At 63.8% G+C, this 54,971-nt stretch carries 62 protein-coding genes and 1 pseudogene (2 of these 63 cut by a window edge); 34 read left to right on the top strand and 29 right to left on the bottom strand.

Going from position 1 to position 54,971, the window contains the following annotated elements; genetic code table 11:
* Positions 1–421 carry the end of a murein transglycosylase A gene (gene mltA / locus AC4QBL_RS18455; RefSeq protein ID WP_472907956.1) on the top strand. Its footprint begins 875 nt before the window's first position, so only the last 421 of its 1,296 coding nucleotides appear in the window; its start codon lies off the left edge, out of view; the stop codon is at positions 419–421.
* A 63-nt stretch (positions 422–484) separates the two neighbouring features.
* Here the strand turns inward: mltA and AC4QBL_RS18460 are convergent, their stop codons facing one another.
* The 21 genes from AC4QBL_RS18460 to AC4QBL_RS18560 all read right to left on the bottom strand — a co-directional run bounded on the left by AC4QBL_RS18460 (position 485) and on the right by AC4QBL_RS18560 (position 20,983).
* On the bottom strand, positions 485–913 hold the full coding sequence (locus tag AC4QBL_RS18460) for a FecR family protein (RefSeq protein ID WP_472907957.1): 429 nt from the start codon (positions 911–913) through the stop codon (positions 485–487).
* A gap of 157 nt (positions 914–1,070) precedes the next feature.
* Positions 1,071–1,490, bottom strand: coding sequence for a FecR family protein (locus AC4QBL_RS18465; protein WP_472907958.1), 420 nt, complete (start codon positions 1,488–1,490; stop codon positions 1,071–1,073).
* 171 nt (positions 1,491–1,661) lie between these two features.
* Positions 1,662–2,459, bottom strand: coding sequence for a tyrosine-protein phosphatase (locus AC4QBL_RS18470; RefSeq protein WP_472907959.1), 798 nt, complete (start codon positions 2,457–2,459; stop codon positions 1,662–1,664).
* Entirely contained in the window at positions 2,456–3,676 is a 1,221-nt protein-coding gene (locus AC4QBL_RS18475; RefSeq protein ID WP_472907960.1) for a hypothetical protein, read from the bottom strand. Before AC4QBL_RS18475 ends, AC4QBL_RS18470 begins: the two co-directional genes overlap by 4 nt.
* On the bottom strand, positions 3,673–5,247 hold the full coding sequence (locus AC4QBL_RS18480) for a J domain-containing protein (RefSeq protein WP_472907961.1): 1,575 nt from the start codon (positions 5,245–5,247) through the stop codon (positions 3,673–3,675). The genes AC4QBL_RS18475 and AC4QBL_RS18480 overlap by 4 nt, the downstream gene beginning before the upstream one ends.
* A gap of 25 nt (positions 5,248–5,272) precedes the next feature.
* The gene (locus tag AC4QBL_RS18485; protein WP_472907962.1) at positions 5,273–7,636 is read right to left on the bottom strand and encodes a GumC family protein; all 2,364 of its coding nucleotides are present in this window, start codon (positions 7,634–7,636) and stop codon (positions 5,273–5,275) included.
* A gap of 104 nt (positions 7,637–7,740) precedes the next feature.
* Entirely contained in the window at positions 7,741–8,547 is an 807-nt protein-coding gene (locus AC4QBL_RS18490; RefSeq protein ID WP_472907963.1) for a polysaccharide biosynthesis/export family protein, read from the bottom strand.
* A 53-nt stretch (positions 8,548–8,600) separates the two neighbouring features.
* The gene (locus AC4QBL_RS18495) at positions 8,601–10,037 is read right to left on the bottom strand and encodes an O-antigen ligase family protein (protein ID WP_472907964.1); all 1,437 of its coding nucleotides are present in this window, start codon (positions 10,035–10,037) and stop codon (positions 8,601–8,603) included.
* A 76-nt stretch (positions 10,038–10,113) separates the two neighbouring features.
* Positions 10,114–11,268, bottom strand: a complete 1,155-nt coding sequence (locus tag AC4QBL_RS18500; RefSeq protein WP_472907965.1) for an MraY family glycosyltransferase — start codon at positions 11,266–11,268, stop codon at positions 10,114–10,116.
* 250 nt (positions 11,269–11,518) lie between these two features.
* Positions 11,519–11,890: a helix-turn-helix domain-containing protein gene (locus tag AC4QBL_RS18505; protein WP_472907966.1), complete on the bottom strand. Its 372-nt coding sequence runs from the start codon at positions 11,888–11,890 to the stop codon at positions 11,519–11,521.
* 18 nt (positions 11,891–11,908) lie between these two features.
* On the bottom strand, positions 11,909–12,211 hold the full coding sequence (locus AC4QBL_RS18510; RefSeq protein WP_472907967.1) for a type II toxin-antitoxin system HigB family toxin: 303 nt from the start codon (positions 12,209–12,211) through the stop codon (positions 11,909–11,911).
* Between the two features lie 113 nt (positions 12,212–12,324).
* Positions 12,325–13,467 (bottom strand): nucleotidyltransferase family protein, encoded by a 1,143-nt coding sequence (locus AC4QBL_RS18515; protein WP_472907968.1) that lies wholly within the window; start codon positions 13,465–13,467, stop codon positions 12,325–12,327.
* A complete protein-coding gene (locus AC4QBL_RS18520; RefSeq protein ID WP_472907969.1) occupies positions 13,457–13,732 on the bottom strand; it encodes a PqqD family protein in 276 nt (91 codons plus the stop codon). The genes AC4QBL_RS18515 and AC4QBL_RS18520 overlap by 11 nt, the downstream gene beginning before the upstream one ends.
* On the bottom strand, positions 13,729–14,565 hold the full coding sequence (locus AC4QBL_RS18525; protein ID WP_472907970.1) for a hypothetical protein: 837 nt from the start codon (positions 14,563–14,565) through the stop codon (positions 13,729–13,731). The genes AC4QBL_RS18520 and AC4QBL_RS18525 overlap by 4 nt, the downstream gene beginning before the upstream one ends.
* A 29-nt stretch (positions 14,566–14,594) precedes the next feature.
* Positions 14,595–15,722 (bottom strand): 50S ribosomal protein L11 methyltransferase, encoded by a 1,128-nt coding sequence (locus AC4QBL_RS18530; RefSeq protein ID WP_472907971.1) that lies wholly within the window; start codon positions 15,720–15,722, stop codon positions 14,595–14,597.
* A 174-nt stretch (positions 15,723–15,896) separates the two neighbouring features.
* The gene (locus AC4QBL_RS18535) at positions 15,897–16,067 is read right to left on the bottom strand and encodes a hypothetical protein (protein WP_472907972.1); all 171 of its coding nucleotides are present in this window, start codon (positions 16,065–16,067) and stop codon (positions 15,897–15,899) included.
* A 36-nt stretch (positions 16,068–16,103) separates the two neighbouring features.
* Positions 16,104–18,005 (bottom strand): asparagine synthase (glutamine-hydrolyzing), encoded by a 1,902-nt coding sequence (asnB, locus tag AC4QBL_RS18540; RefSeq protein ID WP_472907973.1) that lies wholly within the window; start codon positions 18,003–18,005, stop codon positions 16,104–16,106.
* Positions 18,002–18,502 carry a lasso peptide biosynthesis B2 protein gene (locus AC4QBL_RS18545; protein WP_472907974.1) on the bottom strand — a complete coding sequence of 167 codons (501 nt, stop codon included), beginning with the start codon at positions 18,500–18,502 and terminating at the stop codon, positions 18,002–18,004. The genes asnB (AC4QBL_RS18540) and AC4QBL_RS18545 overlap by 4 nt, the downstream gene beginning before the upstream one ends.
* Before the next feature lie 148 nt (positions 18,503–18,650).
* The gene (locus AC4QBL_RS18550; RefSeq protein ID WP_472907975.1) at positions 18,651–18,884 is read right to left on the bottom strand and encodes a type II toxin-antitoxin system YafQ family toxin; all 234 of its coding nucleotides are present in this window, start codon (positions 18,882–18,884) and stop codon (positions 18,651–18,653) included.
* On the bottom strand, positions 18,871–19,134 hold the full coding sequence (locus tag AC4QBL_RS18555) for a type II toxin-antitoxin system RelB/DinJ family antitoxin (protein WP_472907976.1): 264 nt from the start codon (positions 19,132–19,134) through the stop codon (positions 18,871–18,873). The genes AC4QBL_RS18550 and AC4QBL_RS18555 overlap by 14 nt, the downstream gene beginning before the upstream one ends.
* 178 nt (positions 19,135–19,312) lie before the next feature.
* On the bottom strand, positions 19,313–20,983 hold the full coding sequence (locus tag AC4QBL_RS18560) for an ABC transporter ATP-binding protein (RefSeq protein WP_472907977.1): 1,671 nt from the start codon (positions 20,981–20,983) through the stop codon (positions 19,313–19,315).
* A 541-nt stretch (positions 20,984–21,524) separates the two neighbouring features.
* On the opposite strand from AC4QBL_RS18560, the gene tviB reads away from it, so the two are divergent.
* The 24 genes and pseudogenes from tviB (at position 21,525) to AC4QBL_RS18680 (ending at position 40,131) form a co-directional block, all read left to right on the top strand.
* Positions 21,525–22,799 carry a Vi polysaccharide biosynthesis UDP-N-acetylglucosamine C-6 dehydrogenase TviB gene (gene tviB, locus AC4QBL_RS18565; RefSeq protein WP_472907978.1) on the top strand — a complete coding sequence of 425 codons (1,275 nt, stop codon included), beginning with the start codon at positions 21,525–21,527 and terminating at the stop codon, positions 22,797–22,799.
* Positions 22,800–22,873: 74 nt separating this feature from the next.
* Positions 22,874–23,125: an antitoxin gene (locus tag AC4QBL_RS18570; protein WP_304839255.1), complete on the top strand. Its 252-nt coding sequence runs from the start codon at positions 22,874–22,876 to the stop codon at positions 23,123–23,125.
* Positions 23,126–23,134: 9 nt separating this feature from the next.
* A complete protein-coding gene (locus AC4QBL_RS18575) occupies positions 23,135–23,533 on the top strand; it encodes a type II toxin-antitoxin system VapC family toxin (RefSeq protein WP_472907979.1) in 399 nt (132 codons plus the stop codon).
* Entirely contained in the window at positions 23,530–23,754 is a 225-nt protein-coding gene (locus AC4QBL_RS18580; protein ID WP_305334447.1) for a hypothetical protein, read from the top strand. Before AC4QBL_RS18575 ends, AC4QBL_RS18580 begins: the two co-directional genes overlap by 4 nt.
* The gene (gene vapB, locus AC4QBL_RS18585; RefSeq protein ID WP_472907980.1) at positions 23,751–23,987 is read left to right on the top strand and encodes a type II toxin-antitoxin system VapB family antitoxin; all 237 of its coding nucleotides are present in this window, start codon (positions 23,751–23,753) and stop codon (positions 23,985–23,987) included. Before AC4QBL_RS18580 ends, vapB begins: the two co-directional genes overlap by 4 nt.
* 59 nt (positions 23,988–24,046) lie before the next feature.
* Positions 24,047–24,244, top strand: a complete 198-nt coding sequence (locus AC4QBL_RS18590) for a type II toxin-antitoxin system VapB family antitoxin (protein WP_304839244.1) — start codon at positions 24,047–24,049, stop codon at positions 24,242–24,244.
* On the top strand, positions 24,241–24,612 hold the full coding sequence (locus AC4QBL_RS18595) for a type II toxin-antitoxin system VapC family toxin (protein WP_472907981.1): 372 nt from the start codon (positions 24,241–24,243) through the stop codon (positions 24,610–24,612). Before AC4QBL_RS18590 ends, AC4QBL_RS18595 begins: the two co-directional genes overlap by 4 nt.
* Before the next feature lie 5 nt (positions 24,613–24,617).
* The gene (locus AC4QBL_RS18600; RefSeq protein ID WP_472907982.1) at positions 24,618–25,775 is read left to right on the top strand and encodes an SDR family oxidoreductase; all 1,158 of its coding nucleotides are present in this window, start codon (positions 24,618–24,620) and stop codon (positions 25,773–25,775) included.
* A 21-nt stretch (positions 25,776–25,796) separates the two neighbouring features.
* The gene (locus AC4QBL_RS18605; protein ID WP_472907983.1) at positions 25,797–26,018 is read left to right on the top strand and encodes a hypothetical protein; all 222 of its coding nucleotides are present in this window, start codon (positions 25,797–25,799) and stop codon (positions 26,016–26,018) included.
* 202 nt (positions 26,019–26,220) lie between these two features.
* Entirely contained in the window at positions 26,221–27,495 is a 1,275-nt protein-coding gene (locus tag AC4QBL_RS18610) for an ATP-binding protein (RefSeq protein WP_472907984.1), read from the top strand.
* A 124-nt stretch (positions 27,496–27,619) separates the two neighbouring features.
* Positions 27,620–27,853 (top strand): AlbA family DNA-binding domain-containing protein, encoded by a 234-nt coding sequence (locus tag AC4QBL_RS18615; protein ID WP_472907985.1) that lies wholly within the window; start codon positions 27,620–27,622, stop codon positions 27,851–27,853.
* Positions 27,854–27,866: 13 nt separating this feature from the next.
* Positions 27,867–28,304 carry a BRO-N domain-containing protein gene (locus tag AC4QBL_RS18620; protein ID WP_472907986.1) on the top strand — a complete coding sequence of 146 codons (438 nt, stop codon included), beginning with the start codon at positions 27,867–27,869 and terminating at the stop codon, positions 28,302–28,304.
* 4 nt (positions 28,305–28,308) lie between these two features.
* Positions 28,309–28,497: a Fic family protein gene (locus AC4QBL_RS18625; protein WP_472907987.1), complete on the top strand. Its 189-nt coding sequence runs from the start codon at positions 28,309–28,311 to the stop codon at positions 28,495–28,497.
* 30 nt (positions 28,498–28,527) lie between these two features.
* Positions 28,528–28,692: pseudogene (locus tag AC4QBL_RS18630) on the top strand (hypothetical protein); the annotation flags it as partial.
* A 16-nt stretch (positions 28,693–28,708) separates the two neighbouring features.
* Positions 28,709–29,200 (top strand): DUF1016 N-terminal domain-containing protein, encoded by a 492-nt coding sequence (locus tag AC4QBL_RS18635; RefSeq protein WP_492131613.1) that lies wholly within the window; start codon positions 28,709–28,711, stop codon positions 29,198–29,200.
* Positions 29,197–30,663 (top strand): flippase, encoded by a 1,467-nt coding sequence (locus AC4QBL_RS18640; RefSeq protein WP_472907989.1) that lies wholly within the window; start codon positions 29,197–29,199, stop codon positions 30,661–30,663. The genes AC4QBL_RS18635 and AC4QBL_RS18640 overlap by 4 nt, the downstream gene beginning before the upstream one ends.
* 4 nt (positions 30,664–30,667) lie before the next feature.
* Complete coding sequence (locus tag AC4QBL_RS18645) at positions 30,668–31,741, top strand: class I SAM-dependent methyltransferase (protein ID WP_472907990.1); 1,074 nt, start codon at positions 30,668–30,670, stop codon at positions 31,739–31,741.
* A 2-nt stretch (positions 31,742–31,743) separates the two neighbouring features.
* Positions 31,744–32,703: a glycosyltransferase gene (locus AC4QBL_RS18650; RefSeq protein ID WP_472907991.1), complete on the top strand. Its 960-nt coding sequence runs from the start codon at positions 31,744–31,746 to the stop codon at positions 32,701–32,703.
* A 54-nt stretch (positions 32,704–32,757) separates the two neighbouring features.
* On the top strand, positions 32,758–33,879 hold the full coding sequence (locus AC4QBL_RS18655) for a glycosyltransferase family 4 protein (RefSeq protein WP_472907992.1): 1,122 nt from the start codon (positions 32,758–32,760) through the stop codon (positions 33,877–33,879).
* On the top strand, positions 33,876–34,706 hold the full coding sequence (locus tag AC4QBL_RS18660) for an FkbM family methyltransferase (protein ID WP_472907993.1): 831 nt from the start codon (positions 33,876–33,878) through the stop codon (positions 34,704–34,706). Before AC4QBL_RS18655 ends, AC4QBL_RS18660 begins: the two co-directional genes overlap by 4 nt.
* Positions 34,703–35,800 carry a glycosyltransferase gene (locus tag AC4QBL_RS18665; protein WP_472907994.1) on the top strand — a complete coding sequence of 366 codons (1,098 nt, stop codon included), beginning with the start codon at positions 34,703–34,705 and terminating at the stop codon, positions 35,798–35,800. The genes AC4QBL_RS18660 and AC4QBL_RS18665 overlap by 4 nt, the downstream gene beginning before the upstream one ends.
* A gap of 19 nt (positions 35,801–35,819) precedes the next feature.
* On the top strand, positions 35,820–36,932 hold the full coding sequence (locus AC4QBL_RS18670; RefSeq protein WP_472907995.1) for a glycosyltransferase family 4 protein: 1,113 nt from the start codon (positions 35,820–35,822) through the stop codon (positions 36,930–36,932).
* 32 nt (positions 36,933–36,964) lie between these two features.
* Positions 36,965–39,082, top strand: coding sequence for an asparagine synthase (glutamine-hydrolyzing) (gene asnB, locus AC4QBL_RS18675; RefSeq protein WP_472907996.1), 2,118 nt, complete (start codon positions 36,965–36,967; stop codon positions 39,080–39,082).
* Complete coding sequence (locus tag AC4QBL_RS18680) at positions 39,076–40,131, top strand: EpsG family protein (protein WP_472907997.1); 1,056 nt, start codon at positions 39,076–39,078, stop codon at positions 40,129–40,131. The genes asnB (AC4QBL_RS18675) and AC4QBL_RS18680 overlap by 7 nt, the downstream gene beginning before the upstream one ends.
* Before the next feature lie 18 nt (positions 40,132–40,149).
* On the opposite strand, the gene AC4QBL_RS18685 is transcribed toward AC4QBL_RS18680, so the two are convergent.
* The 5 genes from AC4QBL_RS18685 to AC4QBL_RS18705 form a co-directional block, all read right to left on the bottom strand.
* The gene (locus AC4QBL_RS18685) at positions 40,150–40,863 is read right to left on the bottom strand and encodes a hypothetical protein (RefSeq protein WP_305334430.1); all 714 of its coding nucleotides are present in this window, start codon (positions 40,861–40,863) and stop codon (positions 40,150–40,152) included.
* Positions 40,860–41,735, bottom strand: a complete 876-nt coding sequence (locus tag AC4QBL_RS18690; RefSeq protein ID WP_472907998.1) for a nucleotidyl transferase AbiEii/AbiGii toxin family protein — start codon at positions 41,733–41,735, stop codon at positions 40,860–40,862. Before AC4QBL_RS18690 ends, AC4QBL_RS18685 begins: the two co-directional genes overlap by 4 nt.
* 183 nt (positions 41,736–41,918) lie before the next feature.
* Complete coding sequence (locus AC4QBL_RS18695) at positions 41,919–42,200, bottom strand: hypothetical protein (protein ID WP_472907999.1); 282 nt, start codon at positions 42,198–42,200, stop codon at positions 41,919–41,921.
* 41 nt (positions 42,201–42,241) lie between these two features.
* Positions 42,242–42,571: a type II toxin-antitoxin system RelE/ParE family toxin gene (locus AC4QBL_RS18700; RefSeq protein ID WP_472908000.1), complete on the bottom strand. Its 330-nt coding sequence runs from the start codon at positions 42,569–42,571 to the stop codon at positions 42,242–42,244.
* On the bottom strand, positions 42,568–42,837 hold the full coding sequence (locus tag AC4QBL_RS18705; protein WP_472908001.1) for a ribbon-helix-helix domain-containing protein: 270 nt from the start codon (positions 42,835–42,837) through the stop codon (positions 42,568–42,570). Before AC4QBL_RS18705 ends, AC4QBL_RS18700 begins: the two co-directional genes overlap by 4 nt.
* Positions 42,838–42,996: 159 nt before the next feature.
* Between AC4QBL_RS18705 and AC4QBL_RS18710 the strand changes: the two genes are divergently transcribed.
* From AC4QBL_RS18710 to AC4QBL_RS18725, 4 genes are all read left to right on the top strand, one after another.
* The gene (locus tag AC4QBL_RS18710; RefSeq protein ID WP_472908002.1) at positions 42,997–44,250 is read left to right on the top strand and encodes a glycosyltransferase family 4 protein; all 1,254 of its coding nucleotides are present in this window, start codon (positions 42,997–42,999) and stop codon (positions 44,248–44,250) included.
* Positions 44,251–44,253: 3 nt separating this feature from the next.
* Positions 44,254–44,703, top strand: a complete 450-nt coding sequence (locus tag AC4QBL_RS18715; RefSeq protein WP_472908003.1) for a VanZ family protein — start codon at positions 44,254–44,256, stop codon at positions 44,701–44,703.
* A 98-nt stretch (positions 44,704–44,801) separates the two neighbouring features.
* Positions 44,802–45,080 carry a BrnA antitoxin family protein gene (locus AC4QBL_RS18720; protein ID WP_472908004.1) on the top strand — a complete coding sequence of 93 codons (279 nt, stop codon included), beginning with the start codon at positions 44,802–44,804 and terminating at the stop codon, positions 45,078–45,080.
* Between the two features lie 48 nt (positions 45,081–45,128).
* A complete protein-coding gene (locus AC4QBL_RS18725; RefSeq protein WP_472908005.1) occupies positions 45,129–45,896 on the top strand; it encodes a YdcF family protein in 768 nt (255 codons plus the stop codon).
* Between the two features lie 142 nt (positions 45,897–46,038).
* Here the strand turns inward: AC4QBL_RS18725 and AC4QBL_RS18730 are convergent, their stop codons facing one another.
* The 3 genes from AC4QBL_RS18730 to AC4QBL_RS18740 form a co-directional block, all read right to left on the bottom strand.
* Positions 46,039–46,452: a type II toxin-antitoxin system VapC family toxin gene (locus AC4QBL_RS18730; RefSeq protein ID WP_472908006.1), complete on the bottom strand. Its 414-nt coding sequence runs from the start codon at positions 46,450–46,452 to the stop codon at positions 46,039–46,041.
* Positions 46,449–46,700: a type II toxin-antitoxin system Phd/YefM family antitoxin gene (locus tag AC4QBL_RS18735; protein WP_472908007.1), complete on the bottom strand. Its 252-nt coding sequence runs from the start codon at positions 46,698–46,700 to the stop codon at positions 46,449–46,451. The genes AC4QBL_RS18730 and AC4QBL_RS18735 overlap by 4 nt, the downstream gene beginning before the upstream one ends.
* 232 nt (positions 46,701–46,932) lie before the next feature.
* Positions 46,933–47,409 carry an Lrp/AsnC family transcriptional regulator gene (locus AC4QBL_RS18740; RefSeq protein WP_472908008.1) on the bottom strand — a complete coding sequence of 159 codons (477 nt, stop codon included), beginning with the start codon at positions 47,407–47,409 and terminating at the stop codon, positions 46,933–46,935.
* A gap of 175 nt (positions 47,410–47,584) precedes the next feature.
* On the opposite strand from AC4QBL_RS18740, the gene AC4QBL_RS18745 reads away from it, so the two are divergent.
* From AC4QBL_RS18745 to secF, 5 genes are all read left to right on the top strand, one after another.
* Positions 47,585–51,181, top strand: a complete 3,597-nt coding sequence (locus tag AC4QBL_RS18745) for an indolepyruvate ferredoxin oxidoreductase family protein (RefSeq protein ID WP_472908009.1) — start codon at positions 47,585–47,587, stop codon at positions 51,179–51,181.
* An 85-nt stretch (positions 51,182–51,266) separates the two neighbouring features.
* Entirely contained in the window at positions 51,267–52,229 is a 963-nt protein-coding gene (locus AC4QBL_RS18750; RefSeq protein ID WP_472900628.1) for an IS5 family transposase, read from the top strand.
* A gap of 288 nt (positions 52,230–52,517) precedes the next feature.
* On the top strand, positions 52,518–52,838 hold the full coding sequence (gene yajC / locus AC4QBL_RS18755) for a preprotein translocase subunit YajC (RefSeq protein ID WP_472900440.1): 321 nt from the start codon (positions 52,518–52,520) through the stop codon (positions 52,836–52,838).
* Positions 52,839–52,960: 122 nt separating this feature from the next.
* Positions 52,961–54,844 (top strand): protein translocase subunit SecD, encoded by a 1,884-nt coding sequence (gene secD / locus AC4QBL_RS18760; protein WP_472907723.1) that lies wholly within the window; start codon positions 52,961–52,963, stop codon positions 54,842–54,844.
* A 14-nt stretch (positions 54,845–54,858) separates the two neighbouring features.
* Positions 54,859–54,971: the 5' portion of a protein translocase subunit SecF gene (gene secF, locus AC4QBL_RS18765; protein WP_472907722.1), read on the top strand. The gene runs 844 nt beyond the window's last position; the window shows 113 of its 957 coding nt (coding positions 1–113); the start codon lies at positions 54,859–54,861; its stop codon lies beyond the right edge, outside the window.

The following is a 54,971-nucleotide window of genomic DNA, read 5'->3' on the forward strand; positions in this document are numbered from 1 at the left end:
GCGCGCCATTCGCGAGGCCTCCTGGGACGCCATCAAGGCCTGGGCCGCCCAAAACCCGCAGCGGCTGAACGAGATGCTATGGAGCAACCCGCGCACCGTGTTCTTCCGCGAAGAAGCGCTGAGCGAATTCGACGCCCGCTTTGGCCCGCGCGGCGCCCAGGGCGTCCCGCTCACGCCCGGCCGCTCCATTGCGGTGGACCCGCAGAGCATTCCCTATGGCACCCCGGTGTGGCTGGCCACCCAGGGCCCCACGCTCAACCTGCAAAAACTGGTGATGGCGCAGGACACCGGTGGTGCCATCGTGGGCGCGGTCCGCGCCGACCTTTTCACCGGCTGGGGCAGCTGGACCGATCCCGCCTACACCGTGGCCGCCGCGCTCAAGCAACCCCTGCAGCTGTGGGTGCTGTGGCCGCGCCCATAAAAAAAGAGCCTCAAAGGCTCTTTTTTGTCGCCGGCACCTTGCTTGGCCCGCTGGGTGTCGGGTTCAGTTGCCGCTCACCGGGGCATCACCGCCGCCACCGGCCAGGCCCAGCACCAAGGCCGCTGCACCGCCCACCAGCAGCAGGTTGGGCACCTGCATGCCCCCGGCTGCGCCCGCGCCTGCCGCGGCGCCGGGCAGGGCCGCCAGGGCCTTGCACTCCGACTCGGACACGGCAAACACCTCGTTGGGTTTGAGGGTCACGCGGCAACCGCTGTCAAACGAAATGGAAACCCTGCCGGTGGAGGTCGTCATCACGCGCGCGCCCTCGAACAGCGGCATGTTTGCAGCGGCATTGCTCATCTGGTTCTGAAACCCGACGGTTACCAGGCCTTCAGCCGTCACAATCTTGGCAATGGGCTGGGCGGGTGCGGTTTGCGCCACCGCCGATGCGGCGGTCACCATGAGGGAAAGAGCGAGTGCGTGGTGCTTCATGTGGGGTTTTCCTTTTGGGCGAGATCGTAGGCGACGGGTCGGCTCAAGTCAAGACAGGCGGCGAGGAAGCCACAAGCCCTGGCCTCGCCCATGAAAAAAGAGCCCTGAGGCTCTTTTTTCTGTGCGGCAGGCCCGCTGATCCGGACGTCGGTGGCGATCAGTTGCCGCTCAACGGCTGGTCATCGCTGCTGCCGCCCACCAGGCCCAAACCGAAGCCGGCCACGCCGGCGAGCACCAAGGCGTTTTGTGCGGGGGTGCCGAACGCGGCGCCACCGGCGGGCAGGGCCGCCAAGGCCTTGCATTCCGACTCGGACACGGCAAACACCTCGTTGGGTTTCAGGCTCACGCGGCAACCGCTGTCAAAGGAAATGGTGACCCGGCCGGTAGACGTGGTCATCACACGCGCACCCTCGAACAGTGGCATGTTGGCGGCGGCATTGCGCATCTGGTTCTGGAATCCGACGGTCACCAGGCCTTCCGATGCCACCACTTTGGCCACCGGCTGGGCCGGTGCCGTTTGCGCCACCGCAGCAGTGGCGGCCATCAGCAGTGACAAGGCGAACAAGTGATTTTTCATCTTTTTCCTTCGGTAGGCGAATGATTCAGTTTGACTTCAGTGTAACCGCAGGTCACAGGCTATGCCCTGCCAAGTCAAGAGAGGCGTCGTTTTAACCTGGAAACGGCAGTGGGACAGACCCGCCAGCCATCACCGCTGCAGTCCTGCAGCGCCCGGTGGGGCGGCGCCGTGTCATGCCTGGCGGCCAAAACCGGGCAGCAGCTTGCTCAGCCAGCCTGTGCGGCGGGCGGGCACAGGCAGGGCGGGGGCCAGCCCGGGGGCCAGGTTGTCCAGGATGGCTTGCGGCCGGTGCAGCACCAGCTGCGCGCGCTCCTGCGCTCCGATCAACCGCTCCACCACCTCCAGCGCGGGCGTGAGTTGCGGCAAACGTCGGCCGGTCGAGTGCGCATCGGTGGCCAGAATGTGGGTATGTCCGTCGATCAGGAATTTGTCGGCCCAGTATTTGGCCCGTTTGCCAAACATCCCCGTCAGCGCCCCGGCCGTCACCTGGATCCAGGCGCCCTGGGCAATCAGGCGAACAAACACCGGGTAGTGGGTTTCCACCCACGTCAGGCGCTCCGGGTGCGTGATGACCGGGGTGTAGCCGGCGGCCACCAGGTTGAACACCGATTCCTCGAACCGCGGGGGCGGCGTGGTGTGCGAGGGCTCCAGCAGCAGGTAGCGCGAACCGTTCAGGGTCGGCACCCGTCCGGCGCGCAGCCCGTCCAGCAACTCCGGCACCAGGTGCGCGTCGGCGCCCAACACAAGCTTCAGCGCAATGCCGCGCTCGTCCAGCGCGGCCTGCAGCTTCTCGCGCGCCTGCCCGATGCCGGTGGCATCGTTCATGTACATGCCGGGGTAAATGTGGGGCGTGCACGCCATGGTGTGGATGCCGTCGGCCACGGCAATGCGCGCCATCTCCAGCGCCATGTCCAGGTCTTTTGCGCCGTCGTCTATGCCCGGCAAAATGTGGCTGTGCAAGTCAATCAAGGAAGCCTTTCGGTCGAGCGCAACTCGAACTGGTCAAACCACACCTCACCGCGCAACCCGGTGGTCGCCTCGTACGCGGCAAAGGTCTGCAGCGACAACTGCACGCCCACACCGCAGGCGGGCGGCACCCGCACGGCGGCGGTGATCTTTTCCCAACGCCCCGCCGAATCTTGGATGGCCGCCGTGCGCGCGAGTTCCTGGCGGGTCGAGGCACAGGTCCACACCCATGCCAGACCCTCGTTGCTGCGCAGGCCGCGAGACCGGGCGCTGCCGGTGAACAGGTAGTCGCCCGGCGGCAGCACCAGGTGCTGGCTCACCACCGGCAGGGCGATGGACCGGCCCGTGAACGCCACCTCCAGCACCCGGCCCTGCTGTCCCATCCGGGGTTGCTGCACCCGTGCACCCGCCCGGTAGGGGTTGGTGTCGGTCACATTCCAGTCAAATCCGTGTTTCACGAAATCCTGTTCGAAGTCGCCATTGAACAGCAGGCCCAGCGGCCGGTTCCACACATGCAGCCACACCGCATGGGCGTCCAGCCAGGCACCGCCGGCAATCAGGTGCTGGATCAGCACCTGCGCCAGCGCCGGCGTGATCAGCCCCAGCGGCATGGCGGCTTGCACCACCGGCATGGCCTGCACCATGGGCACCTTCGCCGCCGGCAGGCTGCGCAGCACCGGTTCGAGCCAGCGGCCGTCGGACTGCAGCTGGCCCAACAGGGCGTCCAGCAAGGCGCGGTGCTGTCCGGCCTGTCCCACCATCAGGGCCAGCGTGCGCGCGGCTTCGCCATCGCCGTGAAACTGCGCCAGAAGCACCAGATGCGCCACCGCGTCGGGCCAGCGCCCCTGCTGCAGCGCATCGTTGGCCTGCAGGCGCAGCACCTGGCGCTGCTGGGGCGCCAGCTGGGCGGCGGCGTGCAGCAGGGCCTGGCGGTCCAGCCCCGGTGTGCCCCCGGGCGTCTGGGCCAGGGTGGCCAGCGCCGTCAGCGGACGCGCATCGCCGGGGTTGGCCGCCACCTGCGCGCGCAGCGCCTGCACCTGCTGCGCCGGCGCTTGCGCGGCCAGGGCTTCGCAGCGCGCCAGTGGTGGCCACTGTTTCAACGCGCAAGCCTGCTGCAGGTTGCTCTGCATCGCCATCCAGCCCAGCCACACGGCCGCCGCCAGGCCCAGCGCTGCCAGCGCCAGCGAGATGGCCGCAGGCGATCGGTGCGCTGCGGTCATTCCGCCACCAGCCGGGCCAGCACCGGGTCGCTGCCCTGCGACCGGAAATACGCCCGCAGGTGAAAGTCTTTGACCGAGGCCTGTTGTTTCTCGTCCTGCAGCCGCAGCTGCACCACGCCGTCCACCACCAGCTGTTCGGCCGCAAACCGGGGCGTGAAGCGCACCTGCCCCAGGCCCGTCACGCGGGCGCCCCCGAGCGTCTGGTGGTATTTCCGGACAAACTGCGCGGCAAACGCATCGGTGCGCGAAGACCGTTCGAGCCACTGCAGCGCCTCTTCGCCCCGCCCACTTTGCAGGGCCAGCGTCACGTTCGACAGCACCGGTTGCACCTGGCCCATGTGGATCACCGGCCCCTGGGTGCTGGCGGGTGTGGCGCCCGCCGGTTTTTCAGTCAGGGGCCGCTCACCGGCGGTCTGCGGCAAGGGGACGTCCGCCGCCAGCCGGGCCACCTTGGCGGCTTCATCGCCCAAGGTCACGGGTGCGGCCTGCACCGGGGGCATATAAATCACTTCCCGCAGGGGTGCCTCGGGTCCGCTGGGGCGCACTGCGGCCACCATTGCCACGGCAGGCTGGGCCGCGCGCGCCGGGAACCGTGCAGATGCCGGGGGTTTTTCGGCTGGCTGAACCGCGCTGGCCACCGAGCGCTCCGTGTGGGTCTGGGGCGCCGCCGGGCGCACAGGGGCGACTGCCCGTGCGGCTGTCATCTCAGGTTGCGGTGCCACAGGAACGGACGCTGGCGCCGGGTGGCGCTGCGCCACGAAAACGTCGGGGGATGACAGCGGTGGTGGCAGATCCGGGAGGCCCGGCAGGTTCGGCCGATCCGCTTGCTCGGTGGGCACCCGCGGCGCCTCCGCGGCGGCAGGCAGCGGGGCGGGCAGGGCGGCCACGGCGGGGTCGGTGCGTGGGCGGGCCACCGTCAGCGAGCCATCTTCGGCCGACGGCCACATCACGATGCCCAGCAGCACGGCGACCAGCGCCACGCCCGCCGGCACAACCGCCCGCCGGCTCGCCGGCTTGCGCCGATCCGCTGCGGTCGCCCGCAGGGCCTGCGGCAAGGGGAGCGGGGATTGCAGCGCGCGCACCAGCGCCTCGTTCGAATCCGGGGGCTGGCCCTGGACCAGCGTCGCGTGGTACGCCGCCCGCCGCGGAGGGGAAGACAGCACGTCGTTGGCGATGTTGATGCGCGCCGCCGCATCGGCGGGCCAGGACTCACCCGAGGCCAGAAAATCCGGGTGCGTCAGGCGAATCATCAGCCGGTAGTGTTCCCGCAGCACCTCTGCGGCCACCCCCGGCTGCACCCCCAGCAGCGTGTAATGGTCAGCGCCGGGGCGCAGCAGCACGGTGCGCACAAAAAACCGCGCCGCCTGGCGCACGCGCGCCTCCAGATCGGCGTCTGTCCCCAGTCCGTCCACCGTGCGCCCCGCCGCCAGCATCAACACCAGCTGCAGATGCTCGAACACCGGGCGCGGCTCGCGCATCGCCACCGGGTAACGCCCCGGCATGTGCTGAAAATCCAGCAGCGCAGCGCACACCGCCTGGCGGCCGGTGGCCTGTGGCTTTGTGGGGCCCATGGTGTGGCTTGGCCTCAGCGGGGCTTCAGCCGGCCCGCACGGGGCCGTCAAGCTCCGGCTCGCTGCTTTGCGCCACGGCGGCTTGCGCCGGCGCCTTGGCGCCAGGGGCGCCATAGCCGTAATAGCTCTCGCTGCTGTAGTCGTGGCCGTGCTGGTTGCTGGCGTGCGTGAGCACCATGCCCATGGGCAGCAGGCCCGCGTTGCGCAAGCGGCGCAGCGAATCCTTGATGCTGGAGCGCCGCGTGCTGCCCGCTTTCACGGCAAACACGATGTACTGGATCTGGTTGCCCAGCACGATCGAATCCGCAATGCCCAGCAGCGGCGGGCCATCCACGATCACATGCTCGTAGCCCAGCTCCTGGGCCTTGTCGAGCAGCAGCATGAACTTGGCGCCCATCAGCAATTCCACCGGATCGGGCGGGTTCGGGCCCGCAAGCATCACCGACAGGTTGGGAATGCCGGTCTGGTAGGCCAGCACGTCGCTGTGTTGCGTGCCCGAGAGGAAGTTGGACAGGCCCATCTCGTTGGGCACCTTCAGCATGTGGTGCACCGACGGGCTGCGCATGTCCGCATCGATCAGCAGCACCTTTTTGCCCAGTTGTGCAAAGTTGATCGCCAGCGCCATGGCGGTGGTTGACTTGCCCTCGCCCTTGCCGCAGCTGGTCACCATCAGGCGCCGAGGCGCCCCTTCCGTGGTGGAGAACTGCAGCGCCGTGCGCATCGAGCGGTAGGCCTCGGCAAACGGGCTGCGCGGGTCTTCGTGCGCCAGCAGCGCGGCCGAGTCGGCGGCGCCCTTTTTCTTCAGCAGCGGAATCCAGCCCAGCAGCGGCAGACCGTAGGTCGCTTCGATCTCGTCGGCATGTTTGATCGAGTCGTCCAGGTTCTCGCGCAGGAACGCCAGGCCCAGGCCCAGCAACAGGCCCAGGCCCATGCCGATGGCCGCATAGCGCAGGGGTTGCGGGCTGAACGGGAACAGCGGCGTGCGGGCCTCGTCCACCACCGCAATGTTGTTGGTGGTCAGGCCACCGGTCACGGTGACCTCCTTGAGCCGCTGCAGCAGGCTGTCGTACACCTGCCGGTTGGTGTCGAGTTCGCGCTTGAGCAGGTTCAGGTCCACGCTGCGGTCCTGCACCGCCAGCACCTCGCTGCGGGTCTCGCCCAGGCGGGCCCGAAACTGCTGCTCCTGGCGCTTGGCCGCTTCAAACTGCCCCTTCACCGACGCCACCACCACCGCAATTTCGGCCTTGATGCGGGCATTCAGCTCGTCGATCTGCGCCTTGGTCTGCACCATCTTCGGGAAATCCGGCTTGTAAATGCTCAAGTTCATCGCGTACTCGGCTTCCAGCTTGGCCTTTTGCTCCTTGTAGGTCTGCACCGCCTTGCTCTCCAGCACCTGGGGTGTGCTCTCGGGGCTGCGCAGCACCTCGTTGTACAGAGACTCGGCCTTGATCCGCTCCTGCTCCACCCGCGCGAGCGCGGTGGAAAAGTCGGCGAAGTTCTGGTTCGCCACATTGGTCTTTTCGTCCAGCACCAGAATGGCGTTCTGCTTGGCGTAGGCGTTGATCACCCGCTCCGACTCCTCCAGCCGGGCCTTGGTCACCTTGATCTGGTCTTCCAGAAACGTCTTGGCGTACACCGACGACTCCAGCTTGCGCTCCAGGTTCATCGCAATGAAGGTTTTGGCAATGGTGTTGGCAATGCGCGCCGCCAGCTCGGCGTTGCTGTTCACCACCACAATGTTCACCAGCCGCGAGTTGCGCACCGGCTCGATGCTGACCGACCCCATGAACGCACCCACGGCACCGTTGCGGCCCAGAAACTGTTCGTCGGCCACCGACGGCGTGCTCAACTGCCGGTAGTTCGCCAGAATCCGGTCCAGAAAACCCAGGCTGCCCGGGGCCGGCGCATCGGTGGCGTCCAGCGGGCCAGCGTCGCCTGCCTGGGGCGCCAGCGCCCCGGCTGCTGCACGGCTCTTGTCCAGGCCCATTTCGTCCACCACCCGCTCGGCCAGGCCACGGCTTTTCAGCAGTTCAATCTGCGTCTGCAATTGCGAGCCGTCGTCATACACCTGCTGCTCGGTGTCCACGTCCTGGTTGAACGCCACCACCCGCTGCGCGCTGCGCTCGATCTGCACCAGCACGCTGGAGCGGTACAAAGGCGTGCCGCGCAGGCTCTGCACCGTGGCCGCGAGACCGCACAGCAAGGTCAGCGCCAGCAGCATCCACTTGTATTTCAGGACGATGCGCAGCAAGTCCTTGATGTTGAGGGCGTCGTTCTCCTGCTCGTCGGACTCGTCGCGCAACACCTGCGTCTGCAGGCCGTTGGGCTGGCGCAAGGCCAGGCTGCGTGAGGCCGGCGGCAGGGCGGGCAGGGGATCGCGTGTGGACATGGGGAAACTCGACTACGGGGGGAGGGCATTGAAGGGCACGTGGCAGCGGCGTGCCCGTGAAAGCGCTTCGCCATAACGGCGAAGCCCACGGGCGGCTCAGCCGCTCATTTGGCCGTCAGGCTCGAAAACGGGTTGATCGAATCGATGATGTCGCGAAACAGCGAATCGCGCAGCGCAGCGCGTGCCGGGCTGCGTTTGACCACGATCACATCGTCGGCCACGATCACCGGGTCTGCGGCCTCGCCTTTGCGAATCCTTTCCAGGTCAAAGCTCAGGGTCTGCTGCGGGCCCTGGGCCACGGAGCGAAACAGCATGATCTCGGTCAGGTCGGCAAATTGCCCGCCACCGCCGGCCAGCGCCAGCGCCCGCAACAGCGTCAACTGCCCCGTCACCGGGTAAATGCCGGGCTTGGCCACCGCGCCTTCAATCGTGATGCGCTGGGTGGTGAACTCCTTGATGAACACCGATACCTGCGGGTCCTGCAGGTATTTTTCAGCGTACTTCGCGGCAATGATCGCCTCGGCCTGCTGCGCGGTCAGCCCAGCCAGCGACAGGTTGCCCACCAGCGCCAGCGACACCATGCCCGACGAATTCACGCGCACCGTGCGCTTCAGGTCGGGCACGCCAAACACCTCCACCTCCAGCAGGTCGTTGGGTCCCACGCGGTAGTCGGTGCCCACACCGGCCAGTGCGTTCAGGGGCTGCCCCGGCAGCAGGGGGGCGTTGCCCAGCGTCTGGTTGGCGGCGTTGTCGTTGGCCACCGGCTGGCGGCCGGCCGCCACGGGCATCGGCACGGTGGCCGCGTTTGCCACCGCCGGCTCTTGTGGCGGTTGTGGCGCTTGTTGCGCCCACAGCGCCGCCGGCAGTGCGGCCATGCACCACACGGTCAAGCGGCTCAGGAAAAATTTCATGCCAAAGGTCTCAAGGGGCTGCCCAAAAAAAGAGCGTGCAAGATAGCACGATTTTACGTGGCACCCTCCCAAGCCCGGCCGCTGGCCCGGGTGGCCGGCGACGGGTGGTCGTCACCGCCCTGGGGCCTGAGCAGCGCGCCCAGCAGAAACGCGCCCAGCATCGCAGTGGCCGGAATGCGCAGGTTGAAGTCCACCCACGCATGCAGAACCAGCGCCAGCAGGCCCAGCCCGCAGACCATCATCTGCCGCTGCGGGCGGTTCAGGCCGTGCGGCGTGCGGGCGCTTGCGGCCAGCCAGCGCACCCGCCGGCCCACCAGCCACAACGCCAGCGCCGCCAGCACCACAAACAGCAGGCCGCATTCCATCAGCAGCTGCACGTAGTCGCTGTGCGCGTGGGGGGCAAAGCCGCTGACTTCGGCGGGCTGAAAGCGCGGGAACACCCCGGCGTAAGAGCCCAGGCCCGAGCCCAGCGGCCAGAATTCCAGCGCCGCCGTCCAGGTGCGGGCCGCCAGCAGCTGCCGAAACGCCGAATCGGCCACCACGGTTGAACCGGCAAAGCGCCCCAGCCAGTCCAGCCCCACCGCGCCCAGCGCCAGCAGCACCAGGGCGGCCAGCCCCCCCAGCCGCCAGGGCAGGCCCAGCTGCCCGCCACGCGGCCCCGGCAGCAGCAACACCGTGGCCAGCGTCACCAGCACCCCGGTGGCAATGCCCGCACGCGAGCCCGCCGCCAGCACCGCCACCACCAGCACAAACAGCACCACCCCCCAGAGCCAGCCGGCGTGGCCCAGCCGGTGGTCCTGGCCCTGCCGGTGGCGCAAGGCGTCCCGCAGCTCCAGCACCACCAGTGGCAGCGTCATCACCAGAAAGCTCGTGAAGTGGTTGCGGTTGGCAAAAGTGCCAATCACCCCGGTGAACAGCGAGTCAAAGTACAGCGCGGGAAACGGCCCCAGCTGCGCCAGGCCCAGCAGCGCCTGCGCCACGGCCCCGCCAATCCACACCCGCGTCAGCGTTTTCAGCTGCGCCGGTGTGCGGGTCAGCGCCAGCGCAAAACACGCCACCAGCGGAATGCCCGCCAGCACCGCCGCCCAGGTGGCGTCGGGCGTCAGCGAAGCCGGCCGCCACAGCGCGTCCGGTGCCTGCACCGCCGCCAGCACATCCAGGTAAAAAGCCCGCCCCGGCAAGGCCGCCCACAGTTCCATGGGCAGCGGCAGCAGCTGCACCAGCGCCACCCACAGCGGCGCGGCCGCCAGCACCAGCAAACCCCGCCGTTCGGTGCCGTGGCCCCAGGCGCCCGCAGGCCGCACCAGGCTGCGCAGGCCCACACCCAGCAACACGGCCAGCCCCAGCCACTCCAGCACCATCAGGGCCACATGCCGGTTGCCACCCCGAATCAGCGGCGCACACACGATCAGCAGCACACCCGCGCCCAGAGTCAGCCCCTGCAGCGTCTGGTTCAGCCGGTCGGCCGCCGCCTGTGCCACCGGCCTCATACCCACCTCACGCATCGGGGCGTCCAGCCCGGCGCCACACCGCCGGCCGCGCAGCGGCCTGGAGCCCAGGCGATCGTCACGGCGGGTCCAGCGGCACCGGTACGGGCAGCGCCCCGTTGGGCGCCTGACTCAGCGTGGCCAGCGACTCGCCGCGCCGGGCCAGTCGCTGGTACACATGGTGGTAGGCCGCCACCGCAGCCAGCATGCCCACGGCCAGCACCTCGGTGTCGTCGTGAAACACCAGCGCCAGCAGCGCCGGGCCTGCCACAAAGCACCAGACCACCGGCGCCACGGCGGCGTTCTGCCAGTTGTGCGACCAGTGTGGAAAGCGCCGGTGAATGAACGCGCTGGCCAGCAGGCTGTGCAGGTGGTGGCGGTCCGCATCGCCGGGCGACAGGCGTTGCAGGCGGCGGCGCACGATGCTGTACACCACCTCGATGAACGGGTAGGCGCACACCAGCAGGCTCGCCCAAGGCGACACGCTGGCGTTGCGCATGGGCAGCAGCACCGCCAGCCAGGCCAGCGCAAAGCCCGCAAAATACGCCCCGCCGTCGCCCAGAAACAGCTTGCCCCAGGGGTAGTTGATCAACCAGAAACCCACCATGGCCGCCGCCACCAGCAGGCACACCAGGGCCAGCGGGGCGTCGCCTGCTCGAAAAGCGAGCACCGAGAGCGTCACCAGCGCCAGCACCACGGTGCCACTGGCCAGGCCATGAAAACCGTCGATGATGTTGACCGCGTTGGCCACACCGCCCACCGCAAACGCCGTGAACACCACGGCCAGCGGCCACCAGGTCAGCGCCCAGTCCAGCAGCGGCACGTCGAGCCGGCTCAGCGCCACACCACTCAGCAGGCAGGCCACCAGCCCGCTGACCATGGTGGCCAGCAGGCGCGGCAGCACCCCCACGCGCTTGGTCATGTCTTCCACAAGTCCGAACAACAGCGCCGGTATCCCTGCCAGCAAGATCATGCCCAGCAAGCGCTGCACGTCGGAAGGGGACAGCAGCGCCCAGGCCAGCACCAGCGCCAGGTAAATGCCAATGCCGCCCACGCGCGGTGTCGGATCCACATGGAATTTGTGCGCCCCCGATTCCGCGTGGTCCATCGTGAAGTGCCCATGGGTGTGGCGCGACAGCACCAGCACCAGCGAAATCAGGAAAGCCACCACGGTCGTGGCAAAGAGGATCCAGGCGTAGGTGGTACCGGCGTCAGATTGCAGCAGGGCAAGCATGTGAAAGAGCGATATTTGTTGTTTTCAGACGCGCAGGCCGTCGGGTGGTGCGCGTGGCACGCCAGACAGCAGTCGCCTCCTCCGGGAACTATCGGCTATTGCGTACCGATTGAAGTGTGGTCATAAGTGTACAGATGAAACATGACGGTTACGGGTCGTGTCCGACAGGTTCCCCCACACCCCGCAGATGTTGGATTCTTTCCGCAGGACCCCTCTTTGCCCATCAAATGGCTCGCGCCCAGGTGATTGCTCACCCGGTGACGGTCTCGGCAATCAGCACATCGGCCGGTATGCCCAGGCGCTGGTGCAGTCTGCGGATCATGGCCAGCGTCAGCGGGCGCTTGCGGTTCAGGACTTCGTAAACGCGATTGCTCTTGCCAATGATCGACTCCAGATCTTTGACGGACAGTCCGCTCTGATCCATCCGGAATTTGATGGCCTCCACCGGATCCGGCGCAGTGATCGGCATGTGCCTGGCCTCGTAGGCTTGCACCAGCGTGGCCAGGATGTCCAGGCGATCACCCTCCGGCGTGCCCCTATCAGGGTCGGACTCCATCAAGGCCGAAATCTCTTTGAGGGTGGCCTTGTAGTCTGCTTCGGTGTGGATAGGGCGAATGTCCATGTTTTCCTCCGTGGCCGGTCAGGCCGACTCAATGGTTTCTGCGTCCACAGCGTCGTACGCCTTGTGGGTGCCGACAAACTTCACGCAGACGATCTGCAACTTGTACGCAATGGCCACGATCAGCCGGTAGTCATTGCCTTTGATATTGAACACCGCACTACGGTTCTTCAGCACGCTGGCGCTGCGGTACTGCGCCTTGATGTCGGCGGGCTGGCTCCAACTCGCACTGGTGGCCTCCTCGTACCAAGCCTTCAGCGGCTGCTCGGCGTCGGGGTAGTGCTCCCAGAAGGCCCGAAGGGTAGACACGGCAATCACACGCATAAGAAGAAGTTTAGTCCCAAATCGGGACTTTTGCCCATGATCTACAAATAAGGTGCAGGGTCACCGGGCGATGCCGGTTGGCTATTTGGGGCGGCCATGGGGACACCCGCCCCTCAGCGGCCCAGCCGCTGCAGCACCCGCTTGAAGCGCTGCCACATCAGGCCCGGGTAGCTGGTCTGCTCGCCATACAGGTAGGTCAGATAGTCCCGGCTCGGAAACACCCGCTGCCACAGCCAGCGCAGCCGCAGCCCCAGGCCGGGCAGGGCGGCAAAGGTCTGGCGCTGCATGTAGCGCCAGTCGGCCAGGCGCGTCGCGTCCAGGGGCTCGGCCGCCGCTGCGTGGCGCAGCGCCGCCACCGCGTCCGCTGGCAGCGTGCGCCCAAACATGGTGGCGGCCGCTTCCAGCCCGCTCAGCACCACCCCGGCCAGTTGCTTGTCTGTTGCGAGTTGCTGCATGCGCTGCCAGTCGGCCGGGCTGAAAGCGTCCGTCAGCACGATCAGGTCGTAAAGCCATTTCAGCTTGTCGTCCACACCGATCGACAGGTTCAGCGCCCGGTGCACACAGGCGTGCAGCAGCGCATGCACCTTCCCCAGCCCGCGCGCGGTGGGCGCCAGCTTGGGCAGCGGCAGGGAATCGGCCATCAGTTCGTCGAAGCTGAAGGCGCCCGAGAAGAGCGGGGAATTGGTCAGTTGCCAGTGCACGTCCACTTCCAGCACCCAGTCGGGCATCACCTGGCGCGTGCACAGCAGTTCATACGCCACCAGCTCGCCCGAGGTCTGGGCGCGCGCGTAGCCCGCCGCGGTCAGCCGGGCCGACAACTGTTCGGCGGCCGCGCGCGAGGGCAGCAACAGATCCACATCGCCACAGGCGCGCCACTGCGGCTGCACGTAAGCCCAGTGCGCCAGCGCCGAGCCCTTGAGCAGCAAGCCCGGCAGGCCGCCCTCGCTCATCAGACCCAGCACACGCCGGGTTTCGTTTTCAATCACCATCGAAACCAGCGTGGCGTCTCGCGCCGCCGCGCCGAAGGCTTTCACCCACTCGGGCGGCGGCAGCGGGGGCGCGTCTTGCGCAGAGGGGGTGGTGTCGGGCTTTGCCGCCGGGTGCCAGCGCCCGTCCACCAGCGCCACCACACCTTCGTTGTGCGCGGCCGCCACCGCGTCGGCTGCGGTCCAGGAGGGCGGCACAGGTTCCGGCGCCGGCGTGCCGGCCGCCCAGGCCGCCAGCCAAGCCCGCAGCCCGGCCGCGTCAGGCGCCACCGCTTACCAGCTGCTTGTCCAGCAGCGCCTGCACCAGCGCCAACACGTCCCGCTCAATGTCTTCGCGCGACACCTCGTATTCCGCCAGCATCGCCTCACACACCTGGGCCAGCCCCAGCCCCTCGGTCATCAGTTGCCAGATGCGCGCCCCCACCGGGTCCAGCCCGTAATAGGTGCCACTGGCCAGGTCCAGGATCACCGTCTCGTCGCCAACGGTTCGGGCCATCACCTGGGTGGGAATCGTGACTTTGTCTGAGAGGTTCATGTCATGTGGCTTTCTTGGTCAAGGACATGCCTGGCGATGGCTTCGCGCACGCGGGGCAGATCTTCATAGCGGCGCGGATAGTCCAGTCGGTAGTAGATGGGCAGTTTGGCCAGCTTGACCAGTTCGTCGAAATGCCAGGCCAGCAACTGCTTTTCTTCGATGTCGAGCAGAAAGGAGTTTTTGATCAATTCCAGGAGCGCTTCTGGCGGCCGAACTGGTTCAATTTTCAGTGACGCTGAGGATCCATCCCCGAGAAAATAAACCCGCCGAAGCGGTTGTGGTTGGTCGCAGAAAGTCATCCCCTTGCCCGCCAGCACCCGGACCTTGGATGTGTACTCCACGGCTGGAGCAAGGTCCAAGCTTGGGTGAATCAGGGCCGCCTGACTGTCTTCCCATAGTCGAACAGAGGGGTGACTTGGTATTAACTGGCAGATCCCGTTCACCCAGTCAATCTGCAAACCGTCATCGGTCAAGAAGCGCGCGCCGGTCGTGGCAAAGCTGGTCGCCAGTGTGGACTTGCCTCGCCCAGATGCACCGGTGAAGGCGACACCCGATCCATTGATCTCCACCGCGCTCGCATGAAGCACCAGTCGTCCTTGACGGCTGAGCGCCAGCGGCAAAACCTGATTCAGGTGCAGGTGTTCCACGGTGCCTGGTGATACGCCAGGCACCGGCCAAGCGGTGATATTTTGTCCGTCGGCCGACACCTCAAAATCAGCAAGGTCTGGAAAGCGAAGCAGATACCCGTCGTCCAGGCGGAAAAACAGCGTCCAGACGGTCCCGTCCTCAAGTGTCCATTGATGAAAAGGCACTGCAGGGCTCGGTGCCTGCAAGCGAGCGCCCTCACTGAGTAACCGCACGCTCACTGGGTGTCTCGGCTCAAAACCGATGCGACGAATCGTGCAATTTCTTCCTGGGTTGGAAAGAGTGCTGGATGTTCCTGCAGCACGGCGGCTTGAACCTGCGCCACAGATCGGCGCCCATCGCAATAATCCAGCACGAGCTTTCTGGCTCTGGCTGTTTTGCTGACGACAGGTACATGTTCGGGGTGACTTCGAACGAGACGCTCCTGCTCGAGCAAATCACCCTGCCACGTGGAGTGGCTGAATATGTTTTTGGATGCCGGATGTTTCATCACCCAGGCAATCATGTGATCGGTCGGCCTTGCCATCACCGTCACGTCAAGCTGGTCGCCAGCACGCACTGGCAGTGCAGTGTCAATCGGAAAGAATGCCTGGGATCTGCCAATGGCCGTTTCAGACAAAGGCGAATTTGTCATCCAGACCTCAGGCGCAAGCTCGCACTCGAACCAGCCGGCAAACCCATGCAACACACCGTCGCGCTGAACGGTTAGTTGCGTATTCCACGAATAGAAATCGGGGTTGTCGATCTGAAGATCAATGGAACACAACTCTGCAGGCGCCGATAGAAGCTCGTCGCGTTGCAAATTGACGGCATGTTTCGCGTTGACACTGTGCTGGCGAAGCCAGTGGAACTCAGGCGGGATGTTGGGCCCATGCCAAGCCTCAACCTGTTCCTGGCATTTTTGCGACTGCACCGCCGCAACATGGAGCTTGAGCCGCCCTGGTATGAGGGTGCCACCCGGCTTGAGGAAGCGTTTGCGTGCGTCTGCCAGCAGACCGATCAGACCGTAGTCGAAACCAAAATACCCCACATGGTCACAGATGACCACATCGACAAGTTCAGGCAAATCAACCTGGAACGAGGAACCACGTATGAAGTTGGTTTTGTCTCCCCATCCTGCGCGCGTGAGCGTGTCACGCGCGATGTCAATGGCCGCCGTTGAGTCAATAGCATAGACGTGATCTGCCCCGGCCTGAAGGCAAAGCAAACCCAACACTGCCGTGCCACAGCCTGCATCCAGTACCTTGTCGCCAGGCTGAATGACGTTTTTGAGCGCTGCCCGGTAGAGATCAAGCCGATGGGGATGTGATAGATACCCCAGATGTTCTTCAAGCACTCCGCTCATCGAAATTCACGCGCCATCACTGTCAATCAATTTCCACTCTAGCGACACACGTCTATGTTTTTTGCAGACGTTGACCACAACCAAGGTCTGTAGTGAAAAAGTAAAAACTAACCCTGCGGGATACAAGGCGACCGGTGTCGATGATATTTGTAGGACACGCGGTGACAAGAATCATCACATGGCAACCATCATCCCTTGACCACCGTCCCCGTTTGCACCCATGGATGCGCCTTGCGTCAGAGCATTTACACGCCCAAACACCTGCAAAGTAGGCGTGCGGTAGGGCTGCTTTTCCTGTGAGGTGGCCTGTTGGGTGGCTACGGCAGCCACTGTTTTTTCATTCATGCTCAAACTCCAATTACATACAAACGTGTGGGAATACTACACTTTTTTACAGTCTTCCGGTTCCAGCATGGCGTCACATGCGAACAAAGTCCACAGCAGCCACTCGGGCCATCCGGAGTGTTCAATGTCCAAGCCTTGATCATATAGTCGCTGGACATGCGCTGGATTCACCCAGCGCTGCACGCGGTCAGAACCCTCTTTTCGTTGCATCAGGGCTTCCCTCAAATCTGTCCAGTGCCAGCGAAACGCGACCATGAAATCTGCTTTCGTGTTTCGCTCCAGCACGCTGAGTGGCAGCAGGTCTTTCATCGCCCGGCGGTGCATGGTCTTGTCAACAGCCCCGCGCACCCGCAGCCGATCCGCAGTTGAAAAGGCGAACTGAACCATGCGTGCATCCCAGAATGGGCGGCGCAACTCAATGCCCAGACTTGAGCTCAGGCGCTCCTCGCCTTCGCGGGCCATTGCCGCGTAGGCGCCGCTCAGCATGGAAAGCTGGCTGACCTGACCAAGCCTCGAATACGAAGGCGGTCCTGACCAGGCGTAGGTTTGCCGACGCTCCTGCAGGATGTGTTTCAGTTCAGGCTTGAGCCAGGTGTCATGTGCGGCATCTTCCTGGCGATTTTTCGCACGAAGCTTGCGCAGCAAGGTTTTCACTCTTTCCGGTAGGGCAGGAGCCAAGTTATTTCTGAGCAGCCACCAGATGCTGTCCCGCAGACCAACTTCGGCCAGATCGGCCTTCAGGCATTCGTAGAACGCGCGCCACTCACCCCCTGCTAGCGTCTCGGCGTAGTAGGTTCGAACGCCACCCACCCACTCGTCGCCACCGACCCCGGTCAACAAGACGCGACTGCCTGCACTGCGGGCCTGCTCGCGGATACCCAAGCCCATGACACCATTGGGATAGCTTGGGAAGTCTTTGTGAAGCACTGCGCTTTCACGGTACCAAGACAGTGACTTTCGGGTTGGCGGCACCTCATGAATGACACGTTCGTGGTGCTGCCCAACCGCTCTGGCGTAGTTCAATTCATCGGCATCGGGTGAGCCCTGAAAGTCCAGAACGTAGCCTTCCAGGCCTGGGGCGGGGAAACCATGGTGTCGGCGCATGTTCTCTGCCACGGCAAAGATGGCAGATGAGTCCAACCCACCACTGACCTCACACGCCACCACCTGCGATGAGCGGGACATCTTCCGCACAATGTCAGTGAACAACTCACGGTAGTGCTCTACAAATTCTTCATCTCTCGTATAGGGGGGTTTTTCCCAGAGATCGGGGGACCAATATTCATCCAGACGCGGACCGCTCGAACTTACGGTCATGCGGAAGGCTTGAATCAGCCGTAAAACGCCTTGCCAGAAAGTCTCTTCTCGGGAAAGCCACTCGGCCCCCAGGCACTCGGCCATCAGGCCTTTGTTGAATTGCCGGGCAACCCATGGCAAGTCCAGTATGGGATGCACTTCGGACGAAAAAACAAGCGTGTCACCACTCCAGTGGTAGTGAAAAGGCTTGTTGCCCACCCGATCCCGCGCACAAAACGCCTCTTGCTTTCGCGCGTCCCAGATCACCAGCGCAAAGTCGCCCTCAATGTGACGCAGACAATCCTCGCCCCACACCTCATACGCCCGCAGAACCAGCTCGGCATCGGCCCGCGTGCGCAGCACCGCGCCCTTGCCCAGCAGCTCGCGGCGCAGTTCTTCCCAGTTGTCCACCCGGCCGTCCATCACCAGCACCAGGCTTTGGTCTTCGTTGGTCAGCGGCTGGGTTTCTTCCAGCGACTCGGGCGTGGTGCGCAGCATGCACTGGCCCAGCGCCACGTGGCCCCGGCGCCAATGGTTTATGCCGTCCGGCCCGCGGTAGTGCATGGCCGCGGTCATGGCTTCCACCTGGCCCGGTTCCACCGGGCGGCCGTCGAAATGGATGATGCCGGCGATGCCGCTCACGGTTGAAAGGCCTCCAGAGGCACCAGGTCGCCGAACGGGGCGAACTGGGTGGCGATGTCGGGCCGGTCGTTCACCGGCACGCCGCCGCACTCCACCCAGGCGTGGGCGTCCAGCGTGCCCTGGGTCAGGCGCACGCCAATGCGCAGCTCGCTCGCCACGCCGCGGCGGCGCAGCAGCCAGCCCAGCAGCAGCGAGCGCGTGAGGCAGGTGGCGTGAAACGGGGTGTGGCGTGCGGCGATGTTCACCGCTTCGCCCAGCGCCTGAATGTCGGCCAGGGCCAGGGCTTGCGCCGGCGTGGCTGCGGCGACAGGCCGGCGCTGCAGCCAGGCCTGCAGGCGCGGCAGCCCCCAAAACCGCAGGCCCATCCAGCACAGCGGCAAATACAGGTTGGCGGCCAGCAGCGTGCGCTGCTGCGCGCGGCTCAGGGCGCGGAACTGCGCCAGGCGGCCGGACGGACCTGCTGTGGGTAGGGATGTGGGGGGCAACGGGGTGGGCATGGCATGCGTATCAGCGCGCCATTATCCTTGGCGTTCGCCAGCAACCGATCGACCCGTGTGCGGGCGCCGTGCTTCGCTGGCGTTATGCACAGGAACAAACTCACAGGCCGAGTTCACTGTGTGAGCCCAGGCGCACGAGCTGCAGCACCTAGGCATCCGGTTTGCGGTAAATCAGCACCAAGTCCGGCTTGATGTGGCAATCCCGGTGGTCCTTCCAGTCTCCGGTCAGCGCATGGTCACGGTGCCGAGGTTCTAGCGACTGATCGGAAGCCAGCGCGACCGGTACGGGCACCAGGTCTGTGTCGAGTGTTGCGCGGTGCTGCCCCTTCACCTCGCGCTTGTAGTCGCGCTTGAATTGGCCGGTGCGCTCAATCTGCCGCATGCAGATCGGCCATCAGAGCATCCACTGTGGCGAAGCGCGGCAGCTTGCCTTTGCGGGCCTCCTTTATTGCCTTGATGGTGGAGGCGTTCGGAATCAGCGGCTCAAAGGGCAGCGCCTTGTCCTGGGCCACCTTGGTGAGCAGTAGCCGCACCGCGTCGGACACGGTAAGGCCCATCGCAGCCAGGACGGCTGCCGCTTCTTCCTTGATCGCGCCGTCGATGCGCGTTTGTACGAGTTGGTTTGCAGCCATGATCGGTTTTCCGGTTGGATATTTGAATTACATTGTAATGCAAGCTGTGCGCTGAAGCCGGGATTCCACAGCTCCCAAGAGAGGTGCGAAAAATCCAACATAGACAAGGGCTTAAGCCTGTCTCTGCAGGTTTTTACATGAATCTCTGACCTTGGCGGGTTGAAACCCGCCACTGCCCTCAAACGCAGCCAACACGGCTCTGCGCCACATCCACCAGCTTGCCACCCTCCAGCCGCAACACCCGATCCGCCAGCGCCAGGCTGGCCGGGCGGTGGGTGATGAGAATGACGGTGCGGCGCGACAGCGTTTCGTGGCATTCGGCGATGAAGCTCTTTTCCCCCTCGGGGTCGAACATGGCCGTGGCCTCGTCCAGCACCAGGATGGGCGGGTCTTTCAGCAGCGCGCGCGCCAGGGCAATGCGCTGGCGCTGCCCGCCCGAGAGGCGAATGCCCTGGTCGCCCACCATGGTCCCGTAACCCTGCGGCAGGCGGCTGATGAAATCGTGCGCCTGGGCGGCGCGGGCGGCGGCCTGCACCGCTTCAGCGCTGGCGCTGGGCAGGCCGTAGGCAATGTTGTCCAACACCGAGCCATTGAACAGCAACACATGCTGCGGCACCACGCCAATCTGGCGGCGCAGGCTGGCCAGCGTCACACCGGCAATGTCGTGTCCGTCCACCAGCACGCGTCCGCCCGTGGGCTCCATCAGCCGCATCAGCAGGTGCGCCAGCGTGCTCTTGCCGGCGCCGTTCGGGCCGGTCAGCGCCACCGTTTCGCCGGCGTTGATGCGCAGGTTCACGCCCTGCAGCGCCGGTGCGCGCCCGGGGTAGGCAAAGCTCAGATCGTCCAGCTCAATGTCGCCGTGCAGCGGGGGCAGCTCGTGGCCCGTGCCGGGTGGCGGCTCGGGCGGCTCGCGCAGCACCTCGCCCAGGCGCTCCAGCGCGCCGCGCGCCTGGCGCGTCTGGCCGTACACGTCGGCCAGCGAACCCACCGGGCGCGTCAGCAGCGCGGCGTACAGCAGAAAACTCACCATCTCGGCCGGCGTGCGCGCCTCAGATGCGCTGCCCAGCAGCCACAGCACCAGCACCATGCCGGCCGCCGCCAGAAACTGCACGCTCGGGCCCAGCGCGGCGTAAATCAGCCGTTCCTGGTTGCCCAGCTGCACCGTGCGGCCAATCTGCCGGCGGTAGCGGGCCGACTCCAGCGGCTCGCGCGTGAAGGTCTTGATGGCCGGCAGCATGCCCAGGTTTTCTTCGGCGATCGACACCGCCTCGGCCTGCGCCTGCTGCAGCGCGCTGGAGAGCGGCCGCAGGCGCCGGCCCAGCACCTTGAGCAGCAGGTAAAACAGCGGAATCATGCCCACCACCAGCAGCGTCAGCCGCGCGTCCAGCCGCGCCATCAGCAGCACCGCGCCGCCCACCGTGAACAACAGCGGCAACACGCTCAGCAGCGTGCCGCTGATGTAACCCGCCAGCCGCTCCACATCGTTCGTCAGCAGCGCCAGAATTTCGCCGCGCTTGCGTTGCTGAAAATACGCCAGCGGCAGCGCCTGCAGGTGGTCGTACAGCCGGGTGCGCAGGTCCGCCAATATCGCCTCGGCCGTGCGGCCCAGCAGCCAGCTGTTGGCAAACTTCAGCGCCGCCTGCAGCGCAAACAGCGCCAGCAGGCCCAGCAGCAGCGCGCCGCCCGCCTGCACCGCGCCCGGCGCGCCCGCCAGCAGGCCCGCGGCAAACTGCCCCGCCAGCCACGGCACCGCCAGCGCCGCGCCGGTCTCAGTCAGCATCAGCAGCGAACACAGCGCCAGCGTGCCGCGCCAGGGCCGGGCAAAGCTCAGGATCAAACGCAGGTTCATGGTGAAAGGCGGTGGCTGTTGTTGATAGATCGGGGACCGTGAAGTTTGAACCGTATGCCAAGAGGCCCGTTCGCCCTGAGCTTGCCCTTCGACAAGCTCAGGATGATCGGAATTCAGGGCTTCGACAGGCTCAGCCCGAACGGAAATGCATGCGTCACAGAGACCGGTTCCTAACGGGTGCCGATGAGGGCCCGGAAAAGGAGACCCAAAAGAGCCAGAGCAGGCCCCGGGTCCCCGGGCGGTTTGCCCCATGCCGAGCGATAGAATCCAAGCCGACTTGCCAGACACCGGCTTGGCCGCCTGGTCCGCCTGCGGCAAGGCCACCCGACGGCGCCAGCGCAGCGCTCCGTATTTTCACCGCCTTTCACCGCCCGCCCGGCGGTGTTGTCCACCGCCCCCGGCCAAGCCTCATGCCCATCGCCATGGCCAGCTTAAAAAACGCTGCGCACCGAGATCGAGTCGCTGCAGGCCGAACGGGCCCCGCCGCCCTGCCGCCGCACCAAAAAAACACCATGAACCAGAACCCAGGGAAAACTCAAAAATGAACCAGCACCCCCACACCATCGCCGTCATCGGCCTGGGCTATGTTGGCCTGCCGCTGGCGGTTGAATTTGGCAAGCTGCGCCCCGTGGTCGGCTTCGACATCAACGCCCGCCGCATCGCCGATCTGCAGGCCGGACGAGACCACACGCTGGAAACCGAGCCCGCCGAGCTGCAGGCCGCGGGCCACCTCAGCTTCACCACCGACATCGAAGCCCTGCGCGGCTGCACCCGCTTCATCGTCACCGTGCCCACGCCGATCGACGAGCACAAGCGCCCCGACCTCACGCCCCTCATCAAGGCCAGCGAAACCGTGGGCCGCGTGCTGAAAAAGGGCGACATCGTCATTTACGAATCCACCGTCTACCCCGGCGCCACCGAAGAAGACTGCGTGCCCGTGCTCGAACGCGTCTCGGGCCTGAAATTCAACGTCGACTTTTTCGCCGGCTACAGCCCCGAGCGCATCAACCCCGGCGACAAGGCGCACCGCCTGCCCAGCATCCGCAAAGTCACCAGCGGCTCCACGCCCGAAGTGGCCGACGTGGTGGACGCGCTCTACGCCGAAATCATCACCGCCGGCACCCACAAGGCCAGCAGCATCCGCGTGGCCGAGGCCGCCAAGGTGATCGAAAATACCCAGCGCGACGTCAACATCGCCCTCATCAACGAGCTGGCGCTGATCTTCAACCGCATGGGCATCGACACCGAAGCCGTGCTGCAGGCCGCCGGCACCAAGTGGAACTTTTTGCCGTTTCGCCCCGGCCTGGTGGGCGGCCACTGCATCGGCGTGGACCCGTACTACCTCACCCACAAGGCCGAAGCCATCGGCTACCACCCCGAAATCATCCTGGCTGGGCGCCGCCTGAACGACAGCATGGGCGGCTACGTCGTCACCCAGCTGGTGAAGGCCATGACCCAGCGCCGCATCCATGTGCAGGGCGCGCGCGTGCTGGTGATGGGCCTGGCCTTCAAGGAAAACTGCCCCGACCTGCGCAACACCCGGGTGGTGGACATCGTGCGCGAGCTGGCCGACTACGACGTGCAGGCCGACGTGTTCGACCCCTGGGTCAGCCCCGCCGAGGCTCAGCACGAATACGGCATCACCCCCGTGGCCCAGCCCCAGCCCGGCACCTACGACGCCATCGTCATCGCCGTGGCGCACCAGCAGTTCAAAGCCATGAGCGCCGCCGACATCCGCGCCCTGGGCAAGCCCGAGCATGTGCTGTTCGATCTGAAATACGTGCTGACGGCGAGCGAGAGCGACCTGCGGCTGTAAGTCTGCATGTCCAGCCAGCCTGCAAGCCGAACAAGGTGTAATATGCCAATGTCATATTACATATGGAGTCCCGCATGACCGTGACCGCCAAACTCTTCATGAGCGGGCGCAGCCAGGCCATACGCCTGCCCGCCAAACTGCGCCTGCAAGCCCAGGAGGTGCGCATCGAGCAAATCGGCGACGCCCTCTGGCTGCAGCCGCAAACCAGCCCCAGCACCCACATGGGTCAATGGCTGGCGCAGTTCTACGCCAGCACCGACGCCTTGCCCGCCGACTTTCTGGCCGACCGCACCGACAACCCGCCGCAAGAACGCGACTGGACCTGACCGCTCCCCATGCGCCGCACGCTCGACACCAACATCTGCAGCTACATCCTGCGCCGCCACCCGGCCAGCATGATCGAGCGCTTTGCCACGCTGGAGCCAGGCCAGTTGTGGCTGTCGGCCATCGTGGCCGCCGAACTGCGCTTTGGCGCCTTCAAGCTCGCGGCGCCCCGGTTCAGTGCCGCGGTCGAAGCCTGGCTGGCCGGGTTTGACGTGCGGCCCTGGCCGCTGGAGGCCACGCACCACTACGCCCAGATGCGCGCCGCCCTGGAGCGCGCCGGCACGCCCGTGGGCGCCATGGACTTGCTGATTGCCGCCCACGCCCTGGCCGAAGACAGCGTCGTCATCACCAACAACGCCCGGGAATTTCACCGTGTGCCGGGGCTGGCGGTGGAGGAGTGGGCCCTGTGAGCACGAAAGAAGAAGGGCGCCAGATCCTGCCTCAGACCGTCAACGAGCCGCGGCATCCGCGCGCCGGGCTGGGCTCGCGCATCGCAGCGCGCTTTGCCGGAGCTGGCCTGACCGAGCCACTGCCTGAGCTGCGTGGAGAAACCGGCGGTCTCACTCACCCGCTCGGTGGCACCGAAACCCAGCTGGAGCCGATTCCCCGCCGCAGGGACGCCACCGAATGATCCTCAAGGAAGCCTCGGCCACCGTTTTCACCGACAAGCGCGGCCAGTTCATTCGCCTGCCGGCAGAGTTGCGCCTGCCCGACAGCGTGAAGCGCGTGGACGTGCGTGCACGCGGCTGCGAACGCATCATTGCGCCCCTAGGCCAGACCTGGGACAGCTTCTTCCTCGATGGCACACCGGCGCCCGAGGACTTTCTGCCCGAGCGTGCCAGCCAGTTCGCGTTCAAGGCATAAAATTGGTCATCAAACGATGCAAAAATTGATGCACATCTCGATGGCAAAAAGGAATCCCCATGCGCACCACCCTCACCCTTGACGACGAACTGCTGGCCCAGGCGCAGCACATCAGCGGCCTGACCGAGCGCAGCCAGCTGATCCGCGAGGCCTTGCTCGCGCTCATCCAGCGCGAGAGTGCGCATCGCCTGGCACGGCTCGGTGGCACCGAAACCCAGCTGGAGCCGATTCCCCGCCGCAAGGACGCCACCGCATGATCCTTGTGGACACCTCGGTCTGGATCGACCACCTGCGTCAGGGCGACGCGGGGCTCGCCGCTGCGCTGCAGCAAGGGCGGGTGGGCATCCATCCGTTCGTGGTGGGCGAACTGGCCTGTGGCAACCTGCGCGCTCGCGCCGAGGTGCTGGGGCTGCTACAGGCGCTCCCCCCCCTGGCGGTGGCGACCGATCAGGAAGTGCTGTTCTTCATCGACGCCCATGCCTTGATGGGGCGCGGCATCGGTTATGTGGACGTCCATCTGCTGGCTGCAGCCCGCCTGGCGGGCGTGCCGTTCTGGACGCGCGACAAGCGCCTCGCGGCTGTGGCCGCTGATCTCTGCCTCGCACACACCGAAACCCAACACTGAACCCCATGACCGCCTACACCGCCCTGCAAACCCGCCTGCAAGCCCAGCCCCGCACCTGGCTCGTCACCGGCGTGGCCGGCTTCATCGGCTCCAACCTGCTCGAAACCCTGCTCAAGCTCGGCCAGCGCGTGGTCGGGCTCGACAACTTCGCCACCGGCCACCGCCGCAACCTGGCCGAAGTGCAAACCCTCGTCACGCCCGAGCAGTGGGCGCGCTTCAGCTTCATTGAAGGCGACATCCGCACCCTGGCCGACTGCGAGCGCGCCATGGTCTGGGCCGATCCCGCTCCCGCTTCACTCCCTCCCCCTCTGGGGGAGGGCGGGGGTGGGGGCTCCCCGAACCCGCCCAGCAGCTTCCCCGTCGACCATGTCCTCCACCAGGCTGCCCTGGGCAGCGTGCCCCGCAGCATCGAAGACCCCATCACCACCAACGCTGCCAACATCACCGGCTTTCTGAACATGCTGGTGGCCGCGCGCGACGCCAAGGTGCAGAGCTTCACCTACGCCGCCAGCAGCTCCACCTATGGCGACCACCCCGGCCTGCCCAAGGTCGAAGCCGTCATCGGCAAACCCCTCAGCCCCTACGCCGTCACCAAATACGTCAACGAGCTTTACGCCGACGTGTTTGCCCGCTGCTACGGCTTTCAAACCATTGGCCTGCGCTACTTCAACGTCTTTGGCCCCCGGCAAGACCCCAACGGCGCCTACGCCGCCGTGGTGCCCAAATGGACCGCCGCCCTGCTGCAGGGCGACACCGTCTACATCAACGGCGACGGCGAAACCAGCCGCGACTTCTGCTACGTGGCCAACGCCGTGCAAGCCAACCTGCTCGCCGCCACCGCAGGGGTTTTACCCCCTCTCCCGCTTGCGGGAGAGGGCAGGGGTGAGGGCCTCCCCGAATCCCCCCTCAACCAAATCTACAACGTCGCCGTCGGCGACCGCACCACCCTCAACACCCTGTTTGGCCTGTTGCGCGACCACCTCGCCGCCCACGGTGTCAGCCCCGCCGTGCAACCCGTGTACCGCGATTTCCGCGCCGGCGACGTGCGCCACAGCCAGGCCGACATCAGCAAAGCCCGGCGCCTGCTCGGCTATGCGCCCACCCACCGCCTGGCCGACGGCGTGGCTGAGGCCATGCCCTGGTATGTGGGGCAACAGCCATGAAATCCGCGAAGAATGTCAGCCATGCCTGAAGCCAAAGTGGACGAAGAAATGAAGGCCTTTGCCGCCGATGTGCGCGAATCCATCGCGCAGGCCAAGCGGGGCGAAGTGGCGCGCGCAGCCTCGGGCCACTGCGGCGCGTTACGACGCGCGCAAGAAAGTGGTGGTGATCGAACTGGCCAATGGCGCGTCGTTTGCATTTCCCCCCAGCCTGGCGCAAGGCCTCGAAGGCGCCAGCACCGCTGACCTGTCAGACATAGCGGTATCCGTCCGTTGGGCCCGTTTACAGCCAGAGCATCGCGTATCGCGGCGCCTTTGCCGCAAACGTCACGCCAATTTGTCTTTATTAAAAAGACAATTAAAGACAAAATAGGCCACTGTGGAAAGTCAATTCAGAACCGTCATCCGTCAGAAAATCATCGACTCGCAAGCGGCACCGCTGCCCGCCTTGACGCGTCGCGATGTCTGGCTGCCGGCGGTCAAAGGCAAGGCCACCGCCGTCATCGGCATTCGACGCTCCGGCAAGACCAGCCTGCTGTGGCAGATGCTGGCCGACCGCCACGCCGCCGGCATGGCGCGTGACGGCTTGCTCTACTTCAGTTTTGAAGACGAGCGCCTGGCCGGCATGCAACTGGCCGACCTCGACCTGCTGGTGGAAGCCTTCTACAGCCTGCATCCCGGCTGGCGCGACGCCCGCCGCGCCTGCTTTTTTCTGGACGAAATCCAGCTCGTGCCCGGCTGGGAGCTGTTTGCCCGGCGCATCCTCGACAGCGAGAACATCGAACTCGTGATTTCTGGCTCCTCCGCCCGCATGCTCTCGCGCGAAGTGGCCACCAGCATGCGCGGTCGGGCCATGGAGGCGGTGGTCACGCCGTACAGCTTCCGCGAAGCCCTGCGCCACGCGGGCCATGAACCCGCCACGCCAGCGGACCGGCTGACCAAGGCCGAACGCTCCCTGCTGGGCCGCGCCCTCACCGACTACCTCGCCTGCGGTGGCTTCCCGGAGGCACAAGGCCTGGACAGCCGCAACCGCACCGAACTGCTGCGCGGCTACGTGGACGTGGTGCTGCTGCGCGATGTGATCGAGCGCCACAACCTCAGCCAGCCGCAGGTGCTGCGCTGGATGGTGCAGCAACTGCTGGGCAACGCAGCGGGGGCCTTCAGCATCAACAAGTTCCACGGCGACCTCAAGTCACGCGGCGTGGCGGTCAGCAAAGACACCCTGCACAGCCTGCTGGCCCACCTGGAAGACGCCTTTCTCCTGTCCAGCGCCGCCGTCGCCAGCGATTCGGTGCGCCGCCGCCAGGTCAACCCCCGCAAGGTCTACCCGGTGGACACCGGCCTGATGGCGGTTTTTGACCGCTCGGGCAAGGCCAACACCGGGCATGCGCTCGAGACCGTGGTGTGGCACGAGCTGCAGCGCCGTGGCCATGAGACGGCCTACGTGCGAACGGCGGCCGGTTTTGAGGTGGACTTTTCCGCCCGAAGCCCCGCCGGGGACGAAGCCCTGATCCAGGTCTGCGCCGAACTGGACGACCCCGCCACCCTGGCACGCGAAGTGCGCGCGCTGCAAGACGCCGCCACCGCATCACCACACGCCAGCCTGCACCTGATTGCGCTGGACCTGTCGCCCGGCCTGCCACGGCCCGCCGGTGTGCACCTGCACCGCGCCGCAGACTGGCTGCTGTCAGACGGCCCAACCCATGGATCGTCACAAACATGAACGACAATCGCATGCCCCGGGCGAGCACTGCCCCTGTGGACGCGGCGCCCAACCTCCTGCTGGCCGAGCGCACAGCCATCTCGAAAAAGCCCGAAGCAATCCAAACGCTTAACGCATTTCGCCCATGACGCCCGCCGACCTTCCGAACCGCATCGCCGCTGGCGAATCGCAAACGCTGGAATTCAAAGCCTCGTTTGACAAAGCCAGCATCGAATCCCTGGTGGCCTTTGCCAACGCGCAGGGCGGCACGGTGCTGGTGTCAGACGGCCCATCCATTTCAACGATACTTCCCAGTCGGGCCAATGCTCTCCACCGTGCGGAGAGAATGGCCCTGGTGGCACCTCAAGACACTGATTGATATCGACGCCCCCATGAGCACCATCAAGCTGTTTGAAACCAGGGAAGTCCGCTCCCTGTGGGACCACGAGAAAGAAGCCTGGTTCTTCAGCATCGTGGATGTGGTCGCGGTGCTCACCGACAGCCCCAACCCCCGCACCTACTGGAGCGTGCTCAAGAACCGGCTCAAAAAAGAAGGCAGCGAGTTGGCTACAAACTGTAGTCAACTGAAAATGAAGTCGGCGGACGGTAAAAACTACCTCACCGACGTAGCCGACACCGAGCAACTGCTGCGCCTGATCCAGTCCATCCCATCCCCCAAGGCGGAGCCCTTCAAGCAGTGGCTGGCCCGCGTCGGTTACGAGCGCATTGAAGAAACTGACGACCCCGAGCTGGCCTTTGACCGCGCCATGGAGACCTACCTCAAAAAAGGCTACCCAGCAAGTTACCCCGCAAGTCACCCCGCAAGTTGAGCAGTTGCTGGCGGTCATTGAAGGGGACATGGCACGCCAGGAACTGATGGCTGCGCTGGAGCTGAAAGACCGCAATCACTTCACCAACGCCTATCTCAAGCCAGCCCTTGCAGCGGGAGTCATTGAAATGACCCTGCCGGACAAACCCAAAAGCAGCCAACAGAAATACCGCAAGACTGGGTTGCAACCATGAACTTCTTGAAGCCTTCCCACGCAGAGCCCCATGGAACCCACTAACCGCGCCCCTCAGCCGTCAGCTAGCAGCACCAGCGGGGCGGGTGCAGGCACCCCACCCGCAGGGCTGCCCAACCCCCTGCTGGCCGAAGTGCGCCAGCTCATTGACGCGGCCCGCCAGCGGGTGGGCAGCGCCGTCAATGCCGAACTCACCCAGCTGTACTGGCATATTGGCCGCCGCATCAGCGCCGAGCTGCTGCAGGGGCAGCGGGGGCACCTACGGCCAGCAGGTGGTGGCCGAGCTGGCGCGGCAACTCACGGCCGATTTCGGCAAGGGGTGGAGCGAGCGCCAGCTTCACTACTGCGTGCGCGTTGCCGAGGTGTTCCCGGACGCCGGGATTCTGCACACGCTGTGTTCACAATTGAGCTGGTCGCATTTGCGGTTGGTGATCCAGATCGAAGACCCGCTCAAACGCGACTTCTATCTCGAAATCTGTCGCGTAGAACGTTGGAGCGTTCGCCAGCTGCAAGAGCGCATCAACTCGTTGCTGTATGGGCGCACCGCCCGGCCACGCGCCCACGCACCGGCTGGCAGACGGCGCGGCCAAGGTCATGCCTTGGTCTGTGGGGCAGGCAAAGTGCATTGCCACTTATGCAAAGACGGCTGCTCCGCCGTCTGGTGCCTGCCTGCTGCCCAGCACGCTATTGATCGCCCTGCATGAGCGTTCGCCGCAACACCGTTTACAACCTGCTCGGGTCGGCCATTCCGGTGGCCGTTTCGCTCGTCACCATCCCCATCTATCTGGGCCTGATCGGAGACGCGCGCTACGGCGTGCTGGCCATCGCCTGGCTGCTGTTGGGCTACTTCGGGCTATTCGACCTGGGTCTTGGGCGTGCTACGGCGCAGCGCATTGCGGCGCTGCGCGACGGTACAGCCGCCGAACGCGCCCAAACCTTCTGGACGGCGCTCGCGCTGAACGTCGGGCTCGGAGTGGTGGGTGGCTTGCTGATCTGGCCGTTCGCAGCCTATTTCTTCGGCCACGTGTTCAAGGTGGAAGACGCTCTCCGTCCCGAGGTGCAAGCTGCTGTGCCTTGGCTGATCCTTGCCGTGCCCATCGCCACCCTGTCCGGCGTGCTTGGGGGTGCACTAGAAGGTAGAGAGCGATTCCTTGAGTTGAACCTGATCTCGGTTTCCGGCACCGTACTTTTTCAGCTACTGCCACTGGCGACTGCCCTGTTCTGGGGGGCTGATCTGGGCGTGCTTTTGCCCGCTGCACTCTTCGCCCGTTTGTGCACGTTGCTCATGATGTTTGAGCGCTGCCGGCGCCACATCTTTCAGGGCCACCCTGCTCAAATAGCGCGTGCGCAGGCCGGCCAACTGCTCCGGTTCGGTGGTTGGGTCACGGTGACCTCATTCGTTGGTCCGATGATGGTCGTGCTTGACCGTTTCATCATTGGCGCCATCACTGGCGCCAAGGCTGTCACCTACTACACCGTGCCTTTTCAGCTGGCCGAGCGCAGCACCCTCATTTCGGGCGCGCTGTCATCAGCGCTTTTCCCACGGTTCGCAGCGACCACGCGCCAAGAGGAGCATCGCCTTGCTCTAGAGGCCTTGCGAACGCTGGTGGTCGTCATGACTCCTCTGGTGGTCGTTGGCATATTGTTTATTGCCCCCTTCTTGGCGTGGTGGATCTCACCAGAGTTCGCGCGGGAAGCGTCAATCGTCGGGCAAATCATCTTGGTGGGGTTCTGGGTCAACAGCTTTGCAAAAATTCCTTATGCGCAATTACAAGCCCGCGGGCGTCCTGACCTTGTTGCCAAATGCCACTTGAGTGAATTGCTGCCGTATTTCGGTTTTTTGTATATTGGGTTGAGCTCATTCGGGTTGATAGGGGCTGCAGTAGCATTTTCCCTTCGGGTTATTTTGGATTTTGTGCTGCTGGCGAGTCTTGCTGGAATAATCAATTTTTCACTTCGCATGTTGCTAATGCCATCCATCTTGGTGGGGACGGCGATTTTGATTGATGCGAAGGCCGAGCCAAGTAGTTCAATGTGGATCGTTATAATAGTCGGTTACCTTGCGGTGATGTTGATTTGGGCTTGGCGCGAAACCCCCATTTATTTAAGGAAATTTGCATTGAGTGGATTGAGTTTTCCAAGTGGAATTTTCCGAAAACTGAAGTGAATGCATGAGTCAAAGGGAGAAAGAAGTGAAGATTGGTGATGGGTTGCAGGAAGGGCGCTTACTTGTCGAAAAGAAAAAATCGGTTGATTTGGAGGATGCATCTTGCCCGCTGGGTTGTCAGGCTAGCGATGAGGTTGTGCTCGTTGGCCATGACCGATTGCACGATCTACCTGGTGAATATAAGGTGGTTCAATGTACGGCCTGCAAACTGATGCGAACCAATCCACGGCCATCTGCGGCCACGATTTCTTTTTATTATCCTGATGATTACGGACCCTATCTTGGCACTCAGATTCAGGAGGTCAAACCTCATTCGCGTGTCAAGAAAATGCTCAAGCCACTGATTAACAGAACATTCAACACCCGGTCGCAAGAATTGCCTAGCCTTGCTCCGGGCAGGATGCTGGAAATTGGCTGTGCCTCAGGTGCCTTTTTGCACCAAATGGCAAACAAGGGCTGGAAGGTTGAAGGCATCGAATTTTCGGAGAAGGCTGCACGAGCTGCAAGCCAGCTGGGCTACAAGGTGCATGCCGGTTCGCTGGAAAGCGCCCCAGCACCTGAGCATTCATTTGATTTGATTGTTGGCTGGATGGTTCTGGAGCATTTACACGATCCAATCGGGTGTCTTGAAAAACTGCATGACTGGGCCAGTCCGGGTGCTTGGCTGGCATTATCGGTGCCGAATGCGAAATCGCTTGAATTTCAAATATTCAAGGATAAATGGTATGCCCTACAGTTGCCGACACACCTTCATCATTTCACACCAGAGTCTCTGGCGACAGTTCTTGAGGCGGGGGGGTGGCAACTTCAAAAAGTTCATCACCAGCGATCAATTATCAATTTGATAGCAAGTGCATCTTACGTGGCAAACAGCAAAGGTTGGCTCGGATTGGGGCGTTGGCTTTATGAACTCGCCATGCGGGGTGGCATGTGGTTTTATCTCACGTTCCCCTTCGCGTGGATATTGGGTGGGTTGGGTCAGACAGGGCGCATGACTGTCTGGGCAAGAAAAAGAAGCGTGACCAATCCCCCATTGACAGGAAAATTCTCCACACTGCAAAGCGATGGAGGAGTGTGACTATGCGGATTTCCATCGCGGTTGCTACCTACAACGGTGCCCAACACCTGCAAAGACAACTTGATAGCTTCTTGTCGCAAACAGCCTTGCCCGATGAGGTGGTCATTTGCGATGACCGTTCTTCCGACGACACACTCAGTGTTTTGCAGCGTTTCCAAAAAGAGGCACCGTTTGAGGTTCGAATTTACCGAAACGACGTTAACCTGGGATTCACGAAGAACTTTGAAAAGGCTATGACAAAATGCACAGGAGATGTGATTTTCCTGTCAGATCAAGATGACTCGTGGTTTCCAGACAAAATCGAGTTTGTAACGCAGACGTTTTTTGAGCATCCCGAAAAACTTCTCGTTGTTCACGATGGCAAGCTAGTGGATGATCGATTGATATCGCACGGCGCCACCAAACTCAAGCAGGTTGCGGCTGCTTACGGCTCGCCAGACTCTATCGTGACCGGGGCGTTAACTGCGGTACGCAAGGAACTGCTTGCATTGGCACTTCCCGTCCCCGACGGCTTGAAGGGTCATGATGTTTGGTTGCACAACATCGCTGGACTTCTGAATGCCCGGTGTGTGATCGACAAGGAGCTTCAACTGATCGTGAGGCATGGATCAAACACCTCGGGTTGGATTGGTAGTTCGGTTGAGAAGATCAATAGGTGGGATTTGTGGATGAGTGAGTGGCAGACAAAAGCAGCCACCAGTTACCAAGATCGAATACTCATCAACAAGGCCAGCCAAGCTCGACTCGAAAAGCTGGCCGTCGGGCAATGCAGCCAGTTTCGTGACATCGCAGAGAAAAGTTTGAATCATCTCCATCAAGAGATAGAAGCATTGCGTATCCGAGAGGCGCTTGCGAATAGCTCCTGGATTCGACAGAAATTCATAAGTTTCCGCATGCTATCGCGAGGTGATTATCGATATTTCAATGGATTGAGAAGTTTTTTGCGAGATTTGGGGCGATGAGGTGCAGTTGTTAAAAGATATGGTAACTATTTTCGATTGAATATGGGTAGCACTGTGTCCGACAAATCTGCCGTGGAATCGGCTCGGCCTGGCGTCTTGCTGGTGACCAATGAATTGCAGGCAAATCCCGCTGGCGGCCGGGAACTGCTCTGCAAGTTGAATCATGATACTCTCAAGGAAATATTTGGTGACCATCTGGTGGTTATGGAGTTGCCGCGATCGCAATTGCAAGGGTTTAAATTGGTTGTCGGTGGATTCAGCGGACATGTTGATGGATTGAATGAAAGCTCTATTGCCAAAGGTCTCCGGCTCATTGAGATGGCGAATGTGGGCAAAGTTTTTGTGGATGGTTCCAATCTGGGAGCATTCGTCAAAGCCGCCAAGCGCCAATTTCCCGCTTTAATGGCCACTACCTTTTTCCATAATGTAGAGGCTCGATTTTTCTTGGGTTCGCTCAAACAAAATAAATCTGCTCACGCGTTGGCTGTGCTAATTGTGAACTACCTAGCAGAGCGCAAATCAGTTAGGTGCAGCGATAAGATCATTTGTTTGAGTGAGCGCGACAGTCGATTACTTCGAACTGTTTATGGCCGTTCGGCAACACATGTTTCATCAATGGCACTTGAGGACAAAATGTCAGTTGGTTTTGCTTTGAGTCCAAAGCGTCCTCAAGAAAAATTTGCCTTGTTTGTGGGTGGAACCTTTTACGCCAACCGTGCAGGCATTTCGTGGTTTGTCAAACATGTGGTGCCCCGCATCAATACAAAAATTTGCATCGTAGGACGCGGATTCGAGGCTCTGCGGCATGAACTGGAACGAGCGGGCAAGGTCGAGGTCGTCGGGGCCGTGGATCACCTGTCCGACTGGTATCGGGACGCGCACTTCGTGATCGCTCCGATCTTTGATGGCTCAGGAATGAAGACCAAAGTGGCCGAGGCGCTTATGTACGGCAAGAAGATCATCGGAACGCCAGAAGCGTTTTCTGGCTATGAGGACATTGCTGATAGGGCTGGCTGGGTGTGCAGTTCGGCTGACGACTTCGTTGCAGCAGTCAATCACACAGAAGAAGAGGTTTTGCTTTCCTTCGATCCCGCGCTGCGTGCAATCTACGAGGAAAAGTATTCCTTTTCGGCGGCGCGGTCGCGTCTTGCAGCCATTATGGAATTCCAGGGATGAATGTTTTTACAAAGGTATCCACAGTGCTTAGTGGTTTGAAGACGCAAGTCAGGGATCTGTTGCCGAAGAGCTTCCAGGTGCCTGCGAAATATTGGTACGGGTGGCTTAATGGCGCACTTGAGCCGGAGATGAAGTTCCTTGGGGCGCTTGTTGGCCAACAAGGCCGAGTGGTTGACGTCGGGGGTAATCGGGGTATCTACGCCTACCACTTCTGGAGGCTGGGGACTAGAGTTGAAGTGTTTGAGCCTAACCCGATGTGCTTTCGAGTGCTCGCTGCATGGGCCGTAGGCAAGCCAACTGTGCATCTTCATTCCGTTGCACTTTCAAGTGCCTCAGGCTCTGCAAATCTACATATCCCGATTGACGAAACGGGGGTAGAGCATGACGCCTCAGCTTCAATTGAAAACACGAGTTTCGCTCATGGGCGAGATGAATTGGTGCAGTTGCAGACGCTCGATAGCTACATGTTTGAGGATGTGAAGCTGATCAAGATCGATGTTGAAGGACATGAGCAGAGTGTGATCAAGGGCGCTGCAGTAACGTTGGCATCCTCGCGTCCGGCGTTACTGATTGAAATCGAACAACGTCACAACGACAGGCCGATCACCGAAGTTTTCGATCAAATCTTCGCCTACGGGTACCATGGTTTTTTCATGACGGAGGGCAGGCTGTCGCCATTAGCGGAGTTTGATGTTGATCGCCATCAATCGATGAAGCACTTCGACGAAGGACGAGGCGGCTATCTCAACAATTTTCTTTTTCTCCACAGAAGTCGTGTAGAGGCCGGTGAATATGCGGGCCTGGTAAGCGGCCAATTGTTGACATGAAAATTTGCGTCGTCACTCCACTTTTTGCGATTGCTGGTGTCCCGTTGGCCCAACTTCGGTTCGCGCGGGCATTGGCCAACATGGGTCATGACGTTGACCTGCTGATAGGTCGAGTCGATGCCCAGTACAAGTTGCCGCCTACCGACGGTGTCAATGTACATGTGTTCAATCAGCCAAACGTCCGGGGAATGTTGCTGCCACTGTGGCGCTACTTGCGTTTGATGAAGCCGGATGTGGTCTTCTCAGCAGAAGATCACTTGAATGCGGTCGTTCTGCTCGCAGCCATTGCATCAGGTTCGCGCGCCAAAATCAGTGGTTCGTCACGGGTCACACCTTACGATACCTACTCGAAAGTCCTTTTCTCAAAGAGATGGATCTTGAAGCAACTCATGCGCACGGTCATGTGGCGGGCTGATGCGCTGACCTGTGTGTCGAAGGACATGGTCGAACAGTATCGGAACGTGTTCGATTCGCCGCCCCACGTCGCTGTGTACAACATCGTGAACGATATTCATTCCCGCAAGCGAATGCATGAATCGGTGGAGCACGAGTGGCTTAGCGATAAAGACATTCCGTTGCTTGTTGCCGCCGGCAGGTTGGCAACTTGGAAGGGATTTTCTGATCTGATCCGTGCCATGAAAGTGCTGACACAGAGCAGGCAGGCGCGTCTGATGATTCTGGGTGATGGGCCGCTAAGAGCCGAACTGCAGGCTTTGATCGATGAACTGGGTTTGTCCGACGTCGTTGGGCTGCTGGGGTATGTTGAGAATCCGCTGAAGTATTTCGCGCGGGCTGATGTTTTTGTCTTGTCCTCCCATGTAGAGGGGCTACCGAATGTACTGGTCGAGGCCATGATGTGCGGCTGTACGCCCGTTTCCACTGACTGCCCGACAGGGCCGCGTGAGGTGCTGCAGGATGAAAAGTACGGCTACCTGGTCCCCATGCGTGACCCGGTTGCCATGGCAGCAGGGATTGAGAGGGCGCTTGATCATCCCATTCCCAGGGAGCTTCTTGCTGAGGCAGTGCGGCCCTTTGAAGAGGGGGCTGTGCTGGCAAAGCATTTCGAGGTGTTGGGTCTGGCCGGTCAGCGATAAATTTAATGAAAGTAATGCTTTGAAGATTGGACTCAATGCGACCTGCCTAAATGACAGGCCGTCTGGCGCAAAACAGCGATTTATTGGAATTTACGGCGAGGTGATCAAGCGTCTGCCAGAGGTCGAGTTCGTTGTCTACAACCCGGTGGATTGTCGTGTCAGCGACTGGTTTGCCGGGGCGCCGAATGTGATTGCCCGGCCAACGCCGCTGCCGAGTTACGGGCGCATTCGCAAGTTCGTGGGTGGGCTGGGTTATTGGCCTGCTGCACTTGGCAAAGAAAAGTTTGATGTTTTCGAAGGTTTCAACCAGCCACTCGTCAAGTCACCCACCGGGCGGACCCTGCTGACGATTCATGACATTCGACAAATGCATCCTGAGTGGGGTACTTGGGAGCGAAGCGTTTACAGGCTGTCTTTGCAAAGGGCACTCAGCGCAGCAGACCATGTAATCACGGTGTCAGAGGCAATGAAAGATGAAATTCTGGGCTTCTTTCCAGGCGTGCCAATTTCCGTGATTTACAACGGACTGGATACGCAAGGATTCGAAATGTTGGCTGAATCAGACCTTCAGACCACACGGCAAAAGTACCACCTGCCCCAAGAGTTTGCGCTTGTGGTCGGGCACTACGAGCGGCGCAAGAACTACCGTCGACTGATTGACGCGGTAGCGCTTCTTCGTGACCGCGGCCGCGCCTGTAACCTGGTCATCATTGGCAACGACAGCGGCGAACGTAGATTGATCCAGGAGCAAATTCAGTCGGCAAATTTGTCAAGCCAGGTCATGCTTTTGAGTGGATTGACAGATCGTGAAGTTCGCAGTGCCTACAAGCTGAGTCGACTGTTTGTTTTTCCGTCCTCGTACGAGGGTTTCGGTATACCAATACTCGAAGCGATGGCAGCGGGTTGTTCGATGGCGCTGAGCAACCTACCTGTCTTTCGCGAAATCGCGCAAGAGGGCGCCATCTATTTTCCGCACGATGATGCTGAAACGATGGCGTCAGCGATCGAGCATGGGCTTGCCGATGGAAGCGAACGCGAGCGGCAGATCGCATTTGGTCACCAGCGCGTCCAAGACTTCAGCTTTACTAGTCTGGCCGGTCAGCTGGAAGCTTTGTACCGCGCAATGGTGTAGTTAACACTGTTCAAAAATTGAATTGGTAAACCATGTGTGGATTTACGGGATTTTTGACAACAGATGGTGCTGCGCTGGATCGCTTGGAGGCCGTTGTCACCGGCATGGCCCTCACCATTGCACACCGCGGCCCGGACGACGCGGGCGCCTGGGCCGATGCGCAGGCGGGCGTGGCGTTCGGGCATCGGCGTCTGAGCATCATCGACCTCTCGCCCGCCGGGCACCAGCCCATGGTGTCGGCCGGTGGCCGCTATGTGATTGCGTTCAATGGCGAGATTTACAACCATCTTGAATTGCGGGGGGAGCTGGAGGGGGGGGTGGGAGCGGGGGCGGGGAGCCCTCACCCCTGCCCTCTCCCGCAAGCGGGAGAGGGGGCAAGACACCCAGCGGGAGAGGGGGTAATACCTTGGCGCGGGCATTCGGACACCGAAACTCTGCTGGCGGGGTTTGAGGCCTGGGGCATTGAGGCTACCTTGCAGAAAACCGTGGGCATGTTCGCCATTGCCCTGTGGGACCGGCAAGACCGGGTGCTGACGCTGGCGCGCGACCGCTTTGGCGAGAAACCGCTGTACTACGGCTGGGCCGGGCCGGGCGGGGCGCGTGCCTTCGTGTTTGGCTCGGAGCTGAAGGCGCTGCGGGCCTACCCCGGCTTTGCCAACCCGGTGTGCCGCGAGGCGCTGGCGCAGTACATGCGCTTCATGGTGGTGCCGGCGCCGCGCAGCATCTACCAGGGCATTTACAAGCTGGAGCCGGGCTGCCTGCTCACGGTGCGCGGTGCGCCGCCCGCAGCCGCGCCGGAGCAGCCCTTGCGGCCAGGCGCCGTGCATGAAAGCCTGTCGGTGCACCGCTGGTGGTCGCTGGCCGACGTGGTGCAGGCCGGTGCGGCGAACCCCATCACCGATGAAGCCGAGGCGCTGCAGGCGCTGGAGGCGCAGCTGTCGCAGGCCGTGAAGGCGCAGTCGCTGGCCGATGTGCCGCTGGGGGCCTTTCTCTCGGGCGGGGTGGACTCGTCGGCCATCGTGGCGCTGATGCAGAAGCAGGCCTCCCAGCCGGTCAAGACCTTCACCATCGGCTTCGAGGAGGCCGCGTTCGACGAGTCGCCCCACGCGCGCGCCGTGGCGCAGCACCTGGGCACCGAGCACACGGAGCTGTTCGTCACGGTGGCCGAGGCGCAGGGCGTCATTCCGCGCCTGCCCGTCATGTACGACGAGCCCTTTGCCGACTCGTCGCAGATTCCCACGCACCTGGTGTGCCACGCGGCGCGCCAGCATGTGACGGTGGCGCTCTCGGGCGACGCGGGCGATGAGCTGTTTGGCGGCTACAACCGCTATTTCTGGGGGCCGCGCATCTGGAACCGGCTGGCCTGGCTGCCTTACCCGGTGCGGCAGGCGCTGGGCCAGGCCATCGGCCAGCTGCCGGTGGGCGCCTGGGATGCGCTGGGTGCGCCGCTCAACGCGCTGCTGCCGGGCGCGCGCGGCATTGAGCGCGTGGGTGACAAGGCGCACAAGCTGGCCGCGCGCCTGCGTGGCGTGCACAACCTGGACGACCTCTACCTGAGCCTGGTGTCCGAATGGCAGGACCCGGCCGCCGTGGTGCGCGGCGAGGGTGGCGCGGCCGTGGTGGAGCCGCCCAGCGGGCTGGCCGACCCGCTGCCCGCTGCGGGCGCCGATGAGGACCAGCTGCGCATGATGTTCCGCGACAGCCTGACCTACCTGCCCGACGACATTCTGTGCAAGGTGGACCGCGCCGCCATGGCCACCAGCCTGGAAACGCGCGTGCCCTTCCTGGACCACCGGGTGGCCGAACTCGCCTGGCGCCTGCCGCTGCACATGAAGATCCGTGGCAACGAAGGCAAGTGGGCGCTGCGCCAGGTGCTGTACCAGCATGTGCCGCGCGAGCTGATCGAGCGGCCCAAGGCGGGTTTCAGTATCCCGGTGGGGCAGTGGCTGCGCGGGCCGCTGCGCGACTGGGCCGAGAGCCTGCTGGATGCCCGGCGCCTGCAGGCCGAGGGCTACTTTCACGCCGAGCCGATTCGCTCCAAATGGGCGGAGCATGTGAGTGGCCAGCGTGACCACACGGCCAGTCTGTGGGCGGTGCTGATGTTCCAGGCCTGGCTGCAAGAACAAACGCCCCAGGGGACCGCATGTTGACGTATTGGCTGCTGTTTTTGCTGCCGGCCTGCGCCAGCGTGATGGCGCCCACCCGGCCGCGCCCGGCAGGACCGCGGCTGGAGCCTTCGTGGCTGGCGGTGGGCCTCGGGCTGGTGCTGCTGATCGGGCTGCGGCACGAGGTGGGTGGTGACTGGGGGACCTATGAGCGGCACTACCTCTACATGGTGGGCGCTTCGCTGACCGAGGTGCTGGAATATTCCGACCCCGGCTACTACCTGCTGAACTGGCTGGCCGGTCAGGTGGACGGTGGCGTGCATCTGGTGAACCTGGGCTGCGGTGCGCTGTTCAGCTGGGGGCTGGTGGCGTTTTGCCGCCAGCAGCCGCGGCCCTGGCTGGCGCTGGCGGTGGCCGTGCCCTACATGGTGATCGTGGTGGGCATGGGTTACAGCCGCCAGGGCGTGGCGCTGGGCCTGGCCTTGCTGGGCCTGGCCCGGCACAACAACCTGCAGTTCGTGCTGTGCGTGGCGCTGGCCGCCACCTTCCACAAGTCGGCCGTGCTGCTGGTGCCGCTGGCCGTGCTGGCCACGCCGCGCGGCCGCCTCTGGACGGGGCTGTGGGTGGGCATCACCGCGGCGGTGCTGTACTGGGTGCTGCTGGCCGACAGCGTGGAGGCGCTGATGACCAGCTATGTGGAGGCGCAATACCAGTCGGAAGGCGCTGCGGTGCGCATCGCCATGAACGCGCTGCCCGCCGCGCTGCTGCTGGTGCTGCGCAAGCGCGTGCAGTGGCAGCAGGCCGCCGAGCGCAACCTGTGGATGATGATGGCGCTGGCCGCGCTGGTAGCGGTGGCCGTGCTGCTGGTGTCGCCCTCGTCCACCGCGGTGGACCGCGTGGCGCTGTACCTGATTCCGCTGCAACTGTTTGTGTTCGCCCGCCTGCCCGACCTGCTGGGCCAGGGCCGCGACCGGCGCACCTGGGTGGCGGCGGTGGCGGGGTATTACGCCACGGTGCTGTTTGTGTGGCTCAACTTCGCCACGCACGCAGGGGCTTGGCTGCCGTACCGCTTTTACCCGCTGGTGGTGGGGTAGGGCAGGCCCTACAGGCTCCTAAAGGAGCCCGGCATCGTTGGCGATGACGGCAGCGTCATTCTGGTAGGCGTGCCAGTGTGCCATCCAGTCTTCATAAATCCCGACCATGCCCATGCGCCTGGCCAGTCGGTCCAGGCGCGCTTTTTTGAGCTCTTTGACATCCATGTCCAGCGGAGGCAGCGCCAGGCGAGAACGGTGGGAATGGCCGAGGTAGATCCAGTCGAGCAGGGCCTTTTCAGGCGTCGATCGACGGTAATTGAAGCGCTGGTCAAAGACATCTTCGGTCTTGCCCGCAGCCTCGTCCACCAGGTCGGCTTTCATCGCATGGAAGCGGAAGGTTCCAATGCCAGGAATTTCCTTGCGGGTGGTCTGGGGCTGCGACAGGCTCGGCTCCAGAGGGATGATGCAGGTGTAGGTGCTGCCGATGTTGTTGAGCACACCGGCCCTCTCAAGCACCCACGACAGGCTCAGCACGCTGCCGCGGCGAATCCATTGCGCCGCTTCGGCGGCATCCTGGTTCCGATGCCCCAGGCGATTCAGGTACAAGCCCTTGGACACCTGAACCAGCTTGCGCCCGGCCACAAGATCCTTGACCCATCGATGCAGAGTGGCGTCGGAGGGTTCTTCGCCTTGTGCGCGGGCCAGGCCCATGAGCGCAGCCGTTGAAAGAACGTACTGGCTGTCAGGCTCCAGCAGAGCTTCTTCGGCCTTGAGTTTCCAGGCCTTGCTCATGTTGGCTTCCCAGGCCTTTTGCTTCGGGGGGCTGCATCCGGGGGGGCGGACGCGCTGTGGGCGAACGCGCCATGGGGCGCGCTGGCCTGTGAAAGCCATCCATCGATGGCATCCGACACGGTGAGAATGTAGGCATCCCATGCGGATGCCGTCACCACGTCTCGCTCATTCTTTGGGATGTAAGGCAGCAAATGGGTGTCTGCCATCGGCCAGGTGATCTGGGACAGCTTGGCCAGGATGTCCTTTTTCAGGCCATCCAGCTTGGCTTGGGGCAACGAGCGCAGGAGACCGACGGGGTTGGCGCCCAGCGCGATCAGGTCCTTGAGGTCGTAGATGTCGCGCGGAACATTTCTCATGTCCGCCAGCACGGCGGCGACCTTCTGCACCGTGATGGCGTCGAGCGTGTAGGTGTGCACCATGAATGGCGCGATGGCATAGGACGACGGCGGCACGACTTGCACCAACTGGCGGACCGCACCCAGAGGCTGGTCCCGACCCGATATCTCCGTCTCGAACCGAACATCTTCCCCGGTGTGCGTGAGCCCGGTCATGCGCAATCGGGTGGTTGTGCCCGTGTCTTTGGTCACAGCGATCTCTACGGAACGAAGGCCGGCCGTGCTTGCGGCTGTTTTCATGGCCGATCTGATGGCGCTCTTCACCGAGGCTGAGCTCATGCTGTCGACCCGGTCGAAGTCGATGTCCTTGGTCAGCCGCATGCTTCCAAAAGCCACGCGCATGGCCATGCCGCCCTTGACCAGGAGACGGTCGCCAGCCTCATTGCTGACGGCGCGCAAGAGCGCGACCTGGCATCGGTCAATAACGTGCATCCGCCGGTCAAAGCCGACATCAAAAGGAGAGTAGATAGTGCTCATGTGTCGAATTATGCTATTTAAGCACTATTAAAAATAGACCGGGGAGTCAGCGGCCATGGGGCTCACATTGGCCACGCACTCAAAGAATGGGTTGCCGTACTTTTTACCCGCGGGTGGTGGGGGTAGGGCAGGGTTTCCCGGGTCTATCGGTTGGACCCTTGCGGACGAAGGCGGACCAGGGCGTCAGGACGGTTCCACCAAACGACCGCTGACAAATTTGTGCAGCAAACTGGCCGCCAAGGTTTGGTACGGCACCCCTTCTTCCAGGGCGCGTGCCTGCAAATTTCTGAGGTCTCTGCTGGAGATGCGGATGTTCAGCCGTTGGTCTTTTTTGAAAGTGGCCTCGGCCGCGGCCTGATGGGCCTTCATGTGCTTGGCCACGCCGCTGATGGGCTTGAGCGTGCCAGCCTCCCACGCCTTCAGGATTTCCATCTCTTCGTCGTCGTACTGGACGGGTTTTTTCATGGTGTGCTCCTGTACTTCCGGGTTGCCTTGCGGCTTGGGATTCAGTGTCCCGCACTGTCGTCGTCCGCTTCGTCTTGGAGGATGGTTTCGTAGTTTTGGCCGCCGTAGAAGACACCGATGATGGAAACCGTCTCGGCGTCCACATAGAAGGCGATCACTGAACGCTTCTTATAGTGGGTGATGCGCAGTCCGGGGCGTATGTCATCGCGCATGGTGCCGCGATGTGGAAACGTGCGAAGGCTCTCGCAGTAGCTCAAGATAGCTTCGGTGTAACGCGCGGCAATGTCTGGCGATGCCGCCTCGGCAATGTAGCGGTACAACTCTGCAAGCTGTTCTTGTGCCTCCAGGCTGAAGACAACGCGATAGCTCATCGAGTTTTCGCGTGTTCGGCGGCCAGGCGGGCACGCACCTGGTCAGCGGTGACGGCGCTGGATGGATCGGCCTTCAGGGAGTCATAGGCCGGGCCGACTTGGTGGTGCAGCCAACTTTCCACGGCGCGATCCCGTGCCATCAGTGCCCGCAGGCCATCCCGGATCACTTCGCTTTCGCTGGCGTACTCGCCAGACCGCACCTTGGTCTTCACCGCGTCCGCCATGTCGTTGGGCAGGGTGATGCTCATTTGCTGGGTGGTTCGCATGGTCGGCTCCTTGGTTTGAATAGGATTAAATCCTACCTTGCTGACTGCCTGCGGTCCAGCATCTGACGCTTTTTAATGGGGGTCAGATTCCAATTAACTCACCCTGCCGGTTGAGCCATGCCCTGCTGGGACAATGGCGGCTCGAAACCCGCCCCGTTTATGAAAATCATCCTGTTCGCCAACACCGAGTGGTACCTCTACAACTTTCGCCGCTCGCTGGCCCTGGCCCTGCGTGACGCCGGGCACGAGGTGCTGCTGGTGTCGCCCCCGGGCCCGTATGGCGAGCGCCTGCGGGCGCTGGGTTTTCGCTGGGTGCCGGCGCCCATGGAGCGGCGCAGCCTGAACCCGCTGCGCGAACTGGCGCTGCTGCAGTGGCTGCGCCGGCTGCTGGTGCAGGAGCAGGTGGACCTGGTGCACGGCTTCACCATCAAGTGCGCGGTGTATGGCTCGCTGGCGGCGCGCCTGGCCGCGCGCTCGCCCGGCTTGCCGGCACGGGTGAACGCGGTGGCCGGCATGGGCTATGTGTTCACCAGCAACGACCTGAAGGCGCGCCTGCTGCGCCCGTTGGTGCGCGGCCTGCTGCGCCTGGCGCTGGGCGGCCAGGGTGCGCGGCTGATTCTGCAAAACCCGGACGACGTGGCGCTGTTCGAGCGCGCCCGGCTGGTTGACGCGGCTCAGGTGCGGCTGATTCCCGGCTCGGGGGTGGACTGCCAGCGCTTCACGCCATCGCTGTCGTTGCCCGATGCCCGATCCGAGGCGGGCGGCCGTTTTCGGGTGCTGCTGCCGGCGCGCCTGCTGTGGGACAAGGGCCTGGCCGAGTACGTGGCCGCCGCCCGCGAGCTGCGCGCGCAGGGGCTGGCGATCGACTTTTTGCTCGCCGGTGACCCGGACCCGGGCAACCCTGCCGCAGTGCCCGAGGCCACGGTGCGCGGCTGGGTGGCCGAGGGGTTGCTGCAGTGGCTGGGCCATGTGGACGACATGGCGGCGCTGTTCGCCACGGTGCACGCCGTGGTGCTGCCGAGCTACCGCGAGGGCCTGCCCAAGGGGTTGATTGAGGCGGGCGCCTGCGCCCTGCCGCTGGTGACCACCGATGTGCCGGGCTGCCGCGAGGTGGTGAGCGACGGCGTGGACGGCCTCTTGGTGCCGGTGAAAGACGCGCCGGCCCTGGCCCGGGCCATCGCCCGGTTGCACGACGACCCGGCCTTGTGCGCCCGCCTGGGCGCGGCGGCGCGCGCCCGCGCGCTGGCCGAGTTCGACGAGCGCATCGTGATCGGGCGCACGGTGGACGTGTACCGCGAGCTGCTGGGGGCGGCGGTGGATGGGGCGGGCTTGCTGGCGCGTTCGGATGCCGGTGCCGGTGCAGGTGAGGTGCCCGCGAGCGCGACCGTCACCGCGAACGTGAAGGCGGGCTGAGCGGTGCGCTGGGTGGCCCGGCTGGCCCTGGCAGTGGGCGTGCTGCTGATCGTGGCCGCGGTGCTGCTGCCCAACACCGTGCTGGCGGCCTGGCGCAGCGAAATTCGCTGGCTGGGCCAGGCGGCCAACCAGGTGGAAGGCTGGTGGCCCGGCGTGAACGTGGTGCACGTGCTCATGTTCGGCGTGCTGGGCCTGCTCGCCCGCGCGGCGTGGCCGGCACTGGGCGCCGGCCGGCTGCTGGTCGTGTTGCTCGCATTTGCGGGGCTGACCGAGCTGCTGCAGTTCTGGGCCCCCGGCCGCGAACCCCGGTGGGTGGACGTGGGCTACGACCTGCTGGGCGCCAGCGCCGGCGTGTGGCTGGCGGCCGGCGTGCAGGCGGCGTGGGCGCGGCTGCGGGCGGCACGTGTTGAAGATCTGGGAAGATCGCACCAGATCCTTGGGCAGGACCGATGAAGGGCGCGCACTGCACATCACCTTCACATTGAGAGCAGAAGGCACCTTGATCCGTGTGATTTCTGCCCGGGACATGCACAGAAAGGAGCGAGTGATTTATGAGCAAGCCAATTAAGACCCCGCTCAAGCCCACCCCGACGTTCGCCAACGAGAGCGAGGAGCGGGCCTACTGGGAGGCCCACGACTCCACGGAGCACCTGGACTGGTCCAAGGCTCGGTCGGTGTCTCTGCCCAACCTCAAACCGACGACAAAGACGATTTCCTTGCGTTTGCCCCAGCACTTGCTGGACGCCATCAAGGTGGCTGCGAACGCCCGTGATGTGCCTTACCAATCCCTGATCAAGGTTTGGCTGCAAGAGAAGCTGCACAGCCACTGAGCAGCCAACACATGACAGGCCAGATGAAGCCCGAATGAAGGACGCAGCATGATCGCCAAACTGGTGGCGGCGCTGGTGTCGCCGCTGGGCACCGCCTGGCTGCTGGGGCTGCTGGCGCTGGGCCTGGCCGCGGGTGCGCGCCGGTGGGGCTGGCGCCGTGGCGGCATGGCGGCTGGCTGGACGGGCCTGGCGGCGGTGGGCTGGCTCTGGCTGTGGGCCACGCCGTTGGCCAGCGACGCGCTTCGCGGCGCGCTGGAAAACCAGGCCGGCCCGCGCACCGTGGATGCGGTGGCGCCGGCCCCGGTGCTGGTGGTGCTGGGCGGTGGTGTGCAAGGCCCGAGCCCGCCGCAGCGCCCCCACCCCAACCTGGGCGCCGCGGCCGACCGCGTGTGGCACGCGGCCCGCCTGTACCACGCCGGCAAGGCGCCGAAGGTGCTGCTGTCGGGCGGCGCACTGGGCGCGGGCGACGGCAGCGAAGCCGAGGCCATGCAAACCCTGCTGCTCGACCTGGGCGTGCCCGCCAGCGCCATGCTGCTCGAAGGCGGCAGCCACAACACCACCACCAACGCGGCGCTCAGCGCCCGGCTGCTGGCCGCACAAAACATCGACACGGTGATTCTGGTCACATCGGCCCTGCACATGTCCCGCGCGCGCCGGGCATTTGAGCGCGCCGGCCTGGCCGTGATCCCGGCGCCGACCGATTTCGAGGTGATTCCCCGCCCGTTCGACGCCCTGCGCCTGCTGCCCGACAGCGAAGCCCTGGACGGCAGCGCCCGCGCCTTCAAGGAACTCGTGGGTAGGCTGGCGGGGCGTTGAATGCAAAACGGCATGAGGCTTCGGGGCGTTGCCGAGCTTTGACGTTCCGTTCGGGTTGTTTTCAGGGGCTGGCGTGCAGGTTTTTCAGATGGGGCCGGTTGATCTGCAGCTCTCGCGCGTGGCGACTGTTCGGCCAGGTCGGTCACGCATCCCAAGGATTGATGAGGCGGACCTCCAGGCCTGTAAAGTTCTTGGTGTTGCGCGTCACCAGCGTCAGATCGTGCTGCAGGGCGGTGGCAGCCAGCAGTCCGTCGATCGCTGGCAGCGGTCTGCCAGCCTGGGCCATCAAACGGCCCCAACGGTCGGCGGTGTGGGCATCGATGCCGTACACCCGGCCCACGAAGTAGTTGGGCAACTCCACCTCCAGCCAGTCCAGCAGGGATTGCCTTCGGTCGGGTTCCGCCACCCGTTCCAGCCCCTTGCGGATTTCACCCAGTGTCAGGACGCTCAGGAACAGTGACTGGCGCGGTCGGGCCTGCAGCCAGGCCACGACGTGCGGGTCGGGCTGCATGCGTCGCAACTCGGACAGGACGTTGGTGTCGATCAGATAGCTCAAAAGTCCACCTCGCGTGGCGGGCTGCGGTCGCGCTCGAACGCGATGTCGTCGCTGCCGTACAACGGGGACTGGCGCATGAAATCGACCAGCGATGCCTGATTGCCGCTGAGCCGGTCGAACAGATCGCGCGAAATGACCACGGCCACCGAGCGACCGTGCACCGTGATTTCTTGCGGACCGTTGTCGGCCGCGTGTTTGACCACCTCGGAAAACCGCGCTTTGGCGGTTTGCATTTGCCAGCTTTGCATGGTGGGCCTCCGTCGAATTGAAAATTCTGACCAGACAGGTCAGAATGGTTGAACTTTAACCGATACCAAGGACAGTTTCCAACGCATCCCCGTCCTTGTCGCGCTTCGAGACGCCGACCAGGGCCTCGAACCGATGTGCCGTCCCAGCCGGGATCACCTCTTTGCTCGGCCGTGCGCGTGACAGCACGGTCTGCGTCTTCCAGACGGCTCTCACGTTGGATGCCAAGCGGTGTCAGCCCCGCAAATGGGCCAGCGGCAGCGCGCTGGCGGACTTCACTTCGCCCAGCGAGAAGCTGGTGTGCAGGTCTTTCACGTTGGGCAGGTTGATCAGCACTTCTCGCGCGAAGCGGCTGAACTCGGCCAGGTCGGGGCAGACCACCTGCAGCTCGAAGGTGCCCGAGCCGCTGATGTAGTGGCAGGACACGATTTCGGGGATTTTCTGGATCGCGGCTTCGAGCTGGCGCGTCACGTCGCCGCTGTTGCGCTCGGCGTCCAGCCGCACAAAAGCCAGCACGCCCAGGCCGATCTTTTCGCGGTTGAGTTCGGCCCGGTAGCCGATGATGAAGCCGGCCTCTTCCAGCGCCCGCACGCGGCGCCAGCACGGCGCGGCCGACAGGCCCACGCGGCTGGCCAGTTCGGCGTTGGTGAGGCGGCCATCGGTTTGCAGTTCGTTCAGGATGGCGAGGTCAAACTTGTCGAGTGTTTCCATGATCGGCATTTTGAAGCAAGAATCTTTCTTTTACCGCCCAGTTCTGGGCGTGGAAAGCAAACACCTGTCAGCGTGCGGGTCATACACTGTGCGGCACACTGAAATCAGCGGATCCGCCGGTTTGTGGTGTCAACAACCGCTCACGAGGCGGCCCCTTCACGCTGGAGACAACAACATGAACGCCCCACTGCCCGAACACATCCGCAAAGCGCTTGAAACCGTCACGCTGGACGACAAATATTCCCTGGACCACGGCCGCGCCTTCATGAGCGGCGTGCAGGCGCTGGTGAAGCTGCCCATGCTGCAGCGCCAGCGTGACGCCTTGCAGGGCAAGAACACGGCGGGCTTCATCAGCGGCTACCGCGGCTCGCCGCTCGGCGGTTACGACCAGGCCTTGCAGAAGGCCGCACCGTATCTGAAGGCGCAGAACATCGTGTTCCAGCCGGGTGTGAACGAGGAGCTGGCGGCCACCGCGCTCTGGGGCACGCAGCAGCTGGGCTTTGCCCCGCCCGGCAGCAACAAGTTCGACGGCGTGTTCGGCATCTGGTACGGCAAGGGCCCGGGCGTGGACCGCTGCAGCGATGTGTTCAAGCACGCCAACATGGCCGGCACCACACCCTGGGGCGGCGTGATCGCGGTGGCCGGCGACGACCACGTGGCCAAGAGCTCCACCGCCGCGCACCAGAGCGACCACATCTTCAAAGCCTGCGGCCTGCCGGTGTTCTTCCCGTCCACGGTGCAGGACATCCTGGACCTCGGCATCCACGCCATTGCCATGAGCCGCTTCAGCGGCGTGTGGGCCGGCATGAAGACGATTCAGGAGATCGTCGAATCGAGCGCCACGGCCATGATCGACCCGGAGCGGGTCAACATCGTGATCCCCGAATTTGACATGCCGCCCGGCGGCGTGCACATCCGCTGGCCCGACGCCGCGCTGGAGCAGGAAGCCCGTCTGTTCGACTTCAAGTGGTATGCGGCGCTGGCCTACATCCGCGCCAACAAGCTCAACCACAACGTGGTGTCGGGGCCGAACGACCGCTTCGGCATCATCGCCAGCGGCAAGGCCTTCAACGACACGCGCCAGGCGCTGCTGGACCTGGGCCTGGACGACGCCACCTGCCGCCGCATCGGCCTGCGCCTTCACAAGGTCAATGTGGTGTGGCCGCTGGAGGCACAGACCACGCGCGAATTTGCCACCGGCCTGCGCGAGATTCTGGTGGTGGAAGAGAAACGCCAGGTCATCGAATACCAGCTGAAAGAAGAGCTGTACAACTGGCGAGGCGACGTGCGGCCCAACGTGCTGGGCAAGTTTGACGAGGTGGAAGGCGACTTCAGCGGCGGCGAGTGGAGCATGCCGAACCCCAGCGCCCACACCCTGCTGCGTGCCAACGCCGACCTGACGCCGAGCATCATTGCCCGCGCCATTGCCAAGCGTTTGCGCAAGTTGGGTGTGCCGGAAGAGGTGCAGGCGCGCATCGATACGCAGCTGGCCATCCTGACGGCGCAGGAACAGTCGATGCAGACGCTGCTGACCCAGGGTGTGGAAGGCGCCGAGCGCCAGCCGTGGTTTTGCTCGGGCTGCCCGCACAACACCTCTACCCGTGTGCCCGAAGGCTCGCGCGCCATGGCCGGCATCGGCTGCCATTTCATGAGCATCTGGATGGACCGCGCCACCGTGGGCTTCACGCAAATGGGCGGCGAGGGCGTGCCCTGGGTCGGCCAGCAACCGTTCAGCGTTGATCAGCACATGTTCGCCAACCTCGGCGATGGCACCTACTTCCACAGCGGCATTCTGGCCATTCGCCAGAGCATCGCGGCGGGGGTGAACATCACGTACAAGATTCTGTACAACGACGCCGTGGCCATGACCGGTGGCCAGCAGGTGGGCGAGCGGCCCGAGGGCCACAGCGTGGTGCAGATCGCGCAGAGCATGCGGGCCGAGGGCGCGGTGAAGATCACGATCGTGACCGACGAGCCGGAGAAATACGCTGGCGTGAAGGGCCTTCCCGAAGGCATCGCCATTCAGCACCGCGACACACTGGACGCGGTGCAGCGCGCGTTCCGCGAGATCAAGGGCACCACGGTCATCATCTACGACCAGACCTGCGCCACCGAAAAACGCCGCCGCCGCAAGCGCGGCACGCTGGTGGACCCGGCCAAGCGCGTGGTGATCAACGAGCTGGTGTGCGAAGGCTGCGGCGACTGCGGTGTGCAGAGCAACTGCCTGAGCGTGGAGCCGCTGGAAACCGAATTTGGCCGCAAGCGCACCATCAACCAGAGCAGCTGCAACAAGGACTATTCGTGCCTGAAGGGCTTTTGCCCGAGCTTCGTCACGGTGGAAGGCGGGCAGCTGCGCAAGAAAGACAAAAAAGCCACCAGCCAGGCGTGGACCGGTGGCGCGCTGCCCGAGCCCACGCTGCCGGTACTCGGGGCCGAGGCCTGGGGCATCATTGTGGCCGGCGTGGGTGGCACCGGTGTCATCACCATCGGCCAGCTGCTGGGCATGGCGGCGCACATCGAGGGCAAGGGCATCGTCACGCAAGACGCGGCGGGCCTGGCGCAAAAGGGCGGCGCCACCTGGAGCCATGTGTTGTTGGCCGCGCAGCAAGACGACATTCGGACCACCCGCGTGTCGGCCGCGTCGGCCGACCTGGTGCTGGGCTGTGACCCGATCGTGGCGGCGCACAAGGAAACCTGGCAGCGCCTGCGCGCCGGGCGCAGCCATGTGGCGCTGAACGCCAGCGCCACGCCCACGGCGGCGTTTGTGAAAAACCCCGACTGGCAAAACCCGGCGCAGGCCTGTGTGGACACTTTGCTGCACAGCCTGGGCGCCGAGGCGGTGGGTGTGTTTGATGCCGAAACCGCCGCCACCGAGCTCATGGGCGACAGCATCTACACCAACCCGCTGATGCTGGGCTACGCCTGGCAAAAGGGCTGGGTGCCGCTGGGCCACGCGGCGCTGATGCGCGCCATGGAACTCAACGCGGTGCAGGTGGACAAGAACAAGGCGGCTTTTGAATGGGGCCGCCGCGCCGCGCACAACCCGCAGGCCGTGGAGGCGCTGTGGCAACTGCGCGGCAGCGGCGAGCAGGTGATCCAGTTCAAAAAGCGCGAGTCGCTGGACGCCCTGATTGCCCGCCGGGCCGAGTTTCTCGCCGGCTACCAGAACGCCGCCTACGCTGCCGACTACCAGCGCTTTGTGGAGCGCGTGCGCGCGGCCGAGCAGCCGTTGGGCAAAACCGCGCTCACCGAAGCCGTGGTGCGCAACCTGTTCAAGCTGATGGCCTACAAGGACGAGTACGAGGTGGCACGCTTGCACAGCGACACGGCCTTCCATGCGCGCATTGCCAGCCAGTTTGAAGGCGACTTCAAGCTCCATGTGCACCTGGCGCCGCCGCTGATCGCCAAGAAAAATGCGCGTGGCGAACTGGTGAAGCAACCGTTTGGCCCCTTCATGTTCACCGCCTTTCGCCTGCTGGCCCGCCTGAAAGGCCTGCGGGGTACCGCGCTGGACGTGTTTGGCCGCACCGAAGAGCGCCGCACCGAGCGCGCCCTGATCGGTGAATACCGCGCCTTGGTGGACAACTTGCTGGCCACCTTGAACGCAGGCAACCACCCGCTGGCGGTGGACCTGGCCCGCATTCCTGAGCAGATCAAAGGCTTTGGCCATGTGAAAGAGCGCCATCTGGCCGCAGCACGCAGCCGCCAGGCCGCTTTGCTGGCCCAGTGGCGGCAGCCACCGGTTGCGCTGCCTGTGGCTCGGGTAGCCTGAAAGGGTTAGGGCAACGCTGATTAAGTACTGCTCGAGCGTGGTGTTTACCTGTACCGTTGCAGTACAGACGAACAGGCAGATGAAGATGAAACAGCAAACCCTTGCCATGGCCGCCGATCAAGCTGAAGGTTTTGAGCCTTACCGCAGGCCGACCAGGCGCGATACCTTCCTGGCCACGATGCAGCAGATCGTGCCCTGGCAGGCGTTGTGCGCGGTGATCGAGCCTCACTACCCCAAGGCCGGCAACGGGCGTCCACCGATCGGGCTCGAGCGTATGCTGCGCATGTACTTCGTGCAGCACTGGTTCAACCTGGCCGATGAGGCCTGCGAGGATGCGCTACTCGACAGCACCGCGCTGCGGCGCTTTGTCGGCATAGACCTCGGGCGCGAGCGCGTGCCCGATGCGACCACGCTGCTGAAGTTTCGCCGCTTGCTGGAGACGCACCAACTGGGCGAGGCCTTGTTTGCCAAAGTGGGAGAGGTGCTGCAGGCGCAGGGCATGAAGGTCGGTACCGGCACCATCGTGGACGCCACCATCATCGGCGCACCGAGCTCGACCAAAAACGCAGACAAGCAACGTGACCCCGAGATGCACCAGACCAAGAAGGGTCAGCAGTGGTATTTCGGGATGAAGATGCACATCGGCGTGGACAGTCGCAGCGGGCTGGCGCACAGCGCCGTGGTGACAGCGGCCAACATGCACGACAAACACCCGCTGCCCGATTTGCTGCACGGCAACGAGCAGCGCGTGTACGGCGACAGCGCCTACGCTAGCCAGAAGACGCTGATCGCTTCCAGGGCGCCCAAGGCCAAAGACTTCACCAACCAGCGCGTGCGCAAGGGCGGTGAAGTCGATGAAGCCGAACGCTCGAAGAACCGCAACAAGTCCAGAATCCGGGCGCGGGTCGAACACGTCTTTGCAGTGGTCAAGCGGCTGTGGGGCTTTGCCAAGGTGCGCTACCGGGGGCTGGCCAAGAACGCCACGCGCTCGTTCGTGGCGCTGGGATTGGCCAACATCTACCTGGCGCGTCAGCGCCTCATGGGATGAGTGCGTCTGCAGCGCACGCCAAACGCGTGCACAAGGTCGAAATGGCCCTGAAACGGTACGAAATCCACTTGATTTGACCTTGCTTCTCGCATGGCGCAATCAGGAGGCAACGGGTCGCTGGATCGACCGCTTGTTCAGCGTTGCCTTAGGGGTTCGGTGGGCGCGCTTGTGGGTGTGCGCCCACCCGACGCATACAATGGCAGGTTGAGTCCAGCGTGACCGGGGTTCCCTGTGGGCGCCCGTTGGTGATCTGGCGCTTTTGTGACCCCGAACCTGTTGGAGACCTCCGTGTTCATTTCTTCTGCTTACGCCCAGGCCGCCGCTGGTGGCGATACCCAGTCCACTATCATGGGCCTGCTGCCGCTGGTGTTGATGTTTGTGGTGCTGTATTTCGTGATGATCCGTCCGCAGATGAAGCGGCAGAAGGAACACAAGGCCATGGTGGAGGCCATCGCCAAGGGCGACGAGGTCGTGACGGCCGGCGGTTTCCTGGGCAAAGTGTCCAAGGTCGGTGAAATCTACGTGGGCGTGGAACTTGCCGACGGCGTGGAAGTCCAGATGCAGCGCACGGCGGTGGTGCAGGTGTTGCCCAAAGGCACCATCAAGTAAAGCCCGCCCCCGCGCCACGCCTGCGGCGCGTCACCCCCTCAAGGGGGCAATGCGAGTGGCCCGGCAAAGCCGGTTCCACCGCATTCTGGATACAAGTCACCTCTGCCCCAAGGGCCACTGCCATGAACCGTTATCCGCTCTGGAAGTACCTGATCATCGCGGTTGCGCTGGTGATCGGGGCTTTGTATGCCCTGCCCAATTTGTTTGGTGAATCACCGGCGGTGCAGGTGTCTGCAGGCCGTGCTTCGGTGCGGATCGACACCACCACGGTCACCCGGGTGGAACAGGCGCTGGCGGCGCAGGGTGTCAATGCCTCGCTGATCCAGTTCGAGGGCAATTCGGTCAAGGCCCGGTTTGACACCACCGACGACCAGATCAAGGCGCGCGATGCGCTGGAGCGTGCGCTCAACCCCGATGCCAACGACCCCAGCTACGTGGTGGCGCTCAACCTGGTGCCCCGCACCCCGGCCTGGCTGGCCAGCCTGGGCGCTTCGCCCATGTACCTGGGGCTGGACCTGCGCGGTGGCGTGCACTTCATGCTGCAGGTGGACATGCCCGCGGCCCTGCAGCGCCGTGCCGATGTGCTGACGGGTGACCTGCGCACCGCCCTGCGCGAGAAAAGCGTGCGCCACGGTGGCGTCAGCCGCAACGGGCAGACCATTGAAGTGCGCACCCGCGACACCCAGACGCTGGACGCGGCCCGCGCCGTGATCCAGGACCAGTTTGCCGATCTCGAAGCCACCGATCGCCCCGACGGCACCGAATACCGACTGGTTGCTACCATCCGCCCCGAGGCTGCGCGCCGGGTGCAGGAGCAGGCGCTCAAGCAGAACATCACCACGCTGCACAACCGCATCAACGAGCTGGGTGTGGCGGAGCCGGTGATCCAGCAGCAGGGTCTGGACCGCATCGTGGTGCAGCTGCCGGGCGTTCAGGACACGGCCAAGGCCAAGGACATTCTGGGCCGCACCGCCACGCTGGAAGTGCGGCTGGTGGACGAGAGCGCCGAGGGCCTGGCGGCCGAGCGCGGCACCGGCGCGGTGCCGTTTGGCTCAGAGCGTTACCCCGAGCGCAATGGGCGGGCGGTGATCGTCAAGCGCGATGTGCTGCTGACCGGCGAAAACCTCACCGACGCCCAGGCCGGCTTTGACAGCCAGACCCAGGAAGCCGCCGTGCACCTGACGCTGGACGCCAAGGGCTCGCGCATTTTCCGCGACGTGACCCGCGAGAACGTGGGCAAGCGCATGGCGATCATCCTGTTTGAGAAAGGCCGTGGCGAGGTCGTCACCGCGCCCGTGATCCGCACCGAAATCGGTGGCGGCCGGGTGCAGATTTCCGGCGCCATGACCACCATGGAGGCCAGCGACACCGCGCTGCTGCTGCGCGCCGGCTCGCTGGCCGCGCCGATGGAAATCATCGAGGAGCGCACCATTGGCCCGAGCCTGGGGGCCGAGAACATTGCCAAAGGTTTCAACAGCGTGATCTGGGGCTTTGCCGTGATCGTGCTCTTCATGTGCGTGTACTACATGCTGTTCGGCGTGTTCTCCAGCCTGGCGCTGGGCTTCAACCTGGTGCTGCTGGTGGCGGTGCTGTCGATGCTGCAGGCCACGCTGACGCTGCCCGGCATTGCGGCCATGGCGCTGGCGCTGGGCATGGCGATCGACTCCAACGTGCTGATCAACGAGCGCGTGCGCGAAGAACTACGCAACGGCGCCTCACCGCAGTCGGCCATCAACGCTGGCTACGAACACGCCTGGGGCACGATTCTGGACTCCAACATCACCACCCTGATTGCGGGTGTGGCGCTGCTGGCGTTTGGCTCCGGCCCGGTGCGCGGCTTCGCGGTGGTGCACTGCATCGGCATTCTGACCAGCATGTTCTCGTCGGTGTTCTTCTCGCGTGGCGTGGTGAACTTCTGGTACGGCCGGCAGAAAAAACTCAAGAGCGTGTCCATCGGCACGGTCTGGCGCCCTGAAGGCAATGTCCCTGCCGTCAAGGCCGACTGAAGAAAGCAGCGCACATGGAACTCTTCCGCATCCGCCGTGACATCCCGTTCATGAAGCACGCCATCGTGCTGAACGCGATCTCCGCCATCACTTTCGCTGCCGCCGTGTTCTTCCTGGTCACACGCGG

It is taken from the genome of Hydrogenophaga sp. L99, assembly GCF_058731905.1.

Bases quoted from the DNA above. Each gene is read 5' to 3' on its own strand.
- AC4QBL_RS18460 (WP_472907957.1), bottom strand. From the start codon at position 913: ATGAAGCACCACGCACTCGCTCTTTCCCTCATGGTGACCGCCGCATCG.
- AC4QBL_RS18465 (WP_472907958.1), bottom strand. From the start codon at position 1,490: ATGAAAAATCACTTGTTCGCCTTGTCACTGCTGATGGCCGCCACTGCT.
- AC4QBL_RS18475 (WP_472907960.1), bottom strand. From the start codon at position 3,676: ATGACCGCAGCGCACCGATCGCCTGCGGCCATCTCGCTGGCGCTGGCA.
- AC4QBL_RS18480 (WP_472907961.1), bottom strand. From the start codon at position 5,247: ATGGGCCCCACAAAGCCACAGGCCACCGGCCGCCAGGCGGTGTGCGCT.
- AC4QBL_RS18485 (WP_472907962.1), bottom strand. From the start codon at position 7,636: ATGTCCACACGCGATCCCCTGCCCGCCCTGCCGCCGGCCTCACGCAGC.
- AC4QBL_RS18490 (WP_472907963.1), bottom strand. From the start codon at position 8,547: ATGAAATTTTTCCTGAGCCGCTTGACCGTGTGGTGCATGGCCGCACTG.
- AC4QBL_RS18495 (WP_472907964.1), bottom strand. From the start codon at position 10,037: ATGAGGCCGGTGGCACAGGCGGCGGCCGACCGGCTGAACCAGACGCTG.
- AC4QBL_RS18500 (WP_472907965.1), bottom strand. From the start codon at position 11,268: ATGCTTGCCCTGCTGCAATCTGACGCCGGTACCACCTACGCCTGGATC.
- AC4QBL_RS18505 (WP_472907966.1), bottom strand. From the start codon at position 11,890: ATGGACATTCGCCCTATCCACACCGAAGCAGACTACAAGGCCACCCTC.
- AC4QBL_RS18510 (WP_472907967.1), bottom strand. From the start codon at position 12,211: ATGCGTGTGATTGCCGTGTCTACCCTTCGGGCCTTCTGGGAGCACTAC.
- AC4QBL_RS18520 (WP_472907969.1), bottom strand. From the start codon at position 13,732: ATGAACCTCTCAGACAAAGTCACGATTCCCACCCAGGTGATGGCCCGA.
- AC4QBL_RS18530 (WP_472907971.1), bottom strand. From the start codon at position 15,722: ATGAGCGGAGTGCTTGAAGAACATCTGGGGTATCTATCACATCCCCAT.
- AC4QBL_RS18535 (WP_472907972.1), bottom strand. From the start codon at position 16,067: ATGAATGAAAAAACAGTGGCTGCCGTAGCCACCCAACAGGCCACCTCA.
- AC4QBL_RS18545 (WP_472907974.1), bottom strand. From the start codon at position 18,502: ATGCCCACCCCGTTGCCCCCCACATCCCTACCCACAGCAGGTCCGTCC.
- AC4QBL_RS18550 (WP_472907975.1), bottom strand. From the start codon at position 18,884: ATGCGGCAGATTGAGCGCACCGGCCAATTCAAGCGCGACTACAAGCGC.
- AC4QBL_RS18555 (WP_472907976.1), bottom strand. From the start codon at position 19,134: ATGGCTGCAAACCAACTCGTACAAACGCGCATCGACGGCGCGATCAAG.
- AC4QBL_RS18560 (WP_472907977.1), bottom strand. From the start codon at position 20,983: ATGAACCTGCGTTTGATCCTGAGCTTTGCCCGGCCCTGGCGCGGCACG.
- tviB (WP_472907978.1), top strand. From the start codon at position 21,525: ATGAACCAGCACCCCCACACCATCGCCGTCATCGGCCTGGGCTATGTT.
- AC4QBL_RS18570 (WP_304839255.1), top strand. From the start codon at position 22,874: ATGACCGTGACCGCCAAACTCTTCATGAGCGGGCGCAGCCAGGCCATA.
- AC4QBL_RS18575 (WP_472907979.1), top strand. From the start codon at position 23,135: ATGCGCCGCACGCTCGACACCAACATCTGCAGCTACATCCTGCGCCGC.
- vapB (WP_472907980.1), top strand. From the start codon at position 23,751: ATGATCCTCAAGGAAGCCTCGGCCACCGTTTTCACCGACAAGCGCGGC.
- AC4QBL_RS18590 (WP_304839244.1), top strand. From the start codon at position 24,047: ATGCGCACCACCCTCACCCTTGACGACGAACTGCTGGCCCAGGCGCAG.
- AC4QBL_RS18595 (WP_472907981.1), top strand. From the start codon at position 24,241: ATGATCCTTGTGGACACCTCGGTCTGGATCGACCACCTGCGTCAGGGC.
- AC4QBL_RS18600 (WP_472907982.1), top strand. From the start codon at position 24,618: ATGACCGCCTACACCGCCCTGCAAACCCGCCTGCAAGCCCAGCCCCGC.
- AC4QBL_RS18605 (WP_472907983.1), top strand. From the start codon at position 25,797: ATGCCTGAAGCCAAAGTGGACGAAGAAATGAAGGCCTTTGCCGCCGAT.
- AC4QBL_RS18615 (WP_472907985.1), top strand. From the start codon at position 27,620: ATGACGCCCGCCGACCTTCCGAACCGCATCGCCGCTGGCGAATCGCAA.
- AC4QBL_RS18620 (WP_472907986.1), top strand. From the start codon at position 27,867: ATGAGCACCATCAAGCTGTTTGAAACCAGGGAAGTCCGCTCCCTGTGG.
- AC4QBL_RS18640 (WP_472907989.1), top strand. From the start codon at position 29,197: ATGAGCGTTCGCCGCAACACCGTTTACAACCTGCTCGGGTCGGCCATT.
- AC4QBL_RS18645 (WP_472907990.1), top strand. From the start codon at position 30,668: ATGAGTCAAAGGGAGAAAGAAGTGAAGATTGGTGATGGGTTGCAGGAA.
- AC4QBL_RS18650 (WP_472907991.1), top strand. From the start codon at position 31,744: ATGCGGATTTCCATCGCGGTTGCTACCTACAACGGTGCCCAACACCTG.
- AC4QBL_RS18660 (WP_472907993.1), top strand. From the start codon at position 33,876: ATGAATGTTTTTACAAAGGTATCCACAGTGCTTAGTGGTTTGAAGACG.
- AC4QBL_RS18665 (WP_472907994.1), top strand. From the start codon at position 34,703: ATGAAAATTTGCGTCGTCACTCCACTTTTTGCGATTGCTGGTGTCCCG.
- asnB (WP_472907996.1), top strand. From the start codon at position 36,965: ATGTGTGGATTTACGGGATTTTTGACAACAGATGGTGCTGCGCTGGAT.
- AC4QBL_RS18680 (WP_472907997.1), top strand. From the start codon at position 39,076: ATGTTGACGTATTGGCTGCTGTTTTTGCTGCCGGCCTGCGCCAGCGTG.
- AC4QBL_RS18685 (WP_305334430.1), bottom strand. From the start codon at position 40,863: ATGAGCAAGGCCTGGAAACTCAAGGCCGAAGAAGCTCTGCTGGAGCCT.
- AC4QBL_RS18690 (WP_472907998.1), bottom strand. From the start codon at position 41,735: ATGAGCACTATCTACTCTCCTTTTGATGTCGGCTTTGACCGGCGGATG.
- AC4QBL_RS18695 (WP_472907999.1), bottom strand. From the start codon at position 42,200: ATGAAAAAACCCGTCCAGTACGACGACGAAGAGATGGAAATCCTGAAG.
- AC4QBL_RS18700 (WP_472908000.1), bottom strand. From the start codon at position 42,571: ATGAGCTATCGCGTTGTCTTCAGCCTGGAGGCACAAGAACAGCTTGCA.
- AC4QBL_RS18705 (WP_472908001.1), bottom strand. From the start codon at position 42,837: ATGCGAACCACCCAGCAAATGAGCATCACCCTGCCCAACGACATGGCG.
- AC4QBL_RS18710 (WP_472908002.1), top strand. From the start codon at position 42,997: ATGAAAATCATCCTGTTCGCCAACACCGAGTGGTACCTCTACAACTTT.
- AC4QBL_RS18720 (WP_472908004.1), top strand. From the start codon at position 44,802: ATGAGCAAGCCAATTAAGACCCCGCTCAAGCCCACCCCGACGTTCGCC.
- AC4QBL_RS18725 (WP_472908005.1), top strand. From the start codon at position 45,129: ATGATCGCCAAACTGGTGGCGGCGCTGGTGTCGCCGCTGGGCACCGCC.
- AC4QBL_RS18735 (WP_472908007.1), bottom strand. From the start codon at position 46,700: ATGCAAAGCTGGCAAATGCAAACCGCCAAAGCGCGGTTTTCCGAGGTG.
- AC4QBL_RS18740 (WP_472908008.1), bottom strand. From the start codon at position 47,409: ATGGAAACACTCGACAAGTTTGACCTCGCCATCCTGAACGAACTGCAA.
- AC4QBL_RS18745 (WP_472908009.1), top strand. From the start codon at position 47,585: ATGAACGCCCCACTGCCCGAACACATCCGCAAAGCGCTTGAAACCGTC.
- AC4QBL_RS18750 (WP_472900628.1), top strand. From the start codon at position 51,267: ATGAAACAGCAAACCCTTGCCATGGCCGCCGATCAAGCTGAAGGTTTT.
- secD (WP_472907723.1), top strand. From the start codon at position 52,961: ATGAACCGTTATCCGCTCTGGAAGTACCTGATCATCGCGGTTGCGCTG.